Source organism: Campylobacter sp. RM16188 (genome assembly GCF_012978795.1).
Lineage (GTDB): Bacteria > Campylobacterota > Campylobacteria > Campylobacterales > Campylobacteraceae > Campylobacter_A > Campylobacter_A canis.
Genome location: NZ_LIWQ01000002.1, coordinates 1 through 57,671, shown reverse-complemented (window position 1 = coordinate 57,671; position 57,671 = coordinate 1). Strand labels below are relative to the sequence as shown.

General features: G+C 38.1%; 59 protein-coding genes (1 of these 59 running past the window's edge). 34 read left to right on the top strand and 25 right to left on the bottom strand.

What is annotated here, in order from left to right; genetic code table 11:
- From CDOM16188_RS01350 to CDOM16188_RS01315, 8 genes are all read left to right on the top strand, one after another.
- A protein-coding gene (locus CDOM16188_RS01350) for a ribonuclease R family protein (RefSeq protein WP_172197616.1) crosses the window boundary here: on the top strand, positions 1-309 show its final stretch. 1,614 nt of this gene lie to the left of the window's left edge; 309 of the gene's 1,923 nt are visible here — the last part of the coding sequence; its start codon lies off the left edge, out of view; the stop codon is at positions 307-309.
- On the top strand, positions 302-1,288 hold the full coding sequence (gene holA / locus CDOM16188_RS01345) for a DNA polymerase III subunit delta (RefSeq protein ID WP_172197613.1): 987 nt from the start codon (positions 302-304) through the stop codon (positions 1,286-1,288). The genes CDOM16188_RS01350 and holA overlap by 8 nt, the downstream gene beginning before the upstream one ends.
- A gap of 84 nt (positions 1,289-1,372) precedes the next feature.
- Complete coding sequence (gene rpsF / locus CDOM16188_RS01340; RefSeq protein ID WP_169942310.1) at positions 1,373-1,759, top strand: 30S ribosomal protein S6; 387 nt, start codon at positions 1,373-1,375, stop codon at positions 1,757-1,759.
- A 9-nt stretch (positions 1,760-1,768) separates the two neighbouring features.
- A complete protein-coding gene (locus CDOM16188_RS01335; RefSeq protein WP_169942308.1) occupies positions 1,769-2,335 on the top strand; it encodes a single-stranded DNA-binding protein in 567 nt (188 codons plus the stop codon).
- Between the two features lie 20 nt (positions 2,336-2,355).
- Positions 2,356-2,616 (top strand): 30S ribosomal protein S18, encoded by a 261-nt coding sequence (rpsR, locus tag CDOM16188_RS01330; protein WP_169942306.1) that lies wholly within the window; start codon positions 2,356-2,358, stop codon positions 2,614-2,616.
- 125 nt (positions 2,617-2,741) lie between these two features.
- A complete protein-coding gene (locus tag CDOM16188_RS01325) occupies positions 2,742-3,848 on the top strand; it encodes an alanine racemase (protein WP_172197610.1) in 1,107 nt (368 codons plus the stop codon).
- A 23-nt stretch (positions 3,849-3,871) separates the two neighbouring features.
- Entirely contained in the window at positions 3,872-4,258 is a 387-nt protein-coding gene (locus tag CDOM16188_RS01320) for a hypothetical protein (protein WP_172197607.1), read from the top strand.
- Positions 4,259-4,328: 70 nt separating this feature from the next.
- Positions 4,329-4,823: a hypothetical protein gene (locus tag CDOM16188_RS01315; protein ID WP_172197604.1), complete on the top strand. Its 495-nt coding sequence runs from the start codon at positions 4,329-4,331 to the stop codon at positions 4,821-4,823.
- Between the two features lie 84 nt (positions 4,824-4,907).
- On the opposite strand, the gene lon is transcribed toward CDOM16188_RS01315, so the two are convergent.
- On the bottom strand, positions 4,908-7,322 hold the full coding sequence (gene lon / locus CDOM16188_RS01310; protein WP_172197601.1) for an endopeptidase La: 2,415 nt from the start codon (positions 7,320-7,322) through the stop codon (positions 4,908-4,910).
- Positions 7,323-7,331: 9 nt separating this feature from the next.
- Positions 7,332-7,979 carry an outer membrane protein assembly factor BamD gene (locus CDOM16188_RS01305; protein WP_172197598.1) on the bottom strand — a complete coding sequence of 216 codons (648 nt, stop codon included), beginning with the start codon at positions 7,977-7,979 and terminating at the stop codon, positions 7,332-7,334.
- Positions 7,980-8,126: 147 nt separating this feature from the next.
- Here CDOM16188_RS01305 and fliW point away from each other — a divergent pair, with 147 nt between their 5' ends.
- The 6 genes from fliW to raiA are packed head-to-tail and all read left to right on the top strand — an operon-like array spanning position 8,127 to position 15,118.
- Entirely contained in the window at positions 8,127-8,510 is a 384-nt protein-coding gene (fliW, locus tag CDOM16188_RS01300) for a flagellar assembly protein FliW (protein ID WP_172197959.1), read from the top strand.
- A gap of 29 nt (positions 8,511-8,539) precedes the next feature.
- Entirely contained in the window at positions 8,540-12,520 is a 3,981-nt protein-coding gene (locus CDOM16188_RS01295; protein WP_172197595.1) for a hypothetical protein, read from the top strand.
- Positions 12,520-13,134, top strand: coding sequence for a type II secretion system protein (locus tag CDOM16188_RS01290; protein WP_172197592.1), 615 nt, complete (start codon positions 12,520-12,522; stop codon positions 13,132-13,134). The genes CDOM16188_RS01295 and CDOM16188_RS01290 overlap by 1 nt, the downstream gene beginning before the upstream one ends.
- Positions 13,134-14,084: a prepilin-type N-terminal cleavage/methylation domain-containing protein gene (locus tag CDOM16188_RS01285; RefSeq protein WP_172197589.1), complete on the top strand. Its 951-nt coding sequence runs from the start codon at positions 13,134-13,136 to the stop codon at positions 14,082-14,084. Before CDOM16188_RS01290 ends, CDOM16188_RS01285 begins: the two co-directional genes overlap by 1 nt.
- Positions 14,084-14,548, top strand: a complete 465-nt coding sequence (locus CDOM16188_RS01280) for a hypothetical protein (RefSeq protein WP_253908112.1) — start codon at positions 14,084-14,086, stop codon at positions 14,546-14,548. Before CDOM16188_RS01285 ends, CDOM16188_RS01280 begins: the two co-directional genes overlap by 1 nt.
- 39 nt (positions 14,549-14,587) lie before the next feature.
- Positions 14,588-15,118, top strand: a complete 531-nt coding sequence (gene raiA, locus CDOM16188_RS01275; protein ID WP_172197586.1) for a ribosome-associated translation inhibitor RaiA — start codon at positions 14,588-14,590, stop codon at positions 15,116-15,118.
- A 133-nt stretch (positions 15,119-15,251) separates the two neighbouring features.
- On the opposite strand, the gene CDOM16188_RS01270 is transcribed toward raiA, so the two are convergent.
- From CDOM16188_RS01270 to CDOM16188_RS01250, 5 genes are all read right to left on the bottom strand, one after another.
- Positions 15,252-15,464, bottom strand: coding sequence for a 2-hydroxymuconate tautomerase family protein (locus CDOM16188_RS01270; protein ID WP_172197953.1), 213 nt, complete (start codon positions 15,462-15,464; stop codon positions 15,252-15,254).
- 86 nt (positions 15,465-15,550) lie between these two features.
- The gene (recG, locus tag CDOM16188_RS01265) at positions 15,551-17,368 is read right to left on the bottom strand and encodes an ATP-dependent DNA helicase RecG (RefSeq protein WP_172197583.1); all 1,818 of its coding nucleotides are present in this window, start codon (positions 17,366-17,368) and stop codon (positions 15,551-15,553) included.
- Positions 17,358-18,584 (bottom strand): pitrilysin family protein, encoded by a 1,227-nt coding sequence (locus CDOM16188_RS01260; RefSeq protein WP_172197580.1) that lies wholly within the window; start codon positions 18,582-18,584, stop codon positions 17,358-17,360. The genes recG and CDOM16188_RS01260 overlap by 11 nt, the downstream gene beginning before the upstream one ends.
- Positions 18,584-19,633 (bottom strand): dehypoxanthine futalosine cyclase, encoded by a 1,050-nt coding sequence (locus CDOM16188_RS01255; RefSeq protein WP_172197577.1) that lies wholly within the window; start codon positions 19,631-19,633, stop codon positions 18,584-18,586. Before CDOM16188_RS01255 ends, CDOM16188_RS01260 begins: the two co-directional genes overlap by 1 nt.
- Before the next feature lie 159 nt (positions 19,634-19,792).
- A complete protein-coding gene (locus CDOM16188_RS01250; RefSeq protein ID WP_172197574.1) occupies positions 19,793-26,515 on the bottom strand; it encodes a retention module-containing protein in 6,723 nt (2,240 codons plus the stop codon).
- A gap of 227 nt (positions 26,516-26,742) precedes the next feature.
- Between CDOM16188_RS01250 and CDOM16188_RS01245 the strand changes: the two genes are divergently transcribed.
- The gene (locus tag CDOM16188_RS01245) at positions 26,743-26,952 is read left to right on the top strand and encodes a hypothetical protein (protein ID WP_172197571.1); all 210 of its coding nucleotides are present in this window, start codon (positions 26,743-26,745) and stop codon (positions 26,950-26,952) included.
- Positions 26,953-26,991: 39 nt separating this feature from the next.
- Here CDOM16188_RS01245 and CDOM16188_RS01240 read toward each other — a convergent pair whose 3' ends face one another.
- Together CDOM16188_RS01240 and CDOM16188_RS01235 are read right to left on the bottom strand one after the other, a co-directional pair.
- Positions 26,992-27,390, bottom strand: a complete 399-nt coding sequence (locus CDOM16188_RS01240) for an NfeD family protein (RefSeq protein WP_169942460.1) — start codon at positions 27,388-27,390, stop codon at positions 26,992-26,994.
- Positions 27,391-27,399: 9 nt separating this feature from the next.
- Complete coding sequence (locus tag CDOM16188_RS01235) at positions 27,400-28,296, bottom strand: SPFH domain-containing protein (protein ID WP_169942602.1); 897 nt, start codon at positions 28,294-28,296, stop codon at positions 27,400-27,402.
- Positions 28,297-28,432: 136 nt separating this feature from the next.
- Between CDOM16188_RS01235 and CDOM16188_RS01230 the strand changes: the two genes are divergently transcribed.
- From CDOM16188_RS01230 to CDOM16188_RS01220, 3 genes are all read left to right on the top strand, one after another.
- The gene (locus CDOM16188_RS01230) at positions 28,433-28,855 is read left to right on the top strand and encodes a copper resistance protein NlpE N-terminal domain-containing protein (RefSeq protein WP_172197568.1); all 423 of its coding nucleotides are present in this window, start codon (positions 28,433-28,435) and stop codon (positions 28,853-28,855) included.
- A gap of 127 nt (positions 28,856-28,982) precedes the next feature.
- Positions 28,983-29,972: a TonB N-terminal domain-containing protein gene (locus CDOM16188_RS11400; protein WP_301538595.1), complete on the top strand. Its 990-nt coding sequence runs from the start codon at positions 28,983-28,985 to the stop codon at positions 29,970-29,972.
- A gap of 2 nt (positions 29,973-29,974) precedes the next feature.
- Positions 29,975-31,177 (top strand): MFS transporter, encoded by a 1,203-nt coding sequence (locus tag CDOM16188_RS01220; protein WP_172197565.1) that lies wholly within the window; start codon positions 29,975-29,977, stop codon positions 31,175-31,177.
- On the opposite strand, the gene CDOM16188_RS01215 is transcribed toward CDOM16188_RS01220, so the two are convergent.
- From CDOM16188_RS01215 to CDOM16188_RS01175, 9 genes are all read right to left on the bottom strand, one after another.
- A complete protein-coding gene (locus CDOM16188_RS01215) occupies positions 31,174-32,016 on the bottom strand; it encodes a protein-glutamate O-methyltransferase CheR (RefSeq protein WP_349644338.1) in 843 nt (280 codons plus the stop codon). The two genes, CDOM16188_RS01220 and CDOM16188_RS01215, sit on opposite strands and share 4 nt — an antisense overlap.
- Complete coding sequence (locus tag CDOM16188_RS01210) at positions 32,006-32,572, bottom strand: CheB methylesterase domain-containing protein (protein ID WP_169942466.1); 567 nt, start codon at positions 32,570-32,572, stop codon at positions 32,006-32,008. The genes CDOM16188_RS01215 and CDOM16188_RS01210 overlap by 11 nt, the downstream gene beginning before the upstream one ends.
- 65 nt (positions 32,573-32,637) lie before the next feature.
- Complete coding sequence (locus CDOM16188_RS01205; protein WP_169942468.1) at positions 32,638-32,904, bottom strand: FlhB-like flagellar biosynthesis protein; 267 nt, start codon at positions 32,902-32,904, stop codon at positions 32,638-32,640.
- Between the two features lie 8 nt (positions 32,905-32,912).
- Positions 32,913-34,574, bottom strand: coding sequence for a flagellar hook-length control protein FliK (locus CDOM16188_RS01200; RefSeq protein WP_172197562.1), 1,662 nt, complete (start codon positions 34,572-34,574; stop codon positions 32,913-32,915).
- 30 nt (positions 34,575-34,604) lie between these two features.
- On the bottom strand, positions 34,605-35,801 hold the full coding sequence (locus CDOM16188_RS01195; RefSeq protein ID WP_367649327.1) for an MFS transporter: 1,197 nt from the start codon (positions 35,799-35,801) through the stop codon (positions 34,605-34,607).
- Complete coding sequence (locus CDOM16188_RS01190; protein WP_367649326.1) at positions 35,791-36,399, bottom strand: hypothetical protein; 609 nt, start codon at positions 36,397-36,399, stop codon at positions 35,791-35,793. Before CDOM16188_RS01190 ends, CDOM16188_RS01195 begins: the two co-directional genes overlap by 11 nt.
- Positions 36,399-36,683 (bottom strand): AtpZ/AtpI family protein, encoded by a 285-nt coding sequence (locus CDOM16188_RS01185; RefSeq protein WP_169942472.1) that lies wholly within the window; start codon positions 36,681-36,683, stop codon positions 36,399-36,401. The genes CDOM16188_RS01190 and CDOM16188_RS01185 overlap by 1 nt, the downstream gene beginning before the upstream one ends.
- Positions 36,676-37,959 carry a glutamate-1-semialdehyde 2,1-aminomutase gene (gene hemL / locus CDOM16188_RS01180; RefSeq protein ID WP_172197559.1) on the bottom strand — a complete coding sequence of 428 codons (1,284 nt, stop codon included), beginning with the start codon at positions 37,957-37,959 and terminating at the stop codon, positions 36,676-36,678. The genes CDOM16188_RS01185 and hemL overlap by 8 nt, the downstream gene beginning before the upstream one ends.
- Positions 37,949-38,320 carry a c-type cytochrome gene (locus tag CDOM16188_RS01175; protein ID WP_169942476.1) on the bottom strand — a complete coding sequence of 124 codons (372 nt, stop codon included), beginning with the start codon at positions 38,318-38,320 and terminating at the stop codon, positions 37,949-37,951. Before CDOM16188_RS01175 ends, hemL begins: the two co-directional genes overlap by 11 nt.
- A gap of 84 nt (positions 38,321-38,404) precedes the next feature.
- Here CDOM16188_RS01175 and folD point away from each other — a divergent pair, with 84 nt between their 5' ends.
- The 11 genes from folD to CDOM16188_RS01120 all read left to right on the top strand — a co-directional run bounded on the left by folD (position 38,405) and on the right by CDOM16188_RS01120 (position 47,061).
- Positions 38,405-39,256 (top strand): bifunctional methylenetetrahydrofolate dehydrogenase/methenyltetrahydrofolate cyclohydrolase FolD, encoded by an 852-nt coding sequence (gene folD / locus CDOM16188_RS01170; RefSeq protein WP_172197556.1) that lies wholly within the window; start codon positions 38,405-38,407, stop codon positions 39,254-39,256.
- A gap of 3 nt (positions 39,257-39,259) precedes the next feature.
- Positions 39,260-40,126, top strand: coding sequence for a signal peptidase I (gene lepB / locus CDOM16188_RS01165; RefSeq protein ID WP_172197553.1), 867 nt, complete (start codon positions 39,260-39,262; stop codon positions 40,124-40,126).
- 35 nt (positions 40,127-40,161) lie between these two features.
- The gene (locus CDOM16188_RS01160) at positions 40,162-40,806 is read left to right on the top strand and encodes a site-2 protease family protein (protein ID WP_172197550.1); all 645 of its coding nucleotides are present in this window, start codon (positions 40,162-40,164) and stop codon (positions 40,804-40,806) included.
- Between the two features lie 100 nt (positions 40,807-40,906).
- Positions 40,907-41,365: a ribose 5-phosphate isomerase B gene (gene rpiB, locus CDOM16188_RS01155; RefSeq protein WP_172197547.1), complete on the top strand. Its 459-nt coding sequence runs from the start codon at positions 40,907-40,909 to the stop codon at positions 41,363-41,365.
- A complete protein-coding gene (locus tag CDOM16188_RS01150) occupies positions 41,355-41,687 on the top strand; it encodes a hypothetical protein (protein WP_169942486.1) in 333 nt (110 codons plus the stop codon). Before rpiB ends, CDOM16188_RS01150 begins: the two co-directional genes overlap by 11 nt.
- A gap of 14 nt (positions 41,688-41,701) precedes the next feature.
- A complete protein-coding gene (locus CDOM16188_RS01145; RefSeq protein WP_169942487.1) occupies positions 41,702-42,250 on the top strand; it encodes an adenine phosphoribosyltransferase in 549 nt (182 codons plus the stop codon).
- A 1-nt stretch (position 42,251) separates the two neighbouring features.
- Positions 42,252-42,860 (top strand): DedA family protein, encoded by a 609-nt coding sequence (locus tag CDOM16188_RS01140; RefSeq protein WP_172197544.1) that lies wholly within the window; start codon positions 42,252-42,254, stop codon positions 42,858-42,860.
- On the top strand, positions 42,838-44,289 hold the full coding sequence (locus CDOM16188_RS01135) for a leucyl aminopeptidase (protein ID WP_172197541.1): 1,452 nt from the start codon (positions 42,838-42,840) through the stop codon (positions 44,287-44,289). Before CDOM16188_RS01140 ends, CDOM16188_RS01135 begins: the two co-directional genes overlap by 23 nt.
- Complete coding sequence (gene ychF, locus CDOM16188_RS01130) at positions 44,289-45,392, top strand: redox-regulated ATPase YchF (protein ID WP_172197538.1); 1,104 nt, start codon at positions 44,289-44,291, stop codon at positions 45,390-45,392. The genes CDOM16188_RS01135 and ychF overlap by 1 nt, the downstream gene beginning before the upstream one ends.
- A 288-nt stretch (positions 45,393-45,680) precedes the next feature.
- Positions 45,681-46,253: a hypothetical protein gene (locus CDOM16188_RS01125; RefSeq protein ID WP_172197535.1), complete on the top strand. Its 573-nt coding sequence runs from the start codon at positions 45,681-45,683 to the stop codon at positions 46,251-46,253.
- A gap of 70 nt (positions 46,254-46,323) precedes the next feature.
- Entirely contained in the window at positions 46,324-47,061 is a 738-nt protein-coding gene (locus tag CDOM16188_RS01120) for a DNA alkylation repair protein (protein WP_172197532.1), read from the top strand.
- A gap of 53 nt (positions 47,062-47,114) precedes the next feature.
- Here CDOM16188_RS01120 and CDOM16188_RS01115 read toward each other — a convergent pair whose 3' ends face one another.
- From CDOM16188_RS01115 to CDOM16188_RS01105, 3 genes are read right to left on the bottom strand one after another with little or no spacing between them, the layout of a single operon-like run.
- A complete protein-coding gene (locus CDOM16188_RS01115; protein ID WP_169942500.1) occupies positions 47,115-47,465 on the bottom strand; it encodes a hypothetical protein in 351 nt (116 codons plus the stop codon).
- Between the two features lie 10 nt (positions 47,466-47,475).
- Positions 47,476-48,276 carry a phosphatidylserine decarboxylase gene (locus tag CDOM16188_RS01110; RefSeq protein ID WP_172197529.1) on the bottom strand — a complete coding sequence of 267 codons (801 nt, stop codon included), beginning with the start codon at positions 48,274-48,276 and terminating at the stop codon, positions 47,476-47,478.
- Positions 48,277-49,350, bottom strand: a complete 1,074-nt coding sequence (locus CDOM16188_RS01105) for a metallophosphoesterase (RefSeq protein WP_172197526.1) — start codon at positions 49,348-49,350, stop codon at positions 48,277-48,279.
- A 184-nt stretch (positions 49,351-49,534) separates the two neighbouring features.
- Here CDOM16188_RS01105 and CDOM16188_RS01100 point away from each other — a divergent pair, with 184 nt between their 5' ends.
- Complete coding sequence (locus CDOM16188_RS01100; protein WP_172197523.1) at positions 49,535-50,464, top strand: hypothetical protein; 930 nt, start codon at positions 49,535-49,537, stop codon at positions 50,462-50,464.
- 75 nt (positions 50,465-50,539) lie between these two features.
- Here the strand turns inward: CDOM16188_RS01100 and CDOM16188_RS01095 are convergent, their stop codons facing one another.
- The 4 genes from CDOM16188_RS01095 to CDOM16188_RS01080 all read right to left on the bottom strand — a co-directional run bounded on the left by CDOM16188_RS01095 (position 50,540) and on the right by CDOM16188_RS01080 (position 53,471).
- Positions 50,540-51,886 carry a multiheme c-type cytochrome gene (locus CDOM16188_RS01095; protein WP_169942508.1) on the bottom strand — a complete coding sequence of 449 codons (1,347 nt, stop codon included), beginning with the start codon at positions 51,884-51,886 and terminating at the stop codon, positions 50,540-50,542.
- A 19-nt stretch (positions 51,887-51,905) separates the two neighbouring features.
- On the bottom strand, positions 51,906-52,115 hold the full coding sequence (locus CDOM16188_RS01090) for a hypothetical protein (RefSeq protein ID WP_253908111.1): 210 nt from the start codon (positions 52,113-52,115) through the stop codon (positions 51,906-51,908).
- A 323-nt stretch (positions 52,116-52,438) separates the two neighbouring features.
- A complete protein-coding gene (locus tag CDOM16188_RS01085) occupies positions 52,439-53,035 on the bottom strand; it encodes a hypothetical protein (RefSeq protein ID WP_169976024.1) in 597 nt (198 codons plus the stop codon).
- A complete protein-coding gene (locus CDOM16188_RS01080) occupies positions 53,022-53,471 on the bottom strand; it encodes a helix-turn-helix domain-containing protein (protein ID WP_172197520.1) in 450 nt (149 codons plus the stop codon). The genes CDOM16188_RS01085 and CDOM16188_RS01080 overlap by 14 nt, the downstream gene beginning before the upstream one ends.
- A gap of 132 nt (positions 53,472-53,603) precedes the next feature.
- Between CDOM16188_RS01080 and CDOM16188_RS01075 the strand changes: the two genes are divergently transcribed.
- The 4 genes from CDOM16188_RS01075 (at position 53,604) to CDOM16188_RS01060 (ending at position 57,594) form a co-directional block, all read left to right on the top strand.
- Positions 53,604-53,801, top strand: a complete 198-nt coding sequence (locus CDOM16188_RS01075) for a hypothetical protein (RefSeq protein ID WP_169976028.1) — start codon at positions 53,604-53,606, stop codon at positions 53,799-53,801.
- Positions 53,798-56,401, top strand: a complete 2,604-nt coding sequence (locus CDOM16188_RS11455) for a DDE-type integrase/transposase/recombinase (RefSeq protein ID WP_172197517.1) — start codon at positions 53,798-53,800, stop codon at positions 56,399-56,401. The genes CDOM16188_RS01075 and CDOM16188_RS11455 overlap by 4 nt, the downstream gene beginning before the upstream one ends.
- 80 nt (positions 56,402-56,481) lie before the next feature.
- Complete coding sequence (locus CDOM16188_RS01065) at positions 56,482-57,396, top strand: AAA family ATPase (RefSeq protein WP_172197514.1); 915 nt, start codon at positions 56,482-56,484, stop codon at positions 57,394-57,396.
- Positions 57,397-57,399: 3 nt separating this feature from the next.
- Positions 57,400-57,594 carry a sigma factor-like helix-turn-helix DNA-binding protein gene (locus CDOM16188_RS01060; RefSeq protein WP_172197511.1) on the top strand — a complete coding sequence of 65 codons (195 nt, stop codon included), beginning with the start codon at positions 57,400-57,402 and terminating at the stop codon, positions 57,592-57,594.
- Positions 57,595-57,671 lie beyond the last annotated feature (77 nt).

Genomic DNA, 57,671 nt, shown 5'->3' with positions numbered 1-57,671 from the left:
TTAAACATCGAAAGTACTTGTGCGAATTTAAGCGAATTTGAGCGAGAAGCTGATAAAGTGGCATATGATTTCATGGATAGGAAATTTGCCAGATGGGCAAAAGAACGTATCGGACAGAGGTTTAAGGCTTACGTAAGCGAAAATCAAAATATGCTTGTCGCAAAGCTTGATGATGCGATAAAAGGCGCAAGAATATTTTTAAACTCATATTCTGCCGAGCTGCTTCAAAAACTTATCATAGAAATTACCGACGCGGACATCGCAAGCGGTGAAATTTTCGGTAGAGTAATTAAAAAAATCGATGTATAGAAGAGAGCTTGAAGGACTACTGCAAAGTCCAAAATTTCCAAACACATTTCTGCTTTTTGGAGCGGATGAATATCAAATAGAACTCTTTGCAAAGGAAATTTTAGCCAAATTTGAAGGGCTTAATTTACTTAGCCTTTACTACGACGAGTATGATTTTAACCTTGCTAAATCACATCTTTGCGAGCCTTCGCTTTTTGGCGACGAGGCTTTACTCCACATAAAAAGTGACAAAAAAATCCCTTCAAAAGAGCTTAAAATTTTAATCGAAGCTTGCAAAAACGGTGGCGCTTTTATATATGAATTTTACGAAGCGGACACAAAGATAACTTTTGATACGCAAAAAGCCTTCGGCGTAAATTTCGCTAGATTTTTTAAGCCAAATTCGCCTGATGAAGCCGTAACTCTATTAAGCAGGCAAGCGGGTAAGATAAATTTAAATATAACCAAAAACGCTCTTTTTGAGCTTTATAGAATTCACAACGAAAATTTATATTTAGCCGCAAGCGAACTAAACAAGCTTGCAAGCCTAAATGAGCCGATAAATGAAAATACGGTCAGAAATTTGGTGTTTTCGCTTTCAAGCATAAGTTTTGATGACTTTTTTGACAAATTTATAAATTTAAAAGACATCAGGCAGGATTTTTTCTCATGCGCAGACGATGGAAATTTCAACGAAATACTATTTATAAATTCACTCTATAGAGCCTTTTTTAGGCTGTTTAAACTGCATAGCTTCATAAAGATAAATGGAAAATTCGATATCAAAGAAACTCTTGGTTACACACCGCCTCCAAACATAGCAAACGAGCTTAAAAAGCAATGCTTGAGCATAAATTTAAAAACATATAAAGAAATTTTTATGGCCTTAAATTTAATGGAATTTGAGATAAAGACCAATGCAAAGCTTGACAAAAGACATTTTTTATTATCCTCACTTATATCTACGCAAAATTTAATCCATAAAAACAGCAAATATTAAGTAAAAAAAAGATAAAATCAGTCCTTGTCTTTAAACGGACATCCCCTTGCTCGCATGCGAGCTTAATACCCACAAGGAGAATTAATGAAGCATTACGAACTTTTATTCGTATTTAAGCCTACCTTGACAGAAGAAGAGGTAAGCGCAAAAGTTGATTTCATAAAAGAAATCCTTACAAAAAATGGTGCAGAGATTACGTCTTTGCTATCGCTTGGCACAAGAAAGCTTGCTTATACGGTTAAAAAACATGAGCGCGGCGTATTTTTTGTAGCTTATTTCACAGCTCCTACAGTTGCGATTGCAGAAGTTGAGCGTATCATAAGAATCAATGAAGACATCATCAAATTCTTAACAGTGAAATTTGAGAACAAAAAAGAAGTTGCGGCTTGGGAAAGACTAAGCAAAGGTATCAAGCAAAGCAAAAAAGAACCAAAACCAAAAGCTGAAGAGACTCCGTCACAGGAAGCATAAGGACGAAAAATGTTTAATAAAGTCGTTTTAGTAGGAAATCTTACAAGAGATATCGAGCTTAGATACACAACAGCCGGAGCGGCGATAGGAAACAGCTCTATAGCAGTTACTAGAAAATTTACCGCAAATGGCGAAAAACGTGAAGAAACCTGCTTCATCGATATTACATTTTTTGGCAAACAGGCTGAAATAGCAAACCAATATCTTTCAAAAGGCTCAAAGCTTCTAGTTGAGGGTCGCTTAAAGTTTGATCAATGGACTGACAATAACGGTCAAAACAGAAGCAAACATAGCGTAAGCGTTGAAAATATGGAAATGCTAGGCGGTTCAGGACAACAAGGCGGATTTAATCAAAACAGTAATCAACAAGCTAATTACGGACAAAGTAGCGGTTATGGCAATCAAAGCTACGGCAACCAAGGATATAACCAAAACGCAAACAGCTATAATGCCTCAAGAGCTCAAAACCAACAAAGCTACAATAGGCAACCAAGGCAAGATGATTACAACGATAAAATTCAAGATATAGATGTTGATGCTGACAAATACGACAGCGACGAGACAATACCATTTTAATTAAGGATTAGGATTTAATTATGGCAGAGAAAAGAAAATATTCAAGAAAATATTGCAAATATTGCGAAGCAAAAGTTGATTTTATAGATTACAAAGACACAACGCTTTTAAAATACTCTCTTTCAGAGCGTTTTAAAATAATGCCAAGACGTCTTACAGGCAACTGCAAAAAGCACCAAGAGATGGTCGAGCAAGCTATTAAAAGAGCGAGACATGCGGCATTTATACCTTACATAGTAGATCGCGACAACGTAGTTACAAATCCTTTCGAGGGTCTATAATACAAAGCCCTTTTTAGGGCTTTTATCTTTTTATATATTTCAATTTCACTTTTAATTTCTTAAATTTCATAAACTTTATCAATATTTACGTAGTATAATTTCCTTACTCTATTCAAGGAGATAATATGCGACTTCATGAAATTCCAACACCTGCTTTAATAATAGATAAAAAAATCGTAATGCAAAATTTGCAAAAAATGCAAGAGTATGCAGAAAAATACAAAGTAAATTTGCGTCCTCATACTAAAACTCACAAAATGCCATATTTCGCTAAGCTTCAAGAAAAATTTGGAGCTAAAGGCATAACTGTAGCTAAAGTCGGCGAGGCTGAAGCAATGGGTAGAAATGGGCTTAAAGATATATTTATAGCAAATGAAATAGTAGGAGATGAAAAATTTGAGCGAATCATAAAACTCACAAAAGACGGCATAAATTTAAGCTTTGGGATTGACAGTATCGAGCAAGCAAATTTAGTTCAAAGTGCTTTTGAAAAATTTAGAGTTAAAGCTAATGTGTTAATAGAAATAGAAGTAGGCGAAAATCGCTCAGGAGTAATCGAAAAAGAAGATTTTGCAGCACTTATAAACCATCTTAAAATTTGCAAAAATATAAATTTCAAAGGCATATTTTCACACGACGGTCACTCATACAAAGCTACCGACAAAAAAGAGTGTGAGCAGATTCACCTAAAAAGCCAAAAGCGCACTCTTGAATTTGCGTCTATCGCTAGCGAGCTAAATTTACCAGCCGAGATAGTAACTATCGGATCTACGCCTTCGCTGATTAATGATTTTGAGATACTAAAAGGCGTAACGGAGATAAGGCCTGGAACTTATATCTTTATGGACGCATCTCAAGCCGTGGCTTACGGGGACTTTAGCATGAATGCAGCTACCGTGCTTACGACTATCATCAGCAAGCCTACAAGCAAACGCGTGATAACCGATGTTGGAGCAAAGGGTCTAACCCAGCAAAGACGTACCATAGGTTTTGTGGCTACACCCGGACTTGGCAAGATAAAAGGAACTGACGTGTGGATTGACTCCGTCTATGACGAGCATGCCATAATCTATGATAAAAATTTAAGAGATAGCGTTAATATAGGCGATAAGCTTGAAATTTACCCAAACCACATCTGCCCTGTCGTAAATTTATATGAATTTGCTTATTTGATTGAAGACTGGCAAGTTGTGGATAAAATAGAAGTAAGCTGCAGGGGTAAAATTTACTAAAGAATAACAAGAAAAGGTATTAAATGTCAAAAATTAAAAATGTCCTAAAAATAGCTTTAATAGCCTTAATAGTAGGACACATAGGAATGTATATAGTCCAAAGAAGCGAGTGGCTATACAAAGATCAGCCATACAGAAAAGCAAAAGAGTGGCTAATAGGTGCAAATTTTATGATGGTGTATGGCAATTTTCTAACCAAACTACCCTTTGTGGACGAAAAAAGCTTTATCGTTCAGCCTGTACTTGCTTTGCAGGATTATTTCATAAAAAGGTGGAAAGAAAATCTGCCAAACGATGATGCGGAGAAATACACGGACTGGTATGTTTTTAGATTGATGATGTATATCGCCTCCGACCGCATTTATCTGTTTATAAAGTACGATATGGACGAAGTCAAAAAAATAAACTAAAAAGCATGGGAAACTATAGAAAATATGATTAAATATGAAGCCAAAGACAAGATGTTTCAAGAGATTAGATATGCCGCTTTTAATAACTCGTCCGTTATTTTTTGCAAAAAACGTACTTGTGAATTGGTCTAATATAAAAAACAAAAACTGGCGCAAGTTGGGTAAATATAAAAACCGAAATGAAATTGCAAGACGTGAAACAGCACGAAAGGCTCATAAAACTGCACGAATATATAAAACATATGAAGCGCTTTACCCCTCAAAATATCCCGAAATCTATGATAAAGCCAAAAAGGACGAAGCGGCTGAGTATTATGAAAACGCAAGGTTGCACTCCATCGTAAGCCAAATTTTACACTGGCAAATGCTCACGAATAGATACGCAAATATAGACGGTTTTTGCCAAACGAATAAAAACGAATACTTAAAAGATTACACCCAAACTAGGGATTGGCTGGTAAAAAATAAAGAAGATTTGGAGAAACACGATATAAATATTCATACGACCGTAATAAGATCAGTGGACGATAAGATAAAGGAAGTTTGTGAAAATTTAAATATTTAGATAATCAGCATTAAATTTAAGCAAATTTAACAACAAAAAAAGAAGTCTTGCTTTTACTCCACAAGACTTCATTAAATTTCAAATTTATTTTGAGACCAAAGCGACCTTTAAAACATCTTCTATCGTATCAACAGCAACGATCTTCACGTCAGTTTTTACGTCGTTTGGCACATCGTCTAAGTCGCGCTCGTAGTTTTTACGAGGGATTATTGCAGTCTTTATACCGGCCTTATGTGCCGCGATAAGCTTTTCTCTAAGCCCTCCTATAGGCAGCACCCTGCCGCTTAGCGTGATCTCGCCCGTCATAGCCACATCGCTTTTTACTTTTGTATCGGTTAGTATAGACGCAATAGCAGTTACCATCGTGATACCCGCACTCGGTCCATCTTTTGGAGTTGCCCCTTCGGGAACGTGGATATGCAGATCATATCTTCTATACACATCACTTACGGTCGGTTTTTTCTTGTCTTCAGCCAAATTTGGAATTATCTTAGCAGGTACTTTTAGCTTTTTCTCATCTATTAGAACTTTAACAAGGCTAAATGCGATATACGCGCTCTCTTTCATCACTTCTCCAAGAGAGCCCGTCACTTGCATAGCGCCTTTGCCTTGTATCCTTATAGCTTCGATCTTCAGCACATCCCCACCCACGCTCGTCCAAGCTAGACCATTCACCTGCCCTACCTGATCAACCTTGTCTGCAAGCTCTATTTCAAAGACCTTTTTTTCCAAAAATTCATTTAAATTCTTAGTCGTGATACTTACCTTACTTAAACTACTGTCCATAAGCAGTTTTTTAGCGGCTTTTCTAAATATATCCGCAAGCCTTCTTCGCAAATTTCGCACACCGCTTTCTCTGGTATAGTCGCTTATGATAAGTTTAAGCACATCTTTTCCGAAACTTACCTCGCTTGGCTTAAGCCCGTGCTTTTTCAACTCTTGAGGAATAAGATATTTTTTAGCTATCTCGAATTTTTCTTGCGGAGTATATGAACTAAGTTGGATAAATTCCATCCTGTCGCGAAGCGCAGGCGGTATCGACCCCACATCATTTGCCGTGGCTACAAATACTACTTTGCTTAGATCGATATTGAAATTTAAGTAATAATCTCTAAATTTATTATTTTGCTCAGGGTCTAAAATTTCAAGCAAAACCGCCGTAGGATCGCCACGAAAGCTTCTGCCGACTTTATCGATCTCATCAAGCACCACGACAGGATTCATCTGCTTAGCCTCTATGAGACCTTGCACTATGCGCCCCGGCATCGCTCCTATATAGGTTCTTCTATGCCCCCTAAGCTCATTTACGTCCTCAAGCCCGCCTAGTGCTACGCGCACCAGCTCTCTTTTAAGCGCTTTTGCGATGGAATTTGCAAGGCTAGTTTTACCCACTCCCGGAGGTCCCGCAAAGCACAAAATAGCTCCGTTATTTACCTTATCGGCAACTCCTCTAAGCTCCAAAAGCTCGCGCAGAGCAAAATACTCTTCAATCCTTGCTTTTGGTCTTTCAAGTCCGTAGTGATCGGTATTTAGATGTTTGCTTACTTCGGCAACGCTTGATTTTTTATTGGCTATATTTTCAAAAGGCACCTCAATAACCCAGTCAAGATAGCTCTGTATAGTGTTCGCATCGGCAGAATCAGGATGCATCCTACCAAGCTTATCTATCTGCTTTTTGATCTCCTTATAAGCATCTTCGCCCATAAATTTCTTCTTTTTCTCAAGCTTTTTTCGATACTCTTCGATCTCTTCCTCGCGAGTCGTATCGCTACCCAGCTCTTGCTGAATTTGCTTTAGCTGCTCTTTTAGAAAATACTCTTTATTTACTTTATCGATACGCGAATGAACCTTGCTTTTAATCTCTCTTTGAAGCTTATTAGCCTCTATCTCTTCGATGATAAAGTCAATTAGTTTAAGAAGTTTTTGCTCTAAATTTTCCTCTATAAAAAACTCATATGCCGTTTGCTTTTTAAGTCTAAGCGAGCTTAAAACCAGATCACACACTCTGCTTACCTCAACACTTTCTTCGATAGTTTTTAGCAAATCAGGCGGGAAAAAATGGCTAAGCGCAGCTAGATCACGCACCTTTTCGCGAAGCACGGTTACGAGCGCATCGCTTTTTACGGCTGTCGGACGCTTTTCATGCATGATATCCACTGTGGCTCTTAAAGGCTTGCCTTTTGACTCAAGGACAACCCTGCCTTTACTCATGCCCTGAAAGAGAATTTTGACTCTTCCGTCAGGCAAAGGAACCTTGCGCATGATAGTCCCAATGACACCCGCATCATAAATTCCTTCAAAATCGCGCGCGCCTTCGTTTTGAGGCTTTGTCGGAGCTACTAAAATTTGGCTTTGGTTTTCGATAGCCAAATTTAAAGCGGATAAATTTTCATCATCGCTTAAAAATAGCGGAGTTATCATAAATGGATATAAAAATAGCTCGTCTTCAACGATTATAGGAAGCTCTGTGGGAAATGTTTTTGATTCGTTTATCTGCAAATTTATCTCCTACTCAAAAATTTTTCTATACCAAGGAAGCTGAGGCTTAATAAGCTTAGCGTCATTTAACGGCGAATTTTCAACCTTTTTCTTGTAAATTTCAGCAGATTCGCTTCTGCCTGTTCGCTCGTATAGATCTGCAATCTGCTCGTCAAGATAAAATATCGCAAGCTGAAATTTCGTAAGCATCGTCTCTATAAGCGGTCGATATTTGGTATTTGGATAGATGTAAAGAAATTTTTCTATCTCGTTAATACTATCTTGCATAAGCTTTTGGTTGCGATTTGGCTGAGAAAACGAGTCAAAATTCGCTTTTATCTTAAGATAGTGTGCAAATTCGGTCTTAGGTCCGTTGTCGCCGTATCTCTTAATATACTCATCAAGATAGAAATTTGCCAGCAAATACTCCTCTTCGTTTGCGTGAGCCTGAGAAAGGATAAGCAAAATTTGCTCTAAAAGCGGGCTTGCTACGTGTTCGCTTGACATTGAAGTATAGTGCTTATCGGCACTTTCCAAGTCGCGATCTTTTATGTCGGCAACGATTTGAGAGTACCATTCTTCGGGAGTTAAATTATAAAGCTCGCTGTATTTTTCGGCACAACCGCTTAGTAAAAAAATAAAGATCGTCGCATATAATATTTTAGTGACAAATTTCATAAACGTCCTTATATTAGAATTTAAAATGTGATATTTTACTATGCATTGGGTTATTTTTCTATAAATTTAAAATAAATTTACAATTTAGCTTAAAATATAAAAAAATTTGATACAATATTGTAACATTTTAAAAGCAGGAGAACTTTGATGGTATTTGAGGTTAAAAGTCCTATTTTAGGCTTTGAGCACATTAAAAGCATGGAGCTTATAGAGCTTGACAAATTTTTTGTAAAACTTAAAAGCAAAGATAATGAAACATCTTTTACAATGATAAATCCATATGCTTTGAGAAATTACGAATTTGAGATCCCGACATACTATCAAGAACTCATGGATATAAATGATAATAGCGAGTTAAGAGTATATAACATAATGATTGTAAGCGTTCCGATAGAGACCTCAACCGTAAATTTTATGGCTCCTATCGTATGCAATATGACAAATATGACGTTATCTCAAGTGGTTTTGGACGTATATAACTATCCGGACTATAAACAAGCGGAGAAAATTTCAGATTTTATACAAAAATAATGTTTTGCTTTTAGCAAAAAGGATTTAAGATGAAAAAAATAAGTTGCATTTTAATTAGTACGTTTACATTATGCACCGCTTTATTTGGAGCAGAATACAAAGACAATAATAATCTAACTCATAGCATTGACCCAAGCGAAGTTTACTATAGAGGTCCTATTGGGTATGTAGACATAAACGCTCAAGGAACACTATCAAAAAGACTACTCGAGCCAAACAAGACAAGTGAAAATCAAAGAAAAAAAATATACGGAGATATAGAAACTATAGGTTCTACCATACTAATGCCTACAAAAGGCTACGGTTTTCAGCCTACTAGACAATATGGAAATGATACTGTTATACAACCATTTGACTTTATAAAAGAAGACCCTAACTATAGATACAACTCTTCTAGAGCCACTTTTAACTTTAGACAAGAATCTGGAAATGCTTTATTGGATGAATATGCAGAAAAAAATATTGATGGCAAAAAAGTAGTCTTTGCAAGGCTTTACTGGGGTGGAGGTATCTCTTTGGGTTGGAATACACCAGATGCCGAAGAAATGAGAAAAAAATATTTTAACAACATACATCAATTTAACGAAATAACATTTGGAACACCTAAGGAGGTTAATGGAAAAACCTACCATAGGCTGACTGCCGAAGAGAAAGACACAAGATGGTATGGCTCATTCTCAACTTATGGAATGCAATTTACGTATCAAGCCAGCGTAGATGTAACAGATTTGGTTAAAAAATCATTAGGCAAAACAAATACAGAAAGAACTTTTAGCGCGGGAGATATAAAAGCCTCCAACTGGAAACCTACTAATTTCTATGGGTATAGAGACAATGGATGGGTTGGAGGACTATATGCCCCTCATTACGGCGGTTGGGCATTGGTTATAGTATATGACTTTGAAGACAAAGGTGCCTCAGATGGATTAAAACCAAAGGGAGTTTATGTATATGACGGACTTACTGTGTTGGCTCCTATTCACTTAAGAGGAAAACAGTCTCGTATAGATACCCTAGAAGTTCCATTAAGCGGATTTTTTACGCCTGCTAGCGGCAAGGTAAATTCAAGCCTTACTATTTTATCTTTTGGTGCAAAAGCAGAAGTTGATAAAGAAAATATAGAAATTTTAGATTCCAAAAACGTATACCGCTCAGTAAGTTCAAACAACTTTAACCGCTTAGAAAATCAGTTTAATAGTACTATTACGAGATTTGACAAACCTATGGTTGCTCACAAGCTTTATAACAACCAGATGGATCTTGATATATACAATCTAAAAGATCATATCTCAAACAAACAGACATCCACCACGATAAAGCTCACTGCACAAGCCATAACTCGCCCTGGTGGAGGTGTTATGGGTGAAAGAGAAAACATAGGCTTAGTTGCGTTTGCTACCGAGCTTTATGAGCCTGAAGTATGTTATATAGAAAAACTACAAGTTAGAGGTAAAAATCAAACAGACGAGAAAGATTTTAAAGACGTAAGTACCGACTCAGGCAGCAAAACACTAGCAAAAACAGGCGACACTTTAAGACTGCAACTAAAAATAATAAATAGAGGTTCTGAAGATGCCTTTAAGGTAGGTTTAACCTCCACTCTCAATCAAAAAAACGTTTCTTACATAGCAGAAACTACCTATATGAATCCAAGCTCCACAAAAAGCAGTGGATTTGACGTTAGCAAAACGTCCAAAATAAGCGATAATTCAAACCTTCAGAGAGTTGATGAACAAAATGGAATTATAGAGTTTTCGATAGGAGAAGGCGCCACAGGCATAGGCAACGGAGGAACTTTGCATAAAACAAACGAAGCTCTCATACAGTTTGACACAAGACTAGCAGAGGAATTTGATCCTGATGATTACATCAAACATAATGTTGAATTTATCAATGAAGATATAGGTGTGAGATATAGCGGTATCATAAACAGATGTGAAGATAAAAAATACCAACTAGAAGTTGCCGGTATATCAAACAGGATAGTTAACAAGAAATTTTCTGAACTGGGGAACTCTGAGAATTTATTTACTCAACTAGCAGGAAGAGAATTTGATACCAAACTCTTAAATATAATGACCTCTTCATCGACAGGTAGAGTTTTGGAAAATTTCGACATTCTTCCTACTGAGAAGATTAAAGTAGATATAGTACCAAACGGCGATTGCGAAAAAGGACAAAACGTCATCAACGAAATAGTAGGTGCCACCGATACTAAAAAGAACTTTTTCCTTTTCAGTAAAGACCAACTAGATAATCAAAATATGCTTGACTTAAAAGGTATTAAAATCAATGAAGCCTACCAAAAGCTATATTTTAGAATTTCGTATTTGGATGCAAGCGACAAACTTATCAGAACTCCGTCTTGCGCTTCTGATCCATTTAGTATAAGACCTAAGGAATTTAGATTTTATAATTCCAACAATAGAACAAACAACTTCGGTAATCTAGTGGGAGGAAGAGGATATACAAATATATGGCTTGAAGCTGTAAATAACGGCAATGCTTTATCTAAAACATACTCAACAGTTGTAAATCCGATAAATTTTGGACTATCGCCATTAAGACCTACTACTTGCCCTGTTGCGAATTTTGCATTCCAAAACCAAACTACACTAGAAGCAAAATTTGAAAATGGTAGAGGTCAGCTAACAAGGGTTTGGGATGGTGTTAGGGAAATTTTTGCGCCTGAATATGGAACAAATTTCGTATATCCTAATATAGGTCATGTCCTAATAACTGCAAGGGATAAAAAATGGACAAACGTAGATCAAGCATCAGGAGCAACTGATCCAAATTTGAATGATTGTATAATAGACAATGATACTATAACTGAAAATGCCGCAGGCAAGATAGGTTGCGATATAAGCGCTAGAAATGATTTAAATTTGCTCTTTGTGCCAAACGATATATCAATTAATAATTTACGAATTCTAAATTTTAACAACGGAGCTATGACCTATCTTTCAGGAAATGCTACCGGTATGCAAGCAACTGCGAATTTCAATATAACTGCAAGATTAGGAGATAATGCAAATACAACAGCAACTCTATACACTAGAGGTTGTTACTCTAGAAACGTCACTTTCACTACAGGTATCCAAGGAGATGTGAGTGATTTTACAGATTTACAAGGAAGAGCCATAGACGATCCTGCAAATAGGACTGCTGCTGCTCTACAAAACATATTGTATTTCAATCAAGAAATCCAAGATCCCGACAACAATCAAAACATCATAAACAGTAAGGCAAATACAGACACTGATAACAACGGGGCATATTTTGCAGACAGGAGATTTTTCTTAAACGGCACTGCGCCTTATACAGTTAGATTTAACTTTACTAGAGATATTAGATTTGCAAGAAATCCATTTAGAATCACTTCAAATAACTTTACTTTTAATAATATTTCAGATACTGATTCGGTAGCTGGCGCACCTTATGCGGCTCCTTTAAATGTTACAAATGTTGATTTCTACTACGGAAGAGTCTATGCGCCTGATTACGAAGGTCTTGCTACAGGATTTAACGCCAATGTGTATTATGGTATTTTTTGCAATGGATGCAATCCAGCTACCGAACCAAACAGATATCCTTTGATAACTGCAACGAGCCAAACTCTACCACAAACAACAAGTTGGTTTGTCAACATCACTCACACAGCCATACAAGGAAGAGTAGCTGCCTATCAGCCAACACTAAATACGACAACAGTAACTCCCAATATAACAACACCGACTATACAAAACGGTATCGAGCAAATTCGTCTTTCAAGTACTGCCATTCCTTCAGAAGATACTATAAGAATGAGTGTGCCGCAATGGTTACTATTTAATCCTTTAGACACTGCAGCCACAACAAATGACTTTAATGTAAAATTTTATGGAAATATCATCAGATGGGGAGGAAGAGCACTAAGCGAAGACAGAGTAGATGTTGGTGTAGGCAAAGTAGATGCGGGACAACTTAATAATACGTCTCAAAAAACAAACGAGAGGCTAAGCTGGTAATGAGAAAAGGTTTTTCTTTAATAGAACTTATCGTATCTATCGTAGTGGTAGGTATAACGCTTATGTCTATCCCTGTCTTACTTTCTCAAACGGTAGCTAACAATAATGCAGCCGTTATTCAAGAAAGTGTAATGGATGCCAAAACAAGAATGGCGCTTGTACTAAAAGCTCCATGGGGTTGTTTTGGTAATCCTAACGATTTTGCCATTTTTGGAAATTTGCGAACACCTATTTTTAACCAAACTGGAGCAAATTTTAATTTTTATACCGCCAACGGCATAGTGGCAAATAATAGAAGAAATATCAATAATGCGGCAGACATGCCTGGTAACTGCGCAGGCGGACAAAGGCTAAACGACTTTGCAGGAAATATCATCGTAAATAGTGCCGCAGGATACAATAGAGATGCTATAGTAAATTCAACGCTAAATATAATAATAAACCCTGATCCAAATACCAATATGAACGATACTGCAAACCCGAACATGAAAGAAATAGTGATAACAACAACTACAAACAATACGCAAAGCGATGGTACTAATCATACGATAATACTTAGAGCATATTCGGCAAATATAGGCGATAGCCCTACAATCGAAACAAGGGCATGGTAATGAAAAAAGCATTTACTTTATTAGAGCTTATAGTGGTTATTGTTATAGTAGGAATTTTATCACTAATGGGGGTTGAAATTTCTCTTAATATATATAGAGGCTACCTTCAAAGTAGATCCATTAACACACTTGAAGCTCAAACAGAGCTTGTGCTAGAGCAAATTTCAAAAAGGCTTGCGGCACGCATAAAAAGCTCAACTATAGGAAGGCGGGATGCGGCTACTTTCGTATCTACACAAGATCCAAATTTGAATAGTACTTATCCAATACTAGAATGGGTAAGCTATAGCTACGAAACGTTTCAAAATAGCGGATGGAGTGGCTTTATCGATTTAAACCATGCAAATACAACTAGAACCAATGCTGCAGGTGCAGGCACTATAGAGACCCCTTTTAGCAATCTAGCAAATGCTTCTACCGATATAGCTAATCTAACAAACAATCTAGCATCGCTTAATGCTGGCAATAATCAAGTTGGTATATTATTCAGAGGAACTCCAATAAATATAGCTACATCTTTTGGATATAATGGTGTAAATGCCAATTCAATAGGTATAGTTACAGGAAGAACCAATAATACAACGCTAAATATAGTCTATCCTACAGGAAGTCAAATTTCAGAGCAATACTACCTGCTTCATACTGCTTATGCAGTAGTACCTACAAATGCTGCAGGCGAAATAATGCAGCCTGGAACTGCCGAAAGTGATTTTACTCTTATGCTTCATTATAACTATAGACCGTGGATAGCAGGTGCTCAAAATCAGTTTAACGGAGACAATACAAGCAGGGCAGTTTTGGCAACAAATGTTACTAGATTTAATTTTTCTGAAGCAAACGGAATAATAATTCTAAAACTTTGCATAAGAGATGGAAATAGATCTCTTGGAGTAAGAAACGGCGTAAATGAAGCCGAAGCTACCGTATGCAAGACAAAGGCGATATATTAATGAAACAGATGAGAAAAGGCTTTAGCTTAGTAACAGCTATATTTTTTATGGTTTTAGTTGCCACCATTGCAACCCTTGGACTTAGTCTTTCAGCAACCACATCAAAGCACACTACGGATATATTTTTAAGAGAACAAGCCGAGCTACTAGCCCAAAGCGCAACTGAGCTAGCAGTAATGAATTTATTACAAACTACTTTTGATGCAACAAATTGCCCAGCGCAACCAGCAAATAGAAGTATTGTAAATATAAATTTTCCAAGTGATGCAAACACTCTTTTTACAGCAACTGTAGATGTAGTTCAAATTTTTGGTGTTATGAACGGTTGCGGCACTCCTATAACTCTAGACGGAGCAGGAAACAATCCCTCAACTGGCACAGTTATCTTAGATGTAACGGTAACTTCAAATCCTGATTTTAACATCCCGATTAGATTCCACAGACGCACTATCCAAAAGCTTTAATATGCTATAATAGACGCACATTAATGCAAAGGAGCTATGATGAATACAAGCATCACAGGAAAACAATTTGAACTAACCGATCCGATCAAAAGCTACATCCAAAACGCTTTTGATTCGCTCAACAAATACAATTTAGATATTATTTCGGGACGTTGCGTCGTTTCGGCTGATGAAAAAAACGGCAAAAAAGGTTTTAGCGTAGAATTTGCTATAAATTTGGCTAGAAAAGATACTATAGTTATTCGCCAAAAAGACAAGGATTTATATGCAGCGGTTGATCTTGCGATAGATCGCGCATCAAAGGTGCTTCGCAGAGAGCATGATAAGAACGTAACCGTTAAAAACAAAGACGACGGTAAGGCTATAAGGGCAACCATAGCCGATGAGCCTAGCGACGAAGATATAGATGAGGTTATTCCTATGGAGCTTGAGCTATATAAGCCGCTTGAGATAGAAGAAGCGCTAGCAAAGCTTAAAGATAGCGACATGCAGTTTTACGTATTTAACGATATAGATGCCAAAATGAGAGTTTTATATAAACGCTCAGACGGCAAATTTGGACTTTATTAAAATTTAGGGGCAGCCTTTGCCCCATCATTCTATTTACTTAAATTTATTTTTAATCTCTTTAAAAACCTACATAAACCAAACTATTAGCTAACTTAAGTGACTTAAATTTTACCATCAAAATTTGAAGTTAATTTTATCTTCCTTGTTTTTGCCTGACTTGCGCTATACTTTCACCTCCAAGCCCGTAATTATCCATTTCGATTTCATCTATTATCACTACCGTTGAAGCCTTGTTTCTTCCTAAAATTTCAGCCACAAGCTCGGTTGCTCCTGATATCAATCTCTGCTTTTGCTCTGTGGTTATAGGCTCTTTTTCTTTTGTGATTTTGATATTTACAAACGGCATTTTTATCTCCTTGTAGTTATAAATTTCATGCCAAAACCCATCTTGCGGCAAACAGACATCAAATTTTAGCGCTTTAGACAACGTTCTTAAAATTTATTTATGCCAATTTTCTCTAAACGATTTTTTGCCGCAGCCGTTAAATTCTCTTCAAATTCATAGTATTCAAACGTCGCTCCATGCTGAAACACTCCACCTAATATATCTCCGCTTTGACGATTTTTAAGATCTATCTGCGCTATCTCAAATCCATCAAGCGTGGCACAAAATTCACGCAATCTCTCAGGCGGATTTTTAAGCTTAGTAAAGAGAAAGCAAAAGCCCTCTCCGCCCTGCCTACCCACCCTTCCTCGCAGCTGATGAAGCGTGGCAAGCCCTAGCCTTTCAGCCCCCACTACGACTATCGTACTAAGCCTAGGCAAAGAAATTCCCACCTCAACAACCGTAGTTGAAAGCAAGATATCTCCATTCTGTCTAAATTCACGTAAAATTTGCTCTTTTTGCCTGTCTTTGCCGTGGGTTATAAATACATTTTTAAAATTTTTAAGCCAAAAATCCTGCGCCTCGCTTAAGCTTTGATAACTTGAACTTTCGCTTGTTTCTACCAGAGGATATACTATGATTACTTGCTTATTTTTTGCAATTTCTTGCCTGATGTGATTTAAAAGCCGTTCAAAGTCCGCACTTTGTAAAATTTGCGAATGTATAGTTTTTTTAAACGGCATCTGCTTTAAAAAGCTAAATTCCACAAACGAGCTTTGTATCATACTAAGAGTACGCGGTATGGGTGTGGCTGAAAACTGAATGACATGAGCGTAGTTTTGCCCGTCGCGCACCAGTTGATTTATCTTCTCGCGCTGGTTTGAACCGAAGCGATGCTGCTCATCTATCATAACGACAGGCGATTTGACAAGCTCGTTATAAAGAAGCACATGCGTGCCTATTATCAAATTTACACCTTCAAATTCAGGCTCTTTTTCACCGCTTTTTACAAGCTTGATATTCATAAATTCAGGCAGCAACCTCACCGCTTCATCGTAAATTTGCTCAGCAAGTATAGAAGTAGGAGCCATCACAATTGCAGCTTTAGGATATACGCTTAAAGCCGTAGCAAGAATAACTATAGTCTTGCCGCTTCCCACATCACCCATGACAACTCGCCTTTTTGCCTTATCACCGCTAAGATCAAGCCTGATATCGGCTATGGCGTTTTTTTGATCATCGGTAAGCTTAAACGGCAAGGATGCTACCCAAGGGCTTATATCAAAAATTTCTACTTTCTCGCTTGCAAAATCAGTTTTTTTAGTGCTTAGCTTTCTTAGATAGTTATAAATCTCAACAAATTTTAAAATTTCAAGCCCGTGCGAGCCTTTGTCTAAATTTTCAAGTAAATGCGCGCTATTATGATCGCTCTTGTGCAGATCGCTTAAGAATTTAGCTTCACTCTCGTTAAGTCCTTCGGCAAGCAAATTTTCTATAGTTACATATCTGCTTGCTAGCTCTTTAAATCTATCGTCACGCAGGCTTAGTTTGTATTTAGGGATTATCTCGTTTATTTTTGTGATTATCTTTGGATTTGTTATCTGCCAAGAGCCAAAAGCAAAGGAGCATTTGCCGTTTATATAAATTTGCTTACCTATTTTAAATGCTCCAAAATGCCAAGACTTGGCATTAAATATAATGATTTTAACGTTTTGCTCCCAGCTCTCGCACCATGCTAAGACATGTAAGATCCCGCTTTGCCTATATGAGTTTTTTATCACTACTTCGATGCTCACGCTACCGTCTTTTGGGCTTTGGGTTATAGTCGTGTCATCAAAGCTCTTTGGAATTTTAAGAGAAAGATCAAGTAGCGTAAATACGCCTATTTTGTTTAAAATTTCCTTGTCGCCGGGTTTAAATTTCATTATAAAGCACGGCAAAACTTAGCTTGGTTATCTCATCGTGAGAAGCTATAAATTCGTTAAGCTCGCTAAGTTTTAGCTTAGAAATTTTATCAAGCTCATCTTTAAACGAGCCGATCTTAAAGCCGTTATAAACCTCACCTTGAGCGATATTTAACCTGTTAAAAAGCGTCTCTTGGCGAAGAGGTTGAGAACCCAGCAAAAATCTCTTAGCCTGAGCTAATTCGCGCGCAGTAACGCCCTTTTTGACAAATTTATCAAATTCGTCCTTCACTACTGATATAGCCTCGTCCTTGCTCTCGTTTTTGGTTTGAAGATAACCTGAAATTTGAGAGTAGCTTAGCATAAATCCGCTTCTTGCGTAAGCTGAATATGCAAGTCCTCGTTTTACTCTAATTTCCTCCATAAGCCTAGCGCCAAAGCCGCTCTCACCTAGTATGAAACTAGCCACTTTAGCCTTAAATCTTTCATCTGTACCCACCTCAAAAGGAGCGCCGAAGTATATATAAGCCTGTTGGCTTGGCTTAATGATAAACTTTTGACTCATCTTTTGGCTAGTTTGCAGCTTCTTTAGCTCTCGCGCCTTGCCGTCGCTTAAGCCGCTTAAAATTTGCTCTAGTTTTAGCTCGTTAAGATCTACATCTCCGCCAAAAACTACCATCAAATTCGCCAAATCAAGATGAGAGCTGATAAATTCTTTAATCTCTTTAAGCGTGATTTTAGACACGCTCTCTTTAGTGCCTATCGACCCTCTTGCAAGTGAAGTGTTTGGATACAAAAGCTCGTTTAAAGCAGACCGCGCTACATAATCAAAGTCGCTTTCATTGCTTAAAATTTCGCCTATTACTAGCTTTTTTAGTTTATCAAGTATATCCTCGCTAAAATTTGGATCTTTTAAAAGCTCGGATAATTTTAAGCATGCAAACTCAAAATGCTCTTTTAGGCAGCTTAGATCGATATTTAGCGTTTCAAATCCTGTTTGTGCATGAAGCGATACGGCACGCATCTCAAGCTCTTTTGCAAAAGCATTTGAGCCTTTTTTAAGAGTGCCTTCGTTTAAAAGTCTTGCGCTTAAATTTGCAAGTCCCGCAAGCTTACCGTCCTCATAGCTTCCCGCTACTTTAAAAACAAGCTTTAAAGACACTACAGGCAAAGCCTTTGAGCTTTCAAAGACAACCGGAATTTGGGTGTTTTTAACTTTTAAATTTACAACTTTCATTAGTAGAATTTCTCCAATATATCGTAATTTGTATTGCGTTTTGCAGGTTTTTCGCCCACATCGCGTATTAAATTTATCATCTCGTCTTGATTCATTCTATATGCCGCACCTGCTGCTTTTACGACGTTTTCTTCCATCATGGTTGAGCCTAGATCGTTTGCACCAAAGAGCAGTGCAAGCTGTCCTATATAGCTTCCTTGCGTTACCCAGCTGCTTTGGATGTTTTTAAAATTATCCAAAAAGAGCCTTGAAACGGCAAGTAGTCGCAAGTAGCGGTTTGATGATTGTTTTTGTATTTCCGGTCTCTCGGCGGCTAATTTGGTATTTAAACCCTGAAAACTCCATAATATAAACGCCCTAAAGCCTCCGGTAAGATCTTGCAAATCCCTAATATGCTGCCAATGCTCAACTATCTCGCGAGTCGTCTCAACCGTACCAAACATCATGGTAGCGGTTGATTTTACGCCGATCTCATGAGCCTCTTTATGAACCCTTAGCCAAGTTTCTGTGTCGCATTTTTTAGGCGCTATGATATCTCTAACCCTATCGCTTAGCACCTCAGCGCCGGCTCCCGGGATAGAATAAAGCCCTTTTGCCTTTAGACGAGCTAAAACTTCGCGAGTTGAAATTTTAGAAATTCTTGCGATGTAATCAATCTCAATCGCAGAAAAACCGTGAATAGTGATCTGTGGATAAGTTTTACTGATCCACTCGACTAAGTTTTCATACCAGTCGATCTTAAGTTTAGGATGAACGCCGCCTTGAAAGAGAATTTGCGTACCGCCTATGGCTATTAGCTCCTCTATCTTTTGCCCGATTTCTTCAAAGCTCAGCACATAAGCATCTTCTTCTTTTGCATGGCGATAAAATGCGCAAAATTTGCAATCAACCCAGCAAACGTTGGTATAATTTATGTTTCTATCAACGATAAAAGTTGTGATTTTTTCAGGATGAAGCTCTCGCTTTTTGGCTAGCGCCATAGCTCCAAGCTCGTTAAGCTCGGCATTTTCTATCAAATTTATAGCTTCATCTACACTAAGTCTTGCCAAAATTTTCCTTTGTTTAAATTTGCAAAAGTGTAGCTAAAAATGGTTTTAATTATGATAAAAAATGATTTATAAAAAGAATGGTGAAATTTAAAATAAAAAATCTTTTGTTAGAAGTTAAAGTTGATTACCCCGAGAGATGTTTCTCGGGGTAAATTTAGATTAAAAATCTGTTTTTATGTCTGAGTCTATTTGAATTTGGATAGTCTTACCGTCTACTTGATTTACGCTTTCATAGACTTTAAAGCCCGCTTCGGCTTTTGACTGATCGTCTGACTCTCTCCACTCGCCTTTGCCTGCAACTTTATCGTTAGCATCACCTAGTATCTTTAGTACGGTGTTAGAATCATCAGTTACATCAAATACGTCTTTGGCTGTGATGGTTAGCTTAACAGCCCCACTAGCGCCGTCATCGCCTAGCTTTATAGCCTCAAAGCTATCTATCTTCTTGTCTAGATTTGCAACTTTACTTAGATCGATATCTGAGTTAAACACTAAAGTATCTTTGCCCAAACCACCGTAGATACCTCCTTTATTAGCGTCATATTCAATAGTATCGCTCACCTTATCGTCAGTGATTTTCATCTTAAACGATACAGGGGTATTTGCTACACCGTTTTGATCCACTATCTGACCGCTAACCGAAATTTGAGTATCAGGTTTTGTAAGGATAGTTGCCCCAACTTTTCCGAAGTCTATATCTTGCTGACTGATCTCTATCTCTTCGCTTATAGTTTTACTAGAATCATCAGGATCGGTATAAGTTACTTTAAGCTTATCGCCTACTACAACATCATCAGGCAGACGCATATATATCTTAGTAGAGCTGATATCCTTATCTGATTTGTTTTGGTTGCGACTTATCTCGATAGCTCCATCTTTATTTACACTGCCTTCTGTGTATTCCATAAATTTGATATCTTGCATATCTAGTAGCTTAGCACTATCTTCACTGCTTGAGCCATCTTGACCGAATTTATTTGCAAGCTCTGCTTTTACAGAAGTCTCTTTTTTCTCGGTCATATTAATATTGTCAAGTTTGATGCTGGTGCCTTCGTATCTTACATTTAGGCCTGACAAATCGCCGCTAAGAGTTATCTTTCCGCTATCATCTTTATTGATAGTAAGCTCTTTTACAACCTCGGCTTTACCTGGTTCAGAGATAGTTAATTTTAACTTATCTCCTGTTACTACGTTGCTTGGAAGGTTGATACTTACAGTAGTAGAGTTAAATGTCCCATCTTTCATAGCCTCATCTCTACTCATAATTTTATCATTGCTAGCATCTTCATCAAAAACGACCTCTAGTTCTTTGCCTTTTATAGTTTCTAGTCCGATTTCAGCTTTTTTAGGATCAATGATAACATTTCCTGCTTTATCTTGAATTTTAGCCTCTACGGATGTTGTTTGACCTTCTTGAACCACCACGCCAGGAATTTTGATCGTGTTATCCTGAACCATAACTTCTCCGATAGTAAATTCCTGAGTTCTTGAAGCAAGTGAGCCGTCAGCCTGAGGCTCTGTGATAGTAACTACTACTTTATCACCATTAACAACATCTGTTGGTATCGTTACTCTTGCCACTGTTGTATGCAAGGCTTTATCATCACTCATACTCTCATCTCTGCTTAATATACCATTTCTACTAGCGTTATCCTCATCAAAAGATACAGTTAGCTCTTGTGTTATAGGCATTAACGTTAGAGAACCTGAGTCAGAGTCCTTGCCTTCCACTTTAGCTTCAAGAGTAGATGTTTTACCGTCAACCATTTTTATACCATCTATCTTTATACTGCCGTCACTATCTACGGGAACATTTTTTCCGTCTTTATCTTGAACGGTTATAGTGCCGTTATCGTTGCTTACGATAGTATATACTCTAGGCTCACTTGTTCCATCTCCATGTTTAATAGTAATTTCTACCTTGTCGCCAGCAACAACATTGCTAGGGATTGTAACTCTGGCCGTAGTGATGTGCAGATCTTTATCCTGCATAGCCTCTTCTCTAGTTAGCTTGCCGTCTTTACTATCGCTATCTTCGTCAAATATGACACGCATCTTTCTAACGCCCGGTCCTGTTCCTGTTACCTCTAAGCTTCCTAAAGCGCTAACTTTATTTTCTTTATCACCAACATTAGTAACTTCGGCTTTAACATCAACCTTGCCTTCAGCGATAGGAATTTCTATCTTAGCTATATTATTGGATACATCAATAGAACCATTTGGGCTTTGAAGGGCAATATTGCCGTCTGCATCCTTCTTGATAGTATATGACTGAGTGCTACTTGCACCTCCTTGAGTGACGATCAAGTCAAGCTTATCTCCATCTACGGCATTACTTGGAATTCTTACACTTATAGTAGTCTTATCAGGATCGCTTAAATTTTCATTTGGAGATAAAATTCCGTTTTTGCTAGTATCCTCATCAAATTTAATAGCCATATCGTCATATAGTTTTTCCAGTATGCTGTTATTCTTAGCTTCCGCCTTGCCTATACCTCTACTATCTTGCGTGATAGCTTCAACGATAGTATCTTTGCTAGTACTCATAGGCACGCCATCTACTTTGATTATGCCGTTAGAAATTTCAACCGGTTGTCCGCCGCTATCTTTGACAGTTATATTTCCATCCGCATCTCTTTCGATGCTATAAACCTTTTTAAAGCTTGGATCATCTTTAATTGTTACCGTAACAGTATCTCCGGTTACAACATTGCTTGGAATTTTTACATTAACGGCAGTTTTAATCAAATCTCTATCTTCCGTAGCTTCACTTCTAGACATAATTGTATTTTTATTGACATCTTCATCAAAATATACCGCCATTTCGTTTAGATCTGCTAAAGTATTTTCGCTTGTAGCTGAAACTGAACCGAATGCATCTTTTATTTCAGCCGTAACTATAGTCTTTTTACCAGGAAGAGTATCAAGTCCCTTTATCTGGAAGCTGTTATTAGTAACCATTTTTACCTCAGCTCCGCCATTTGTATCTTCAGTTATGGTTACTTTGCCATTACTTTCATCTTTTTTAACAGTGTATATTTTTACCGTCTCTTTATCAGCTCCGCTATCTTGCGGCTCTTTAATGGTTACAGTTAATTTGTCACCTGTTACTGCATTTTTTGGAATTTTTATAGTTACCGGAGTGTCAAACAGCTCTTTATCAGAAACTGCATTTGTCCTGCTTGTTACATTAGCACCTTTTGCCTCGTCAAATATAACTTCCGGAGTTTTCAAAGGCTCCAAACCGATAGTTTTAGTATCTGTTTTTTGCTCCGGAGTTGAACTATTTTGATAATCAATCTTAGCCGATATCGTGGTGTCATTTACACTTGGATTTTTCGGATCAAGATTATCAGCCTCTCTTGGCTTCATAGCAAGGTCTTCTAACTTGAATACAAAAGGATCTTTTGGATCAGGAACTAAAGCTTCACCCGCTCCGCCACCTGTTATAGATGATATTTTTCCGGTATTTTCATCAACTGTTATAGTATACTCTATATCGCGCGCAGGCTTGTCAGGCTCTTTAACGGTTAAGATTAGCTTATCTCCCGTTCTTACGTTATTAGGTATAGTTACAGTTGCATCGGTTTTGTTTATCTCTCCGTCAGATATAGCCTCTTGTCTGGTTAATACATCAAGAGTTTTTATCTCATCAAATTTTACATCAAGATCTCTTAGTTCAGGTGTAACTCTATCTATATTAGAATTTCCGCTTTTTTGAGTATCGGTAATACCGTCTTTTAATATAGCAGAAATTTCGGATTTAACGCCGGCAAGTACAGGTATATCTTTAACAAATATCCTGCCCTTATTTATGTCAGCCTCCGTTAGAGGAATTGCTCTTTCGATCTTAGGTCCGTTAGGGTTATCAACGTCGGTATAAGAGATCACTATCTTATCTCCAGATACGGCACCTGCAGGTATAATTACTTCAACCTCTGTTTGTTTTAGATAGCCATCTTTATCGTTTTCTTGAACTGATAGAGTTTGGTTATTATCGCTATCTTCGGTAAATGTAACTATAGGAGCGGTAAGCACGGTAGTTATATCAGAAGCCTCATCGCTAACACTGCCCACGCTATTTCTTATAGTTGCTTTTACTTCGTACTTGGTGTTATTAATCAGCTTGTCAATTACTAAATTATAACCGTTATCTTTAAGATTTTGCAACTGAGCTTCGTTTTCTATAGTAATTGATTTTGTATCTATAACACGATTTTTTCTATAAACAGCTATATCTAATATATCTCCCACTTTAACTACATTGTGTTGCGAAGTATCCACTTCACTGTCTTGCGGAACTTTTACATTTACGGTTGTCTTGCTTTGTTCGCCATCGCTATTGTTTTCAGCATAGGATAGTTTTTTATCATCTTCTGTGGCGCCAGGGGCAACAACATCTTCTACAAACACAACTTTTGGTGGTGGCGGTGGAGTTAAATTTACCTCTATCTTGTCGCTTGCTTCTTTACTTATATTGCCATGTTTGTCAGTAATAGTACCTTTTGCTTCATAAATTTCACCATTTTTTACAGGAGTATCAAATTCATAAAATTTATTGTCAAGTATAGTCTTGTCTATCGGATGATCTTTAATCTCCTTAACTACCAAGCCCGCTTTATCGTATACTTTGACATTTAACTTATCACCTATTTTTGCATCATCAGGGATTAAAACTTGAACTTTTGTAGAATTTTGGTTACCGTCTTTAGAGTTCTCAAATCTATTTAGCACTCCATCATTATTTAGCTTAGGATCAGCATTGCCTGCATTGCTACCATCCTCAGAAAAAATAACCTTTAGCTCCTTAGCTGAAATATCCACAGTTACCTGATCACTTCCCTTTGGACTTATATTGCCTGCTTTATCGGTAATAGTAGCCTCTACTTTAGATGTTTTTCCATCAGCCACAGGAACATTATCTATTTCATGGCCTTTAGTTTTAAGTTTAGTTAAAGTAACTTCATCGGGAATTTCTACTTTTATAGTCCTGCTTGTACCATCAGGATTTGTAACCGTTATATTTAACGTATCGCCAACCTTTGTCTCTTCAGGAACTTTTACTACTGCAGGAGTTTCATTTTTAGTTGCACCTAACTCTTTTTCATCTAATACTCCATCATTATCACCATCTTTTGTAAATTCAACTGTTGGTGCAGGAGTTGGCGTCGTATCGGTAGTTACTTCATCGCTTCCTTTTGGGCTTTCATTACCGGCTTTATCAGTGATAGTAGCTTCTACTCTTGATGTCTTCCCGTCTTCCACAGGAACTTCATTGATAGTGTATCCGTTGTCTTTTAAGTCATCGAGAATTGCCTGATTTGGGATAGGAACTTTTATAATATCAGTATCGCCGTTAGGTTTTTTAACAGTGATAGTTAAAGTATCTCCGATGTTCGTCTCGTCCGGAATAGTGATCTTTACAGGCGTTGTAGTCTTACCGTTTAACTCGTCTTTGCTTAATAGTCCGTCGTCTTTTCCTGTTTTAGGATTTATCTTGTCTTCAACAAATTCAACTTTCGGTGCAGGAGTTGGGGTTGTATCGGTAGTTACTTCATCGCTTCCTTTTGGACTTTCATTACCGGCTTTATCTTTGATAGTAGCTTCTACTTTTGAAATTTCACCGTCTTTTACAGGGATATTATTTATAGTATGACCATTATCTATAATCTCTTGAGTTATGACTACTTTTTGATTTTCAGTAGAGCCGTCCGGTTTTGTGATAACAATTTCTAAAGTATCTCCTATTTCAGCTTCAGGCGGAACAGTTATCTTAACAGGAGTTGTCGTTTTACCGTTTAACTCGTCTTTACTTAGTAGTCCGTCGTCTTTTCCGGTATCAGGATTTATTTTATCTTCAATAAACTCAACTTTTGGTGCAGGAGGTGGAGTTAAATCGGTAGTTATTTGATCGCTACCTGTGCTACTTGTATTGCCCGTTTGATATTTAATAACAGCATCAACTTTTGAAAGCTTACCATCTTCTACAGGAATATCATTTATGGTATAACCGTTGTCTATAATCTCTTGAGTTATAACTACTTGTTGGTTTTCTGTAGAGCCGTCCGGTTTTGTGATAACAATTTCTAAAGTATCTCCTATTTTAGTGTCGGGCGTAACAATTATTTTAACCGGCGTCGTTGTTTTATCTACTCCTGCTTCTTCATTACTCAATCTTCCGTCATTGTTGCCGTCATCCATAAACTCAACTTTTGGCGCAGGTGGTGGAGTTGGAGTCGGTGGAGGTGTCGGCTCTGGCTGCGGTGCAGGTGGTGGAGTTGGAGTCGGTGGAGGTGTCGGCTCTGGCTGCGGTGCAGGTGGTGGAGTCGGAGTCGGTGGAGGTGTCGGCTCTGGCTGCGGTGCAGGTGGTGGAGTCGGAGTCGGTGGAACAGTAGCGTCTGATGAAGGTGTATTAGCGCCTAAAGATGTTGTAAATTCTCTATTGTTTGATACTACTGAACCCAAATCACCATAATCAGCAAGAACATTAGATATATTACCGCTTCTTGTAAAAGATGTCTGGCTGAAAGTTCCTTCAGAATTTATAGCGCCACTACCGCCTCCGGCTGCAGTCGCTTCCAAACCTTCTAAATTTTGACCTCTTAAAATACCCTGCTGCAAAGAATTTATATCCGCAATTACATTATCTTGCGATCCTGAATCTATAAAACCTTGATTTAACGCTAGTTCATCATTACCCAAAACCGTTACTTCTTTACCATTGTTAAGAGCTATAACAATACTACTTGATTCTCCTTGGGTCTTTATGGTTTCCCCTAAATAAACTTCATCTCCAAGCTTAAGAGTTCTCTCGTTTCCGTTAGCGTCTACCGCCAAAACTGTTCCTGAAATTTGCTTTACTACGCCAGTAATAGTTGCCATAGCACATTCCTTTTTTTAAAAATTTTTCATATTATACATTAGACTGCGTAAAATTTTCTATTGTACTTGGGTACAATAGAAAATCTCCCTATCAATTCATTTTTAATCTTGTTTTATTTGACAAAAATACTAATATCTAAAACAAATAATATTAATTTACATATTTAAAATAATCTTTAATATGATAAAATAACTCCCTCAACACCAAAATTTCAAAGGAGTTAATCATGAAAAAACTAGCTATCATAGCTACAATGGCACTGCTTTTGGCAGGATGTGCACAAGACAAGCCAAAACCTACGGCAAACCAGATGCAAGATGGATGTCCACATCATCAAATGCATCATAAAGACGGCAAATCCTGTGGTCACTCTTGCGAGCAAGGCTGTGCTCATCATGGAGGCCATGGACATCATCACGGTCATCACCACCATTAATATAAAATTTGAGTGCCCTAAAAGCACTCAAATTTCGCTTTAGTCGTTTTTTAGTATGACTTTATTTCCTTTTGTGCCGACTACTTGGACTTTCTGTCCATCTTTTAAATCACCGTCATAGCTCCAAAGAGTACCTTTAAAATATACCATTCCTTCTTTTATCTCGCCCTCTCCGCTCTCGTTTAAAAAGTCATCTTTTACCTCATCTTTTGAACTATAAAACCTCTCTTTCATAGGCTTTTTAAGCAGGACTAAGAGCGCAACGGAGACAAGCGAAGCGAGTAAAATTTGAACATGCCATGAAAAATCTATAAAAAATCCTAAAATTCCGACAGCTAAAAATCCAAGCCCAAAAAATAGAAGAAAAAACGATCCCACAAGCAACTCTGCAACCACCAAAAGCATACCAAAAGCCAAAACAAGATACGGAGGTATCATTTCTGCTCCTTATTTTGCTTTATTTGATATAAAATCCTTTAGAACGCTTAGCGAACCTATAAGCTCGGTAGCCTCATAAGGGACTAAAATTTTATCATTGGTGCTGTTTTTAGCCAGCTCGTTAAATGCCGCGACTCTATCTCTGGCAAGCAAAAATTCGGCCGCATTTTTATTCTGAGCCATACTCTCGTTTATCATATCCATCGCGTCTTTTTGACCTTGGGCTATGGCGATTTGCTCGTATTTTTTAGCATCCGCCATTCTTTCGATAGCTTCAGCTTGAAGCACTTTTTCTTGTTTTAAAGCCTCTGCGTTGCGTATCAAAGCCTCTTTTTCAGCTTGAGCCTTAAGCTCGATGGCTCGCTTTTCGCGCTCGGCTTTCATCTGCATATTCATAGCCGCTTCAATGCCCGCAGGAACCGAAATTTCAGAAATTTCAACGCGCATAATCTTTACGCCCCAGTTGCTAGCAGCATCGCCAAGAGCTACTTGAAGAGCCGAATTTAATCGGTCGCGAGAGCTTAACGTATCATCAAGATTCATAGCGCCTATCTCGCCGCGCAGGGTCGTCATAGCTAAATTTGCGATAGCTTTTTTATAGCTATCTACGTTATAAAGCGCCATTTTTCCGTCGGTTACTTTTAAAAATACGATTCCGTCAACGGATATATTGACGTTGTCTTTAGTGATAACTTGCTGCTTAAGTATATCCACAAGCTGTTCTCTTACCGTTATAACCGCGCGAATTTGATCTATAAAAGGTATTATAAGGTGAAATCCGCCATCTAAAATTTTATGAAATTTACCAAGCCTCTCGATAATCATAATATCAGATTGAGAGACGATTTTGATACCTGCTTTTAAAAACAAAAACGCTAAAACAGCTACCACGAGCCCAAACACCATAAATTCGCTATACATCTTAGCTCCTTTTTGAAATTTATCAAATTATAACACATATACATTTAAAGGGCGGCAATGCAAACTTATAAACAAATTTGTTATATAATTGCTAACTTTAATCAAGCTATAAAGGCAAAAAATGAAAAATTTTATATTTTTGGGTGCGGCTTTGATTTTATTTAGCGGTTGCGCCTCGCAAAATTTAAGCAAACAAGATTGCGGTACCAAAGAAACTATGCCAGCCTGTAGCGTTAGTGCCGACGTAGCTGGAGTGTATGAGGCTGATATCTTATGCGCCGACTGCAAAGTGGCCGTTAGCACGCTAGAGCTTTTTAAAAACGGAAATTTTATGCTTGAAACGGTCATTCATAAAAAAAGCTCTCAAAGAACCCTTGAAAACGGAACATACACTATAAAAGGCACCGAAGTAACTCTCATAAATCAATACAAAGAAAAGACGGTTTATAAATTTGACGGAAGAAATTTAACCAAGCTTGAAAACAAAGATAGCTTCATAAAAGAGGTTTTCGGACAAAATTTGATCTATAAACCTCTAAAGTAGGTTTTTAAACAAGATTTATTTACGATTTTAAAGCTTGTAAATGCCTCTTTAAAGACTTGGTTTAATATCTTTTAATAATAAAAAGTTGTATAATCGTTTAAAATAATAACTTTAAGGAGGCTTTCTGATGAGAATTTACATAAATGCTTTACTGTCGATTTTAGTAGCCGTCATCTTCATAGGGTGTACTCCCAAAAGCACTCCTGAGCCAATCGCAACACCTGACATAAATACAACCCAAGAAGTAATCAAACCAAAGCCTAAGCCAAAACCAAAGCCTAAGCCAAAACCAAAGCCCGAAATAAAACAAGAAGAGGTCAAAAAAGAGCTTAGCCAAGAAGATTACTATAATAAAATTTTCATCAAAAGAGACATATCGGCAAACTCTCAAAGTATAGTTTTTACACATTATAAAGACGAAACAAGAGTTGTTGTGTATTCAGATAGCCTAACCGATGAAGGTAGGCAAAAATGCAAATTTGACGAAGCGGTAAATTTCAAAGACGGAAAATTTTATTATGAAAAAGATGGAGCTAAAGCTGCATTTTCTCTTCTGATAGAAGATGGGATTTTAAGCGTTACGACTAGCGGTAAAAAAGTAAATTTATGCAAAAACGGCACCTTTCACGGGATATACAAAGAAAATAAAAAATCCAAAAATATAATCGCCAAATACTCATTTACAAAATTTAGTAAAGACGCCAAACTTGAAGATATCCTAAAAGAGTATCCACAAGATCGCATCAAAAAAGGTGCGGGGTATCCCGATAAAAAAGGCAACGAAACATTTGAATACTATGTGCTTGATTCTAAATTCGAGCCTCTGTTTTACATCATAACCGCAGCAGACGACAAGATACTTGAAATTCACGTCATATCACCGATTTACAAAACTCCGCAAGGACTATCGACAGCCTCTACGCTAAAAGATATCTTTAAGCAGCTTGAAGTAACGAAGATATCCTCAAAAGAGGATAAGATATTTATGGAGGTCAAAATACTTGGCGTGAAATTTGAATTTGACGGCTCAAATTTGATAGGCAAAAAACAACACAGTATAGATACTTTAAGCATTGACAGTCCCGTTTCTAAGATCATAGTGCTGTGGGATAAATAAGTTTGAATAAATTTATATCGCTTTTAAAGAGAGAGCGAATTTTTGCAAGGCTCTCTCTTATTCAACTCATTTGTTATTTTGGAGTTTGGTTTTCTCATACGGGAGTTTTTACGCTTCTTATAAAGCTTGACGCGCCTGTTTGGGCGATCACTCTAGCCGCAGCTACGGCGTTTTTACCCGGGGTCGTGCTAGCTCCTTTTAGCGGCGTTATCGTAGATAAATTTAACCCAAAGCCTATGCTTGTATCTCTTATCGTGATTGAAGCGGTAACTGTTTTTATCCTGATTTTTATCAACTCTCTTGATATGCTTTGGTTGCTTTTTATTATTATTTTTGTTCGATCGGCGGCAGGCGGGACATATTTTCAGGTTGAGATGAGTATGTTTCCTAAAATTTTAAGCAAAAGCGATCTAAAACTGGCTAATGAAATTCACGCTCTGATATTTTCTATCTCTTACACCTCGGGCATGGGACTTGCGGGAATTTATATACACTTTTTCGGGATCAAAAGCGCATTTTTGCTTGATTGCGCTCTATACGTATTTGCTCTATTTTTGCTTTTAAAGCTAGATATAAAAAATATGGCGAAAAACAAAGGCGAAAAAGCTTTACATATGCTTAAAGAGGGGCTTGGCTACATAAAGCAAAATCCTCTTGTGATGCATCTAATCATCTTGCACGGCATCGTCGGAGTTACTTCATACGATGCTCTTGTGGCGCTTTTAGCCGATTATCAATACAAAGAGCTGCTTTCAGCTTCGCTTGTCATAGGATTTATAAACGCGGCTAGATCCATTGCGCTTTTGATAGGTCCGATACTTCTTAGCAAATTTGTAAATACAAAGACCTTATTTTATATCTACATCGGTCACGGCATAGGCGTTTGCATATGGGGAATTTTGCAGTTTAACTTCTATCTTGGCTTTTTAGGGACGATGGCGGCAGGGTTTTTTACCTCAAGCCTTTGGAGCTATACTTTTACCCTGCTTCAGCAAAAATGCGACGATAGATACTATGGACGAATTATCGCCTATAACGATATGGTTTATCTTGGCATAGGAGCACTAACTTCAGCCGGCATAGGATTGCTATTTAAGCTAGGTCTTACGCTATGGGGCATTACTATCATTATGGGATGTATGTTTTTCCTAGGCGCTATCTACTGGAGTGCGGTTTATAAGAGATATAAAGAGATATTGGATTAAGCCTTGACGTAATACGAAGCTCCGCTGATTATGATTTTTTTATAAAGCGAAGTGTAAGGCACCAAATCCGCATGCCCAGTATAAAGCCTACCGTCATCATTTAGGATCTTATGAAATCTCTCGATAGTTTTTAGCTTATAATCCTCATCAAAATATATCATCATATTTCTTGAAAATATTACATCAAATTTACCGAGCTTAAAGAGCGAATCGTCAAAGATATTTACCACGCTAAATTCGCTTCTTGGCAAAAGCTCTTTTTTGATCTTAAATCTATCATCGACTTTATCAAAATATATATTTTTTTGATTATCGTTTAGTCTATGAAGCGAGCGTTCGGAGTAAGTAGCTTCGCGGCATTTGTCAATCGCTTCTGAGTTTATATCTATGCCGACTATCGAAATTTCAGACAAATTTAGCAAATTCGAATTAGCCAAAATTCCAAGCGAATAGACCTCCTCTCCCGTTGAACAGGGTGCGCAAAGTATGCGCGTAAATCCACGCTCTTTAGCATAATAAATCGCGGCTTGAAGCTGAGCTAACTCTCTATAAAAATAAGTTTCGTTGATAGTGATTAGATTTAGCACCTCTTGCCTTAAAACACGATCAACTATAATCCTCGTGCTTAAAAGCTCAAAAGTCTCGATCGAATGAGCTTGAGCGAAATTTGCCACGCGTTGTTTTATAGTCTCTTTTTTACTCTCCAGATCAACACCGCAGATACTTTTAATGTTTTGGATAAACTTATCAAGCCCTTTCATATCGCTAGGCAGAGGGGTTGCTTTAGACTCTTGCAAGTTATCCGAAGGCGAAACTTTCTTAAATTTATCAAAAAACACTCACAAACCTCTCTAGCTCCGCTCTTATCTCGCTGATAGAAAGCGATCTTAAATTTGAATTTATCTCTTTAGCCCGTTTTGGCATACCATATACTATCGCGCTTGCTTCGCTTTCGGCTATGCAAGTTGCGCCGGCTTTATATAGCTCATTTAGTCCTTTTGCGCCGTCATCTCCGATACCCGTTAAGAGTATAGCCATCACATCGCAAAATTTACAAGCCTGTACGGCGGATTCAAAGAGCAAATTTACATTCGGATTATAAGTAGTCTCCTTGCCTTTTGCACAAACGGCTGCACTAAGCGGCTGGGTAGGCAAAATTTCGGAGTTCTTTTCGCATATATAAATTTTATTTTTTAGCTGCGTTTTGCCTTCAAGCTTTAGCACATCGGCACTACACTCTTTATCAAACTGAGTTATAAAACTCGGTATAAACATAAGGCTCATGTGCTGAGCTATGACTACACTCGCGCTACCGATATCTAAATTTTGAAAAAGCTTTTTAAGGTGTCCGGGACCCCCCGTAGACGCTCCTATCAATACTAACTTCTGTTTCACTTTCAGCCAACTTATTTTTAATTTTGCGCATTATATCTTAAAAACGCAATATATTTAAATTTAATTTATTTTTTATTCGTCATTTTATATAAAAAGCTAAAAATTTCAGCCACCGCCTTATACAAATTCGGCGGAATCTCCTCATTTATATCCACTTTGCTTAAAAGCTCGACAAGATCGGCGTCCTCTTTAATAGGTATATCATGCTCTTTGGCTAAATTTATGATGTTTTTAGCCACCTCCCCGGAGCCGCTTGCAAGCACTTTTGGAGCGTTATCTTTGGCTTTATTATAACCAAGAGCGACAGCTTTTTTTGTTTTTATCTTAGCCAAACAAGCTCCTAAATTTTCTTATCAAAGCCCATATCAAGCCCGTCAAATCCCGTATAAGCGGAATTTGCCAAAAGCTTTGGCAACGTTTTTAGACTAAAATTTGATACTATCAGACCCTGATCGCTTATAGCCTTTTTAAGCTCTTTCGTGCCGCTTAAAATCAGCTCTTTAAACTCATCTTTTTGCGTAGCTATTGATATATCAAGATATTTTTTTTCGCTTAATCCTACCATTATATTTATGGCGCCGAATTTTTGAAAATTTAGATCGATTTGCGCGTAATGCTTTTGCTTTTTGCCGCGTTTAAAGGATATATTTCCTCCATCAACTCCGTCCCAGACATAAGGAAGATAGGTTTGAAGTCCGCCGGCTACGCTTGAGACGAGTTGATTTATCTCGATTTGCGCAAGCAGTTTTGAGCTTAGTTGATTGATTTGAGAGTTTGGTTCGCTTTTGTTTTGGATATTTAAAAGCATGCTTTTTGCATCGTTTTGAAGCGTTTTTATAGCATCTTCTGTAATCTTTGGCTTTATTAGCTCGATATCTTTTTGGGCTAAATTTTGTTGCTTAAAGAGGTTTGAAATTTCATCAAGTCCGCTCTTGGCGTCAAATCCCGCCTTATCAGCCAGCATTAGAGCTTGATTTAGCCTTTTAGCAACGGTTTTTAACATATCTTGAAGGCTTAAATTTTCGCTTGCGTTGGAACGATTTAAAATTTGCTCTCCAAAGGAATTTATCAAATTTGACTGCTTTAGAGTACTTTCAACGGACTTTTCAAGCTCGTTTACGGCGCTTAAAAGCTCTTTTAAATTTGAGCTATAAATTTTGCTTTGCGCTAGCTTTTCACCCGCTATACTTGGGAGTTTTTCTTTTAAATTTATTAAAATTTCAGAGATTTTTAAAAGCTTGGTTTTTACACTCTCCTCGCTTAAAGCAAGTCCTTTTTGATTCATTAAATTTGCCTGCTTATCTAAAAATTTAGCCATATTTTCAAGCTTAGAGCTTTGTGTTAGCAGATGCTTTATATTTGAAGAATTAAGAATTTCTTTGTTTTGCGCTTTAGCACTGTTTAAAATTTCAGAAAGTTTATTAAAACTTGCGTTTGTACTTAAAGTATCGTCTTTTGCAAGAGTTAAAATTTCATTTAAAAGCTTTGGATTAGAAAGATTTTTTATATCTCCTAATAGCTTATTTATAGAGCTTGGAAGAGTGTTTTTATTTACAAGAAGATCTTTTAAATTTGCTTCAAGCATGACGCCTGAGCTTTTTATCTGCTCGTTAAGCAAAGAGCCCTTAAGCTCACCAATAGGCTTTAAAAACGCTTTTAGCTTCTGCGCAAGCTCTTTTAGTTCCGGATTTTGCTCGGCTAGAGCTATAAGATTTTTAAGATCTTTAGCCAAATTCGGCGACACTTGCAGGCTCTTAGCATGATTTGTGATCTCTGCCAGTTTTGCTTCGCTAGGATTTGATTTTAGCTCGTTTAACAAGCGATTTACAAGTCTATCAAGATCTTGCAAGCCTTTTTCAGCAATTACTTCGCTTTGAGTTTGATTTGAAGGGCTTGGCTGATTTTTAAAAAGCGAGCCGACACCCTTTGTGTCACTATTTTTATTAAGGGGTCTGTTTTCTACCCCTGCGCCTTTTGTGATTAAATTTTTAGTTATTTCCATACCGATAAATCGCCGAAATTCGATTTTATTTTAGCTATTTGCCATAGTTCCTGGACTATGCTCAAAGCTTTTGCGATATTTTTCAGGAACCGTTTTTTGAGTAAGGGCAAATAGTATCAAAAGCGTTAAAAGCACGACATAAACCCACATAAACCCGCTAGCTCCGTAAAAACTCATAACCACACCCATAATAACAGGCGAAAACAGCGAGCCGATAGAGTAGCTAAAAAGTATCGCGCGCCCTACTTCGATCGATTTTGATTTATGCACGAGCATATCGTTTGCTCTGGCAAGCGCAAGAGCGTATAGGCAAAACACGCCTGAGCCCAAGAAAAACGACAATGCGTATTGTAAATTTATACTTAAATCAAATTTCACAAAAATAATCGCAGCCGCAAGAGAGACAAGAGAGCATCCGATGATAACGGGTCTTCTACCGAATTTATCTGAAATTCCGCCTATGATACCGTGCGCGATAAATCCTCCCGCCATCGCAATCGTCATAAAAAACGACACCTCTTTAGGACTAAATCCTTGAAGCAAGATATAAACGCTAGCCATGGAAAAAAACCCATTTACAAGCACTCCCGCTACTATGCTCGTGATCAAGGCAAGCGGCACGAGAGCGAAAATTTTAGGTATGCTTATGTTTTTACGCTCAGGTATCGGAGGCTCTTTTATGCGAACTAAATTTAAAGGTATACTTGATATCAGGATAAAAGCCGCACTTATCAAAAAAATCTCCGAAGAGCTAAGATCAAGACTAAGTACTAAAATTCCAAGTCCGAAGCAAACGTAAAATACGATCTCGTAAAAGGCTATCACGCGCGAGCGAACTTCGTTTCTAGCTCTTTCGTTAAGCCAGCTTTCAACTATCATCAAGATAGAGTAATAGCAAAATCCAAGACAACCTCGCAGTAGCGACCAAAAGTATAAATTTGAGCTTAACTCATGAAACATCGCGGAAATGCCAAAAAGCGATGAAAATATCGCAAAACTTCTGATATGTCCTACTTTTGAAACAATCTTGTGCGACATTATGGTGCTAAGCATGGCTCCTATGAAAAACGCGGCTATTACAAGGCCTGTCGCAAGCTCGCCTGCGCCCATTATTTTAAGCTCTATACCCGCCGAACTTATCACAAGACCGTTTCCGATAAACAAAAACGAAATGCCGACAAACAGCGGCCCCATCGTCTTTATCGTCCTTTTACTACTAATCGCCACGAACAATCACTCCATACACCAAAGCTCCCACTGGCATAACCCCAAGAGCAAGCAAAAATGCCGTCATATCAAAAACTTCGTTTCTGTTTAACGCCAAAAATCCGACCACCAAAAACGCATAAGCCATAAGTCTAAACGGCACAAATGCAGTTTGCAAATTCTCAAATTTTATATTTTTTTTAGCAAGCCGCTTTTCTCTTTTTAAAAGCTCTTTTGCGCTTAAATTTTCTAAATTTTCCTCTTTTTTATCAGTCTGAGGATGCTTGTGAGAAGCCAAATTTGAGCCTTCATCAACTTCGCTAGCTTGATTTACCCTAAATTCTTTCGCCTTAGCTTCAAATTTAGCTTTTAAGTCATCTTGCGAACTCTCGCCCCAAATTTCATCTTCATCATCGTCTTGCAAAGTAAGCCTAGCCTCTTCCACCTTTGAAAGGACGCGATTTTTATAGCTTCTAAAACTTGCCAGCAGTATTAAAATCGAGCCAAAAAATGCAACTTGCGAACTAAAAAACCAGCTTTTACCCATAAAAAACGAGCTTATCAAAAGCAAAATTTCAAATCCGCCATAAACGAAAAAAAGCCTTTTATCAATGAGCACTACTCATCTTCCTCGTCGTCTTTATCGCTCTTTGCGGGCTTAAATTTACTCTCATCCTTTAACTCTTCAAAGCTCTTCATCTGCTTATCATAGGCTTTTTTTACATTTAAAACAGCAGCTGCAATACCAAGGGCAAATCCCGCAAAAAGCGCCCAAGTCCAGCCTGTTTCTTTCATTACCCAAAATCCAAGTCCTGCGCCTATTGCAAGCGCTACGACTATGGAAATTCCAAGGCTTAACTGCTCGGCTCCCTTTACGACCTCGCCTATTTTCAGTTTAGCCATTTTTTATCTCTTTAAATGCCTCATTAGCCATATCTACGGCAAATTTTATCTCATCTTCGCTCATTACCGAGCAGATAAATCCCGTCTCAAACTGACTAGGAGCAAGATAAACGCCGCGATTTAGCATAGCTCTGTGAAATTTGGCATACATTTTCGTATCGCTCTTTAGCGCGTCGTCGTAGTTTTTAACCTCGTCTTTTGTAAAGAAAAAGCCAAACATAGAGCCGCGAGTACAAATTTGCAGATCTATGCCGTTTTTATCGGCAGCCTCTTTAAAGCCCTCAACAAGCATCTTGGCAAGTAAGCCGAGCCTATCATAGAGCTTTTCGTCTTTATAAATTTTGCTAATTGAAGCTATTCCTGCAGCCATAGCAACAGGATTTCCACTTAGCGTGCCCGCTTGATAAACGGCGCCGTCAGGACTTAAGCAATCCATTATCTCGGCTTTTCCGCCAAATGCAGCCGCACTCATACCTCCGCCTATAACTTTACCGAAAGTTACCATATCGGCTTTTATTTTATTAAACTCAAACGATCCGTGCTTGCTTGCTCTAAAGCCGCTCATCACCTCATCAAAGATAAGCACCGCCTTATACTCATCACAAAGCGCTCTAAGCCCTTTTAAAAACTCATTGCAAGCAGGCACAAGACCCATATTTCCGGCTATCGGCTCGATTATCACCGCTCCTATTTGCGCACCGCTTTTAAATATCGCTTCAACGCTTGCAAGGTCGTTATATTTAGCCAAATAAGTATTTTTCACCACATCCTCAGGAACTCCCGAACTTGAAGCGTTTCCATAAGTAGTAGCGCCGCTTCCCGCCTTAACCAAAAGCGCATCGCTATGACCGTGATAGCAACCTTCAAATTTGATAAGTCCGTCTTTTTTACTGTATCCTCTCGCAACTCTTATTGCGCTCATCGTAGCTTCAGTGCCTGAACTTACGAAGCGAATTTTTTCTACATTTTCAAACTCATCGCAAATAAGCTTAGCAAGTTTCGTCTCAAGCTCACAAGGCGCGCCAAAGCTAAGCCCTCTTTTAGCCGTTTCTATAACCGCATTTTCTATATCCTTATCACAGTGTCCAAATATAAGCGGTCCCCAGCTTTGAATAAAGTCAAGATAGCGATTTCCCTCTACATCCACAAGATAAGCGCCCTTGCCGTAACTTACCATAAATGGCTCGCCGCCAACGCTACCGAATGCTCGAACAGGCGAATTTACGCCACCTGGAATATAGCTCTTTGCCTCTTTGAAAGCCTCTTTATTTGTCATCTTTTTTGTCCTTATCATCATTGAAATTTTTTACATATTCGTATAATAAAAGCGTCTCTTCATCTGTTAAAAAATAGCTTGGCATAACGTCTTTTGGGCGCTTTAAAGCTTCGCTAAATTTCCAAAAATCAAGGTTGTTGATACGAGGAGCTTTTAGTTCTGCATCAACCATTTCGTTTTTCTTTTTGTCAAAGTGCTTAAATTTAGCTATGAGCGCACCTTCGCCTTTTTTGCCGTGGCACTTATCGCATCCTATGCCGCGCGGGTTTGAGTAAAGCATCTTGGCGTATTCGTTTTTGGTTATAAAATCGCTTGCAAAAACGCAGTTAAAAAGCAAGATCGGCAGAATAAATTTTCTCATACGCCCTTTTCGTTTTTTGTAAAATTTAATATAAAATTAGCTATGATACAATCTTTGTGATTAAAACAGCATAAAGGATTGGTTATGATTTTGCTAGACGGAAAAGCCGTAAGCGCAAAGATGAAAGAAAGAGTTAAAAACGAAGCCGTGAAGCTTAAAAATTTAGGCGTTGAGCCTGCTCTTGCGGTGATACTCGTTGGAGAGGACAAGGCAAGCCAGACATACGTCGCTTCAAAAGAAAAAGCCTGCCACGCTTGCGAGATCAAATCCATCATGCACAGGCTGCCCGAACAAACAACTCAAAGCGAGCTTTTGGCGCTAATAGATCTTTTAAATTTAGACGATAGCATAGACGGAATTTTAGTCCAGCTTCCGCTTCCAAAGCACATCAACACGGATAAAATTTTAGAAAGCATAAGTCCAAACAAAGACGTAGACGGCTTTCACGCGATAAACGTCGGCAAACTTTCAAGCGGACTTGACGGATTTGTGCCTTGCACACCGCTTGGCATAATGGAAATTTTAAAAGAGTACGACATAGATGTAAGCGGCAAAAACGCCTGTGTAATCGGAAGAAGCAATATAGTAGGCAAACCTATGGCAAATTTGCTCCTAAACGCAAGCGCAACGGTTACCGTAACTCATAGTAAAACTAAAAATTTAAAAGAAATTTGCAAAAGCGCAGACATCCTCGTAGCTGCGATAGGAAAGCCGTTTTTTGTAACCGAAGATATGGTAAAAGATGGTGCTATCGTGATAGATGTGGGCATAAACCGACTTGATGACGGAAGACTTGTAGGTGATGTGGATTTTGATAAAGTAGCTTCAAAATGCTCTTACATCACGCCGGTTCCCGGCGGAGTGGGTCCGATGACGATTGCCATGCTGCTTTCAAACACCATAAAATCAGCCAAAAACAGAGTAAAAAAGGCGTAAATTTTGAAAAAAGCATTTAATAAATTTTTAGATTTCTCAAACAGCTGGACAGGCACCGTAGTAATCGTCCTACTTATAATATTTTTCGTTGCGCAAGCCTTTGTTATCCCTTCAGGCTCTATGAAACACACGCTTTTGATAGGCGATCATCTATTTGTCAAGAAATTTAGCTACGGAGTGCCGACACCTCGCATTCCTTGGCTTGAAGTTAAGGTGCTACCTGATTTTAGAGGTAACGGACACCTTATAAACGGAGAAGGTCCAAAGCGCGGCGATATCGTGGTCTTTAGATATCCGCACAACGAAAAAATCCACTACGTAAAAAGAAATTTCGCACTCGGCGGCGATGAGGTTGTATTTAGCGAAAAGCAGATGTTTCTTCGTCCGCACGAAGGGGATGAGTTTATCAAAGCAAACTATCCAAGCGAAAAAATCGTAAATTTTGCAGGCAAAAATTTCGTAAAAGAGCCTTATGATTTTCCGGGAATTCAATACGACGAGAAGATAAATCTCTTCGAGCAAGCCTTATACTACTTAAACGCAGGAAAATTTGCCATGCAACCTGTGATAATAGATAATTTGCCAAAGATAAACGAGCTTCCATTTAATGCGTTTTATTTTAAAGTGCCAGATGAGGAGTATTTCATGGTGGGCGATAACCGCGACCACTCAAACGACAGTCGTTTTTGGGGAAGCGTTGCGTATAAAGACATAGTCGGCAAGCCGTGGTTCATCTACTTCTCGCTTGATGATGATTATAAGATCAGATGGAACCGCATAGGAAGGCTTATAGACACTATACAAAACGAGCCTGAATTTGCTAAAACCGCAAGAGATGAGAGGCATGATGACGGCGATAGGATCGAGTAAAATTTCATTCTCGCAAAAATTAAAGGAATTTGATAGTGAGTGTGCTTGAAAATATCGACATAGTAGAGATAGCAACTCTAGTCGTAGCTCTAACCATCGCTATCGTGGGTCATGAGATAGCTCACGGATTTGTAGCGTATAAATTTGGCGACACAACGGCCAAAAATCAAAACAGACTTAGTATAAATCCGATAAGACACGTAGATCCCCTTGGCACCATCATAGTTCCTGCGCTTTTGTATCTAAGCACGGGATTTGTGATCGGCTGGGCAAAGCCAGTGCCAGTAAATACCTACACCGTCATAAGAAACGGCGGATACAAGGCTGCTATTTTGGTCTCTTTAGCAGGGATCATATATAACTTCATCCTTGCGATTTTAGCCTTTTTTGCTATCAAAAGCGGGCTTGTGTCGTCTATTTTGATACAGTTTTTCTTTATGCTGATGGCCGTAAATTTGATCTTGGGGATGTTTAATCTCTACCCTATCCCTCCGCTTGACGGCTCAAAAGCGCTTGAGTATCTATTTAGGATGTTAAATTTACAAAGTGTGGCAAATCTACTATCAAGCGCACAAAAATACGGCATGATAGTGCTTGTTATCATTGTGATCTCGCCTATCAGCCAACAAGTATTTTATCCTATAAGATATGTATTCGCCCTGTTTAGAAATATGCTTTAGGGCTTAAATTTTCTCCTAAATTTGCTCTAAATTCGGCAGTAAAATCTTTCTTTAATCCTACATTTGCTATAATCAGACATTTTTAAATCACGGAAAATTTATGAATATCAATAAAGTTTTTATAGCAAGCGATCATGCAGGATTTGAGCTTAAAGAGGAGATAAAAGCGTTTTTAAAAACGCTAAATTTTGACGCAATCGACCTTGGCACAAACGACGCCGTTACAAGTGTCGATTATCCGGACTTTGCAAATTTGATGGCCAAAAATATCTGCCAAGCAGAAGAATACGGCATACTTATATGCGGAACGGGCATAGGTATATCAATCGCTGCAAACAGGCATAAAAATCTCCGTTGCGCACTATGTCACGATACCTACACCGCCACTATGGCGCGCGAACACAATAACGCAAACGTGCTTTGCTTTGGTGCAAGAACGACAAATTCAGAGGACGCAAAGCAGATGGTTAAGACCTTTTTCTCGACCGAATTTGCAGGCGGAAGACACGCAAGAAGAGTTGATAAACTAAGCTGTTGCGAGGCAAAAAATGATCTCTGATTGGCTAGTCTTAACATTTTTAATCTGCATTTGCATCTACCTTGCCGTTATGGTATTTTACTTTAAAACACTACTTAAAAAAGAGCGCTCCACAAAAGACTTCATGAAAGGAAATTTGCAAGACACCGAAGTAGTTATAAGAAAGCTTCAGGTGCAGCTTCAAAGAAGCCTTGGAAATATCGACATCCTAACCGATGAGCTAAACAAAGTAAAAAACGACGCAAACGCTCTTCGCACAAGAAATTCTCAATACAGACTGGAAAACGAAAAACTCAGGCAGCGCATACGTGAGCTTGAGGGCAAAATCGAAGCATTATTATAAATTCAAGGAATGATATGAAAGAACTAACTCCACAGCAAAGAAAATTTTTATTAGACTCTATTCGTTGCGTTAATGACTTCCCAAAGCCGGGTATCGTATTTCGCGATATAACGACACTTTTAAACAACAAAGAGGCTTTTGATCTGCTTATGGATCACTTGGTTGAGAGATACAAAGAGCTTGATATAGATTTTATCGCAGGAATCGAATCTCGCGGATTTATCTTCGGCGCTGCGCTTGCAGCTAGGCTAAGAGTGCCTTTCGTGCCGATAAGAAAGCCTAAAAAACTTCCATACATAACTATTTCTCAAAAATACTCTCTTGAATACGGAGTCGATGAGATAGAAATTCACATAGACGCCTTTGGCAACAAAAAGGGTGCAAGAGTTCTTTTGATAGATGATCTTATAGCAACGGGAGGAACTGCAAAAGCCTCAGTTGAGCTTATCAATCAAACTGATGCTAAATGCGTTGAGGCTTGCTTTTTGATAGATTTAAAAGAGCTTAAAGGAAGTGAAATTTTAAAACCGCTTACTAAAATTTATAGCATTTTAGAGGTTTGAAATGGAAGAATTCCTAATCGAACTTCTTGCCAAATACGGCTACATCGTGCTGTTTTTATGGTGCATGATGGAAGGTGAGATGGCTCTTATAATGGGCGGAATTCTGGCACACTCGGGACACATGGATCTGCCTTTAGCGATATTTATCGCGGGGCTTGGCGGTTTTGCGGGCGATCAGGTATATTTTTATCTAGGCAGATACAACAAAAGATACATAGCCAAAAAGCTGGCAAAGCAGCGGCGAAAATTCGCTATAGCGCACATCTTACTTAAAAAATACGGCTGGCCTATCATCTTCATACAGCGCTATATGTACGGTTTTCGCGTGATCATTCCGATGAGTATAGGCATAACAAGATACAGCGCAAAAAAATACGCATTTATAAATTTAATAAGCGCGTGGTGCTGGGCGGCTATAACGATAATACCTGCTTGGTATCTGGGCGAGGAAATTTTAATCATGCTAAAGCACGCCAAAGAGCACTGGTATATAGCAATCCCTATCGTGCTTGGATTTTTGGGCACTCTGCTTTACGGATTTAAGAGGATTGAGGATAAAATTTTAAAAGAAAGAAAGGTAAGAAAAAATGAAATTCAACATAATCAATAAACCTATCGATAAGATAAAGGCTGACTTGGAGCTGATTTTTGTCGTAGATAAAAATTTAAAGCATAAATTTATAAAAGATGACAAAAGCTTTAAATTTAGCAACTACAAAGGCGATAGCCCCCTACTTCTCATAGAAAATGCAAGACTTTATATGCCGCTAGCCGAACTTGAATTTGAGGAATTTAGACTAGCTGCGGCAAAAGCTTATAACGCCGTTAAGGGGCTAAACGTCAAAAAACTCAAGCTTGCAAGCTATCTTGGCGAATGCACCAAAATGAGCTTTCAAAGCTTGGTTGAGGGCTTTGTACTTGGAGCTTACGAATTTAACAAATACAAAGAGAAAAAAGAAGCTTACGCATTAGATGAGATTATCTTTAGCTCGGAGGAATTTAACGGCAAAGAAGTTGATATATCAAAAGCCCAACTTGGTATCAAACATGGTGAGATAATGGCAAATGCGGCAAATTTCACAAAAGATATCGTAAATGAAATTCCTGAAATTTACACTCCGGTAAAAATGGCTGAAGATGCGCAAATTCTAGCTAAAAATTTAAAAAACGTAACATGCAAAATTTACGACGAAAAATTCCTAAAAAAAGAGAATATGAACGCATTTTTAGCCGTAAATCGCGCAAGCGTGCATCCTCCTCGCCTAATACATCTTGTCTATAAGCCAAAATCTCCTAAAAAGAAGATCGTATTTGTAGGCAAAGGCTTAACATACGATAGCGGTGGTCTTAGCTTAAAGCCTGCTGATTATATGCTTACGATGAAAGCCGATAAAGGCGGAGCGGCGGCGGCGCTTGGTATCATTAAGGGAGCAAGCGAACTTGAGCTGCCTTTTGAAATTCACGCTGTTTGCGGAGCTACTGAAAATATGATAGGAGGAAACGCCTACAAGCCTGATGATGTACTGATCTCACGCTCAGGAGTAAGCATAGAAGTAAGAAACACGGACGCAGAAGGTCGTTTGGTGCTTGCTGACTGCCTAAGCTGGGCGCAAGAGCTAAAGCCTGATATCTTAATCGATATGGCGACACTTACGGGCGCTTGCGTAGTGGGTCTTGGCGAATACACCATAGGGCTTATGGGAAATAACGAGGAGCTAAAGAGCGAGCTTAAGGCAAAAAGCGCAAAAAGCGGTGAATTTGCTTCTATCTTAGAATTTAACCGCTTTTTAAAAGAGCTTGTAAAAAGCCAGATAGCAGACGTTAGTAACACCGCTTCAAGTAGATACGGCGGAGCCATCACGGCCGGCATATTCCTTGATAAATTCATAAAAGAAGAGTTTAAAGATAAATGGATTCATCAAGATATCGCAGGTCCTGCATATACCGAAAAAGCGTGGGGATATAACCAATCAGGTGCAACGGGTGCGGGCGTAAGAATGAATTTATACTACCTTAACGCACTTGCAAAGGAGCTGTAATGGGTCTTGGAGTAGGCATAGTAGGGCTTCCAAACGTCGGCAAATCAACTACTTTTAACGCTCTTACAAAGGCGCAAAACGCAGAGAGCGCAAACTACCCGTTTTGCACGATCGAACCAAACAAGGCCGTCGTGCCGGTGCCTGATAAGAGATTAAACGAGCTAGCTAAAATCGTAAATCCAAATAAAATTCAGTATTCTACTATAGATTTTGTCGATATCGCAGGGCTTGTTAAGGGCGCAAGCTCAGGAGAAGGGCTTGGAAATAAATTTCTTTCAAACATCCGAGAAACCGAGGTCATACTTCATATCGTGCGCTGCTTTGAGGATGAAAACATCACTCACGTAGAAGGCGGCGTAGATCCGGTACGAGATGTAGAAATCATAGAAACCGAGCTCATCCTAGCCGATATCGAGCAGCTAAACAAAAAAATCGAACGCCTGAATAAAGATGCAAAAGCCAATCAAAAAGGCGCAAAAGAAGCGCTTGAAATAGCAACCAAGCTTTTAGCCCACTTAACCGATGGCAAGAGCGCAAGTAGCTTTGAAGACAGAGAAGAAGAGGCGTTTGTATCCTTAAATAAAGAGCTAAGACTACTTAGCGCAAAAGAAGTAATATATGGCGCAAATGTCGACGAGGAAGGCATTAGCGAAGATAATGAGTATGTAAAAAAACTTCGCGAATTTGCCGCTCGTTCAGGGCATGAGGTGATAAAACTATGCGCCAAGATAGAAGAGGAGCTTGTAGGGCTAAGCGATGAAGAAGCGCATGAGTTTTTAAGCTCGCTTGGCGCAAACGAAAGCGGTCTTGAAAAGATCATTCGCACCGCCTTTGCTAAACTAAATTTGATAAGCTATTTTACCGCAGGCGTTGTCGAGGTGCGAGCATGGACGATCACAAAAGGCTGGAAAGCTCCAAAAGCCGCAAGCGTAATTCACAACGACTTTGAGCGAGGCTTTATCAGAGCAGAAGTAATCAGCTATGATGACTACATAGCTTGCAACGGCGAAACAGGCGCAAAAGAAGCCGGCAAAATGCGTCTTGAAGGCAAAGAGTATATCGTGCAAGACGGCGATGTAATGCACTTTAGGTTTAATGTCTAACGACAAAAGTGGTAAATTTTAATAAAGCTGGTCGAGGCTGTTTAAACACACCTTGGCTAGCTTTTATGATTTTTGCCGCATTGTTTTACTTGAATAAGCAAAATTTAATCATTAATTAAACTTTTTTGGGTCTGCTTCAATATCATTTTTCTATCCTTAGTATTGTATCTTCATTTGAATTTTAAAAATCCTACTCGTAGTACTTTAGTATGGATTTAACTTCGCAATTTAATCTGATATAATTGGCCTTTGCTAATTTAAATTTTACAAACACAAAAAGGAAATTTTATGAAAACAAAAGGTATCTTTGCTCTAAGTTGCGCTGCTATTGCGCTATTTTTTACAGGTTGCACAGAATCTACATCATATAAGATTCAGCCTCCTATGAGCGATCTTGAACTGATAAATTTGCCTAAAAATATTGAATTATACGGATCAAATTTTACGCTTAAAGGGCAAAATTTAAAAACAGCGGAATTTTATCTTGAAAACGAAAAAAACTTCGGCTGGAGCAAACTAATTAGCGTAAGCTTAGATAGCAAAGCTGAAATCAAAGCATATAAAAAGATTTTTGAAAATACTCTAAAAAGCGGGCAGTTTGGCAAGACAAAATTTGAGTTTAAAAATATCTCGGATAAAGAATATCAAGGATATACGATCTATTATCCCGTAAAAGGAGATAAGAATTTTGATAACTATGAGATAAATTTAATCCAAACCAAAAAGCTTGATTGCGGACTTGTAGCTACGCACTATGCGGTTAAATTCAGTAGCGATACGGACGAAAAAGTTATTACAAATTTTATAGATCAAAAACTAAGCGTGATTAAAACTGATTTTCCAAATATAACTTGCAAATAATCCAAATCAAATCCGTCATTTATATGCTTTGACGGATTTGAGTTTTAGTTTAATCTTAAAAAGGAATTCAATGAGTGATTATAGTTTAGCGCAACATTTTGGCGTGAATTTAGCAGAGCTTTTATCGGGTAAGATCAAAGCCGTTTATCCAAAATTTGACGAGCAAAAATATATAAAAAATATAGCAAGCAAGGTTAATGACCTAGCATATTCAGACAGGATAGAGCTTCACGCAAGAGAACTTAACTCTACGCTAAATTTGGACTACAAAAGCCAAATAGAAATTTTAACAAGCATTTTAGGTGAAGAAAATCCAAACGAAACAGGCATGTTTAAGCAGTATTACTGGGTGCTGCCTATGGGCAAATTCGTTGAAATTTATGGCATTAACGACTTTAAAACCTCCATAGAGGCGATTTCTGAGATAACCAAGCGAAATACGGGTGAATACGCGATAAGAGCTTTTATAAGAAAATATCCCAAGGAGACTCTAGAAGTCATGAAAGAGTGGGCTAAATCAGAAAATTTTCACCTTCGCAGACTTGCATCTGAGGGCTTGCGTCCAAAGCTTCCTTGGGCGAGCAAGCTTGAAAATTTCATAGATGATCCTTCGCCGGTATTTGAAATTTTAGAAATTCTAAAAGAAGACGAGATAAAATTCGTGCAAAGATCGGTGGCAAACAATATCGCTGACTACCTAAAGGTAAATTTCAATGCCGCTAAAGAGCTACTGCTTGATTGGAGCAAATCACCAAATCAAAACACGCAGTGGATAGTAAAACACGCCACAAGAAAAATTAAAATTTAACTATTGAGCCAAATCGTACGATAAATTTGGCTCAAAATAAATTTGTAAGCTAACTATCCAAAAAATAGCTTAACTAAAATTCCGCCTACTAGGGCTCCGATAGCAAAGGCACAGGCAAGGTTAATCTTGTGCTTTTTATTGATACCTTCTGATTGTTTTTCATAGTGTTTTTTAACCCCTTCAAAGGTTAGGCTAAGTATCTTTTCGTTCATTTGATTTAGCCCCTGCGCAAACTCCCTAACCTGCTCTTCGTTTACGTATCGCATAGTTTTTACGGTAGTGCTTGCAAGTCGCTCGAAATCCTGCGAATTCTCCCAAATTTCAACAACGGTGTTGTTTTCTATATGCTCTTTAAGCTCAAGCGTCTCTTTGAGCTCCGAATTTTCCACAAGTTGCGTTCCCATCGCGATCTCCTTATTTGATTAACCCTATAGATTCGCCGAATTTCAGTGTCTTGCCTTCAAAAAGATTATGCTCTAACGCACCGTCTTCGGCTATCATCACAATAGTTGATCCAAGCTCGAAGTAGCCGAGCAAGTCGCCCTTATTAACCCGTAAATTTTCATATTCGTAGCTTTGTATGAAAGAAGCCGTAGCGTTTGTCTGGATTCGCTCGTCAAAAATAAATTTCATCTTGCCTACGTTTAAAGCGCCCACAAATACCAGCCAAAGTATCTTACCCTCGCCTATTTTGCACTTTAGAATCACACGCTCGTTTTTAGCATACAAATTTTCAACCTCTTTAAGAGCCTTTATGCTTACGCTATAAAGATCTCCCGGGATATAAAGAGCGCTTAAAATTTGCATATCGCTTGGTGAGTGATAGCGATGGTAGTCGCGCGGAGAGAGGTAGATATTAATATAATCAAATTCCCTTGATTTGAATTTATCTTCAAGAGCCGAGCCTAAAAGTTCGGCGATATCATACTCGCGTCCTTTTATGCTTAAAGCCTTTTGCGCGTTGCTTTTTCCACACTCAAGGCAAAGTCCGTCGCTTGGACTGATAAGAACCTCTTTGGCTTCATCAAATTTTCTCATTATCACAAGCTCTCTTGTAAAAAGCGCGGTTAAACTCTCATAATCTTGAGGTCTTTTAAACTCGCTCATATCGATTTTAAAATATTTGACGTAGTTTGAATTTATAAAATCTTGCATAAATTTAGGAAATGCGGTTCCTGCAATTTTACCGAAAATTTGAGAAATCCTCTTTCTCATCTACTCTCCTTTAAGCTCCAACAAAGAAATTTCACTAGGTGCAAGCACTCTTACGGGAGGTCCCCAAAATCCCGCACCCCTGCTTACATACACCTGCATTTTATCATTTACTTGATAAAGCCCCGCTAAATACTTCTGATCAAGCTTTACAAGAAGCGAAAATGGGAAAATTTGTCCTCCGTGAGTGTGTCCGCACAAAACTAAATCCACATCTTTATGCATGTATTTGATAAATTTAGGCTGATGCGCAAGCAAAACGGTCGGCAAATTCTTATCGGTATTTTTAAGAGCGGCTTCTAAATCGGGCTCGTAAAATTTATATCTATAGCCGATGAGATCATAAACTCCGGCTAAATTTATACCGCCTATGCTCACGCTTTCATTGCCTAAAATTTGAATACCGATCTTTTTAATCTCTTTTAGCGTTCCTTCAATACCGTTATAATACTCATGATTTCCCGGTGCATAAAATGTCCCGTAGCGAGATTTAAACTCGGCAAAAGGAGCTATATACTCGCCAAGTCTGCTTGGAGGAAGATCGGCTATATCTCCTACTATAACGACCGCATCGGCATTTAGTAAATTTATACGCTCAACCAAAGCCTTAGCAAAAGGAACTCCTAAAAAATCTCCTAAATGAATATCGGTTATCATTGCTATCCTAAGAGGGCTTTTAAGTCCCTTAAGCACGATATTTTGGCGTTTTACTTCAGGGACGTGTGAAGCGTTATACATACCTTTAAAAAAGTAGCTAAATGCAAGAATTAATATCGTAACATCAAGATAAAATCTTAAAAATTTACGCCTACTTTCGCTAAAAACACGCTTCGTAACCGGTCTAAAGGCGACTATAATCAAATTTGAAAAGAGAACAAATGAAAATAGTATAAAGCTAAGTGCAAGCATAAGCGAAAAAGCGAGTCTAAATTCCGCATTTAAAAAGTTAAACCTAAGCGAAAAAGCAAGCAACACACCGCCCATAGCAAGAGTCGCAAAAAACACGCCAAGCAGGAATTTGTGCAGACCTCGCCCCTCGGTTTTAGCAAACAGCCCTCTATAGGCAACAAAATTCATAAAAATTATAATAAGTGAAGAAATTACATAAAACATCGCATAAATTTATCCAAAATTATTAAATATCTATCACAAAACGGCGAAATACCAAATAAAACAATCAAATTTAGCAAAATCTAATTTATTAAGCATAATCAAATCAAGTGATATAATAAAAAACATAAATATATAAAGGACGCAAATTTTGAAAAAATTTTATTTTATAAATGTGGTTTTATTGTTTTTGGCATTAAATTTTATTCAGGCAAGCAACTTTGAGCAGATAAATACACAGACACAAACCAACGCAAAGCGAGATTTTAAAAACACTTTTTTATATGGAGTTACCATAGATGATAACTGGTATGACGCAGTCAAGTTATCAGGTATCATAAATACTCTAAAAAGCATGCCAAGTAAGCCTGTAGTAAGGATAGTCATGTCAAAAGATACTCATCCTTCAGGCTATATCCAAATGTTTAAAAAGATAAATGAAGTCGCTTACATAATGGCAACGCCCGTTGATTCGTATGAAATGAAATTATATAAAGACATTAAAAGCTATAAAAAACGCTTTGAGGATTCTTATGATAACTTGGCGCCTTACGTTAAAATTTGGGAGGTTGCAAACGAAATAAACGGCGAAGGCTGGCTGGGATATGATCTGAATTTGATAGTTGATAAAATGAATGCGGCTTATGAATTTATACTGAGCAAAAACGCTTTAAGCGCATTAACGCTTTATTATACGCCGCCAAATTTTCAAAAAATCAAGATGCTAGATTGGGTAGAAAGATATGTCAATAGCAATATAAAACAAAATATAGACTATGTTTTCGTAAGCTACTACGAAGATGATAATGGCGGATTTTTGCCTGATTGGAAAAATATTTTTAATGAGCTGCAAGTAAAATTTCCAAACTCAAAATTAGGCATAGGAGAATGCGGAAATGTGAGCAAAGATGCAAACAAAACAAGCAAAGTTAATATGGCTAAAAAATACTACAATATGCCGAAATTTAATGAAAATTTTATCGGCGGATATTTTTGGTGGTATTTTGTTCAAGATTGCGTGATGGATAAAAACGATGAGCTTTTGTTTGAAATTCATAAAGCTATGAGAGTTAAAAAATAGTAAATTTAAAAAGATTATTTGAAAAGTAAATTTTAAAACAGGCGAGAAATCTCCCGCCCGTTTAATTTGAAATAATTACTCTATCGTTCCGCTTTTTAGTCTCTTGTCATAGATCTCTTGAAGTTTTCTGATATCGTCCTTCACCTCAAAAACTCCATGCCAGTGAGCATAATCAGGTCCGTTCATCAAAGCGCCCTGTCTCATACGGCGACCTTCGTGATGCCATAAGTGGTAGTAAATTCTTTGGAATTCATCCGCCCAAGGATCTTCTTTAAGAAGCTTTTTGGCTTTAAGATCATCAAGCATAGCTTTAGCGTCTTTGTGATAATCGTTATAAAGCATTACGTGCTTATCGGCCATCTCAAAGAAGTTATCGGTATGCAATGATACGTGGCACTCTTTACAAACCATCTTCATCTCTTTTCTGGCAGCTTCCGGACCATCTACGTGACCCGCCAAAGGCGTGCCTATATTTAGTTTGCCCGTTTTTTGATACTCGCTTACCGCCGTGTCGTTACCGCCTGTTCTTAGCTCGCTATGCGGCGCCCAAAGATTCCATTTAAGGCGTCTTGAAACGTTGTGAGTAGTTTGCAGCTCACCAACTCCGCTCATATGGCAAGTCGCACAAGTCGGCGCTCTATAATCAGGAACCGCCCAAGTATCAGGAGCGCTGTCGAAATTCCACGTATGACCTTCCGAGTTAAAGATATGTCCGTGCATTGAGTTGTTGTAAATTTCTATATCCGGATGATCAGGTCCAAGGTGGCAAGATGCACAGGCTGCAGGTTTTCTAGCTTCGCTTATAGCAAATTTATGACCGCTGTGGCATGATTTACATCCGCCGATTCCGCCGTCAGGATATAAGTTTCCTATACCGTAGTTTGGCCATGTCTCTTTAGTCGGGCGATTATCGCCGTCCATCTTAATGATAGAGCCGTGGCACTGCATACAGCCTGTTGAATCAGGAGAAATTTGCAAATCAGGATGACCTCTACCTTCAAAGTGATACATCAGATCAAGCATGCCCTTTTTAGCATAGACCTGAATACCACCTCTTGCGTGACCGCTCTCGTTAAATTCCTTAACTTCATTGGCGTGACACTTCTCACAGGTTTTTGGACTTACCAAAACCGACACGTGGTTATCGCTATCTTTTGGATGCACTTTTTTACCCACCATAGGACTATCGGCCGGATGCGAGTGACAATCCGTACAGCTTACTCCGACATGCGCGTGACGGCTATTTTTCCAATCAGCAACGATGCCGGGAGTCTCTTTTGCGTGGCACTCAACGCAGCTTTTAGCAAGCGGAGTTAAATTGCGATTGACTTTTAAGTTTTTCACAAGATTTGCATCCGAAATGCTTTCTGCAAATGCGAACGAAAAAAGACAGGTTAATAATACAACAACTTTTTTCAACATTGTTCCTCCTTTATAGGTTTTATTTATTGTTTGCATTTATATTGTCCCAGTATTTAGTAATCTCAATGCCCATATTTTTGTGTCCCACGTTGTTGTGGCACTGAACACAGGTTTTATTTATATGACCTGCAAAATAATCCCTATGAGCAAGCCAAGCTTTATCGACTTGATTATTAGCCTCTTTTAAATTCGAATGACAGGTCATGTGTAAAGTTTTGTAAGAATTCAAAGTGAGGGAAAATTTTAGGCAAGTGCCTAGATTTAGGGATTAAGAGCTATTTTGTTTAAAATCAAAGTGGCGAAAATTCATTTTACATTACTTTACAAAAGTTTTACGGAATTTTACACTACCTTTTACAAGCTTTTAAAAGCCGTTTAAATGGGCTTTAAATTATATATTTTTATTCATGCATAAAATAAAGCATAGCAACAACATATCAATAAAACACTAATATAATTAATTTATTTTTTTAAGGTTTAAAGCCCTAACGAACTAACTAAGCAACTTGTTTATTAGCTAAGCAACTAAAACTAACCAACCGCCTAAGCAACTTAAAGTGAAAAAATATATCTATACAGTTTGTCTAAATTTTGCTCACCAAGTTCTTTTATAGATTTTATATTTTTATTAAATTTTTTATTTGCTATCATTATAATTTGTTCTTTTGTGATTCCTAATTCTTTTGCTCTTGCAAATATGCCTTTATATCTATTGTTGCGCCACTGTGTATTATCTCGACGTCTAAGTTTTGGCTGCAGCCTAGCTCTTGATTGCAATAGCCAAGATATTGCTTCGTCAAATTTTTCAGCAGGCAGACATCTATATCCAAGCAACTTAAATTTGTCCTTATATTTTTTTCTCCATTTGCCAATAGCTTGGCCTTTAGGCAATCCAGCCTTACTTTCTATTTCTGCCACTTCTTTTATCAGATCATCTATTTTTTTTATTTGTTCTTCGGTTATACTGCCAGGCGGGCATTCAACTTTTGGCCTAACAATATTTTTAGAATTTAAATAATAGTCACCATAAACAACCAGATTTTCGTTGCCTTTAATGATTGTGTTAGTATTGCCACCTATGAGCTTCATATTTTCCGGGTTTGACATTATTTTTTTCAGGCTTTTATTGATTTTATCAATGTCCTTCATGAGCAGCCTTAATTTTTAAAAGTCTCTCTTTAAATTCTTGAATTATTTTTGGGGTTGCATAGTCTTTAATAAGGTCATAAAGTTCTGCATATTCTGGCTTGGTTTGGTTTGGCATTATGCCGCCTACTATATGGCTATTACTTATAGAGCTTCCTATAATACCACTTCCATTAATTTTGGTATCATTGCCAATATACACATTTCTATCGCCCGATATAAAAGTATTTTTAGCATATTTGTTATTGTCGTGCAAAAGCCATTCATAGTCATAATTAGTCAAACGACTACATTCTAGAATATACTTTTTCGGTATATTTTTTCTATTTCTCCATGAATTAAAGGTCGAAATAGAAACACCCATTTTATTTGCTAACTCTTCCATATTACGGGCTTTATATGCTTCCTTGATGTTATTTAGCACTTTTGTAACATCCATACTCTTTCCTTTTTTATATTCATTTGACTTGACATAATATATTCATTTGGATATAATACATTTTAGTTTTACTTTATAGTGATTGAAATAATACTAAAAAGTTTTATAAAAAGATATAAAAGGATTTAAATTATGCTTAAAAATAGTGTAAGTATAAAAATAAAAGACGACTATGGAACGCTTACTCATTTTTGCAAAAAACACAGCTTGAATTTACAAACTTTCAAGCAAGTTCTTTATGGGTATGGTAAAAGCAAACGAATAGTTGAAATTTTAAAAAAGCATAAATATATCAAAAGTGCAGATGAACTTACAAGGGAATGTGCGTGAATAGTTTTGAAGTGGCTAAATTGTGTGCATGTACTCCTCAAAACATAAGAAAAAAGACGAAACAAGCAGCAAATGCAAATAAAGCATATATAAAAGTCAAGGATATGATTTTTATGTTTCGTATGGTTAAAAACTCTACAGGCAAAGCATACGAATATATTCAATTAAGTGATGAAATTCAACCTGCCGATGTGCATGCGCTTAAGGACTCTGAGAGTGTTAAAGCCATAAGTGCAGCAACCGAGAGCATCGGCAGCTTAAATTTCATGCAAAAGGAAAGTAAAAATGCAAACAGTCGCGATAGAGAGAACGCCTCTTGCAAAGTGGCGAGTGGAACGAAGCCAAGCAAGAGGAGTGGCGCAGATGATGCAAAAAGAGGATCGATTAACTCAGGCGGAAGTAGCGAGGCAGTCAAAATTCCTGCATTTTGCAAAGAGTATGAGCAAAAAAGGCTTTGTGGTCAAGATAGCAGATCACGGGGTGTATGGATGGAGAGTGAAAGGAGCCTAGATGGACACACTATTCATAATCTGTATGACGATAATAGCGCTAGCGGTAATTTACTCTTAAATGAAGCGAAGTATAAAGGAGAAAATATAGATGAAACCGATAAAGAGAATATGTTTTTTTACGCTAATACCGATAATTTCGATGGTGTCGTTTGTCCTGTGGATAGTAAAGGGCGAGTATGGAATGCAAAAATACAGCGATTGGATGAGCAGACTGGACGAATGGGCGGAGAGATAGACAATGATGATAGCAATGGATATGTTTCAAGCGGCAATGATTCTGTCAATCATGCTGTGGTTTATGATGCAGGTGGTATAGGTAAAGATACCGCCTCAAGACTTAAATTTCTAGAGAGCAAAAAAGGCATTGAAGCCCTGCAAAAAGAGGAGATATTAAAACTTTATGCAAGAGCCAAAGCAAAAGGAAGAAAAACAGCCGCTTTTATAGAGTATGTAAATTCAAATAAAGCATATTCTATAAAAGTTACTGAAAACAAGCTGTTTGCTTGGCAAAGAGCTTATCAAAGCGAAGGCTTTGAGGGGCTAATAGATAAGCGAACGTCTCATAAAGAGTGCCAAATAGAAGCTAACGGACTTACAGATAAAGCCATAGAGCTGATACTTGCTTCAAACAAGCGAATAGATGCGGGAAGCATATGGGAGAAGCTAAACGAACATCTAGCCGTAAGAGATGCGCTTGATGTAAATTTACTCGCCGCAACTTACGCCAGAGGCAAGACACCTATCAGCATGAGCAGTGTTTATCGCTTTATATCCAAATGGAAAAACGACAATAAGCTTGCGGATATCGTAAGAAGGCACGGAGTTGAAAAGGCAAGAGGTATGCTGATGCCCGGCATCGGCAATATGAGCTGGAATGTCGATAGCATAAATCAGATAGTGGAGATCGATGCTACTAAGCTTGATATGATCTGTATAAACTCGGAACTCGCAAGACTGCTTGGAGTGAGCAAGGAAGAGGCTAAAAAGATACAACAGCGCTTCCAGATAATCTCAATCATAGATATTTATAGCCATGTAAGAGTATACGAGGTGTGCGAAAGCGAAAATTCGCTAGCGGTTGCCAGATGTGTAGCTAAATACATACTAAGATACGGCAAGCCTAGGGTAATACGTGGCGATAACGGCAAAGCCTTTTTAAGTAACGCGGTTCAAGAAGCGGTTAAAAACCTAGGTATAGAGTATCACGCCGTCATACCTTACGCGGGCTGGAAAAAGCCGTTTGTCGAAAGAAGCTTTGGAGTGCTTCAAAGCAGATTTACGGCGGCTTTAGCCGGATACATAGGAAGATGCGTAAGTGAGAGAATAGGTCTTGAGGGACTATATGGAAAAGCCGATAAGAGAGCCAAAAAGGGCGAAAAAACAAGACTTGAAAATTTAATGCAGCTTGATGATCTAGTGCGTTTGCTTGATGAATACAATGAAGGCACTATAAACAATACCGCCTTTGGAAAAGATAAAACACTGCCTAGAGAGCTTTACGACGAAAAGGTAAGCGAGGCGGTATATATGCATGAATATGAGGTGATGTCTTTAATAGGAGGCATAAAAACAAGCAAAGGCGGCAATAAAAAAGGCATTAAATACCTAGGAAATACCTTTGTATTCTCAAATTTATTCAAATATAAAGAGATTTATTACTCTATAAACCTTAACAACATATCTCAACTGTTTGTATTTAATAAAGATAGAGAATTTTTAGGAGTTGCAACCAGCACCGAAGCCGCACCCGTAACAGCCGAACAAGCTAAAGCGGAGCAAAAAATCTTTGAAAAAGAGCTAAGAAAAGAGCAAAAACGCGTAGATGAAGCCAGAATCTCCGTAAGTAAAGAAAAGCAGCTAGTAATAGGCATAGCAAATAGACACTTACCGCACGCAAAACGCCCTGAGCCTAAAGCCGCCAATAATGAAGCCGGTGAAAACATAAAAATACAGGCTAAAAAGGCGGCAAATTTAACTCGAAACGGCGTGATAAGCGACGAGAGAATAGCAAGCTCAAGCTATGATAAGCCTAAACAGGAGAAAAAAGAAGGCGGGTATGTCGAAAGGATGATGCAAAAGCGAGCCTAGTTAAAGGCTTTTTAAAGGCGTTAAAAATGTAATTTAACACGCTTTTAAAAAACTTTTAAAAATATGAAAAAGGAGCAATAATGGACATAGATCTTGTAAGATCCGAGCTAAGAAGCTTTATAAGTCAAACTTCGATCTCTCAAAGCGCTATAGCTAGAGCCATAGGCGTCAGCGCTACACAGATCAGTCAGTTTTTAAACGGAAAATATCCGGGCGATAATGAGAGCCTCGCCACGGAAATAGTAAAAGTGATGAGAAATCATAACCAAAAAGCGCTTAAAAAAGGCAAAGATGACGAGGATGAAAATTTCACTCCGTCTCATACGCATGATTTTTCAAGAGCGATGTTTGTGATAGACGATACTATAGAAGATCGCGAGATGGCGGTTATCTACGGAGAACCGGGCACAGGCAAAAGCGTGATAATGAAAGCCGCAAAGCAAAAATATCCTAATGCGGTACTTATAGAAGCCACGCTGAATACTAATGCGGCTGCATTTTTGGACGAGCTGATGTTAAAGCTAAATTTGAGCCTGTCCGGCAAGAAGGCAAACGACAAGCATAAGGCTATCGTGGATTTTTTAAATAAGCCAAATACCGACAAGGTAATCTTAATAGACGAGGCTGAACATTTAAGCGTAAGAAGTCTTGAAGATCTTCGCCGTATCTATGACTTTACGCAAACTCCTATCATACTTTGCGGCACGTATATCCTCATCAAAAATTTGCGCGGTAAAAACGGCGAATTAAAGCAATTATACAGCAGAATATGCGGCAAATGGGTGATGCGTGGGCTTGGTAAAGATGAGTGTGAGAAGATTTTTAAAACTCCATATATTTTTAAATGGAGCGAAAATACAAACGGCTACGCAAATTTCAGAATAAGCTCAAAGTTATACAAAAAATCCCTAAAGCTAGCCAGAGCCGAAAACTGCGAAGTGGATGAAAAAATGGTGGAAGAAGCCAGCGAGATGATGATACTGGGTGACGAATAAACAATGACACACGCGGAAATATCTAAGATTCTCGGCATTAGTAGCGAGAGAGTGCGCCAAATAGAGCGCACCGCTATCGCAAAACTAATGCATCCAAAGAATAGAGGCGCGTGGAAAAACATAAGAGAAACTATAGTGATGATAGAGATCGAAAGAGCCAAAAGAGCCGCAGAAGGCACAACAGGAGAGATGAGATGATAAGAGGGATTATGGCGTATTACTCAAAGAAATTTTACGGAGTTAGTTCAGACGGTTTTATATTTGTAAAAGGGTGC

What these genes read in the sequence shown, in the direction of transcription:
- CDOM16188_RS01080 (WP_172197520.1), bottom strand. Translation starts at nt 53,471, where the DNA reads ATGGATGTTACAAAAGTGCTAAATAACATCAAGGAAGCATATAAAGCC.
- folD (WP_172197556.1), top strand. Translation starts at nt 38,405, where the DNA reads ATGATTTTGCTAGACGGAAAAGCCGTAAGCGCAAAGATGAAAGAAAGA.
- rpsF (WP_169942310.1), top strand. Translation starts at nt 1,373, where the DNA reads ATGAAGCATTACGAACTTTTATTCGTATTTAAGCCTACCTTGACAGAA.
- CDOM16188_RS01185 (WP_169942472.1), bottom strand. Translation starts at nt 36,683, where the DNA reads ATGGCTAAACTGAAAATAGGCGAGGTCGTAAAGGGAGCCGAGCAGTTA.
- CDOM16188_RS11400 (WP_301538595.1), top strand. Translation starts at nt 28,983, where the DNA reads ATGAGAATTTACATAAATGCTTTACTGTCGATTTTAGTAGCCGTCATC.
- CDOM16188_RS01075 (WP_169976028.1), top strand. Translation starts at nt 53,604, where the DNA reads ATGCTTAAAAATAGTGTAAGTATAAAAATAAAAGACGACTATGGAACG.
- CDOM16188_RS01245 (WP_172197571.1), top strand. Translation starts at nt 26,743, where the DNA reads ATGAAAAAACTAGCTATCATAGCTACAATGGCACTGCTTTTGGCAGGA.
- CDOM16188_RS01105 (WP_172197526.1), bottom strand. Translation starts at nt 49,350, where the DNA reads ATGAATTTTGTTGCCTATAGAGGGCTGTTTGCTAAAACCGAGGGGCGA.
- CDOM16188_RS01250 (WP_172197574.1), bottom strand. Translation starts at nt 26,515, where the DNA reads ATGGCAACTATTACTGGCGTAGTAAAGCAAATTTCAGGAACAGTTTTG.
- CDOM16188_RS01290 (WP_172197592.1), top strand. Translation starts at nt 12,520, where the DNA reads ATGAGAAAAGGTTTTTCTTTAATAGAACTTATCGTATCTATCGTAGTG.
- CDOM16188_RS01200 (WP_172197562.1), bottom strand. Translation starts at nt 34,574, where the DNA reads ATGGAAATAACTAAAAATTTAATCACAAAAGGCGCAGGGGTAGAAAAC.
- rpiB (WP_172197547.1), top strand. Translation starts at nt 40,907, where the DNA reads ATGAATATCAATAAAGTTTTTATAGCAAGCGATCATGCAGGATTTGAG.
- CDOM16188_RS01115 (WP_169942500.1), bottom strand. Translation starts at nt 47,465, where the DNA reads ATGGGAACGCAACTTGTGGAAAATTCGGAGCTCAAAGAGACGCTTGAG.
- CDOM16188_RS01270 (WP_172197953.1), bottom strand. Translation starts at nt 15,464, where the DNA reads ATGCCGTTTGTAAATATCAAAATCACAAAAGAAAAAGAGCCTATAACC.
- CDOM16188_RS01280 (WP_253908112.1), top strand. Translation starts at nt 14,084, where the DNA reads ATGAAACAGATGAGAAAAGGCTTTAGCTTAGTAACAGCTATATTTTTT.
- CDOM16188_RS01320 (WP_172197607.1), top strand. Translation starts at nt 3,872, where the DNA reads ATGTCAAAAATTAAAAATGTCCTAAAAATAGCTTTAATAGCCTTAATA.
- CDOM16188_RS01140 (WP_172197544.1), top strand. Translation starts at nt 42,252, where the DNA reads ATGGAAGAATTCCTAATCGAACTTCTTGCCAAATACGGCTACATCGTG.
- recG (WP_172197583.1), bottom strand. Translation starts at nt 17,368, where the DNA reads ATGAAATTTAAACCCGGCGACAAGGAAATTTTAAACAAAATAGGCGTA.
- CDOM16188_RS01295 (WP_172197595.1), top strand. Translation starts at nt 8,540, where the DNA reads ATGAAAAAAATAAGTTGCATTTTAATTAGTACGTTTACATTATGCACC.
- CDOM16188_RS01260 (WP_172197580.1), bottom strand. Translation starts at nt 18,584, where the DNA reads ATGAAAGTTGTAAATTTAAAAGTTAAAAACACCCAAATTCCGGTTGTC.
- CDOM16188_RS01285 (WP_172197589.1), top strand. Translation starts at nt 13,134, where the DNA reads ATGAAAAAAGCATTTACTTTATTAGAGCTTATAGTGGTTATTGTTATA.
- CDOM16188_RS01305 (WP_172197598.1), bottom strand. Translation starts at nt 7,979, where the DNA reads ATGAAATTTGTCACTAAAATATTATATGCGACGATCTTTATTTTTTTA.
- hemL (WP_172197559.1), bottom strand. Translation starts at nt 37,959, where the DNA reads ATGACAAATAAAGAGGCTTTCAAAGAGGCAAAGAGCTATATTCCAGGT.
- CDOM16188_RS01125 (WP_172197535.1), top strand. Translation starts at nt 45,681, where the DNA reads ATGAAAACAAAAGGTATCTTTGCTCTAAGTTGCGCTGCTATTGCGCTA.
- CDOM16188_RS01240 (WP_169942460.1), bottom strand. Translation starts at nt 27,390, where the DNA reads ATGATACCTCCGTATCTTGTTTTGGCTTTTGGTATGCTTTTGGTGGTT.
- CDOM16188_RS01060 (WP_172197511.1), top strand. Translation starts at nt 57,400, where the DNA reads ATGACACACGCGGAAATATCTAAGATTCTCGGCATTAGTAGCGAGAGA.
- CDOM16188_RS01110 (WP_172197529.1), bottom strand. Translation starts at nt 48,276, where the DNA reads ATGAGAAAGAGGATTTCTCAAATTTTCGGTAAAATTGCAGGAACCGCA.
- CDOM16188_RS01065 (WP_172197514.1), top strand. Translation starts at nt 56,482, where the DNA reads ATGGACATAGATCTTGTAAGATCCGAGCTAAGAAGCTTTATAAGTCAA.
- rpsR (WP_169942306.1), top strand. Translation starts at nt 2,356, where the DNA reads ATGGCAGAGAAAAGAAAATATTCAAGAAAATATTGCAAATATTGCGAA.
- CDOM16188_RS01325 (WP_172197610.1), top strand. Translation starts at nt 2,742, where the DNA reads ATGCGACTTCATGAAATTCCAACACCTGCTTTAATAATAGATAAAAAA.
- fliW (WP_172197959.1), top strand. Translation starts at nt 8,127, where the DNA reads ATGGTATTTGAGGTTAAAAGTCCTATTTTAGGCTTTGAGCACATTAAA.
- CDOM16188_RS01315 (WP_172197604.1), top strand. Translation starts at nt 4,329, where the DNA reads ATGCCGCTTTTAATAACTCGTCCGTTATTTTTTGCAAAAAACGTACTT.
- CDOM16188_RS01145 (WP_169942487.1), top strand. Translation starts at nt 41,702, where the DNA reads ATGAAAGAACTAACTCCACAGCAAAGAAAATTTTTATTAGACTCTATT.
- CDOM16188_RS01095 (WP_169942508.1), bottom strand. Translation starts at nt 51,886, where the DNA reads ATGTTGAAAAAAGTTGTTGTATTATTAACCTGTCTTTTTTCGTTCGCA.
- CDOM16188_RS01230 (WP_172197568.1), top strand. Translation starts at nt 28,433, where the DNA reads ATGAAAAATTTTATATTTTTGGGTGCGGCTTTGATTTTATTTAGCGGT.
- CDOM16188_RS01235 (WP_169942602.1), bottom strand. Translation starts at nt 28,296, where the DNA reads ATGGTGTTTGGGCTCGTGGTAGCTGTTTTAGCGTTTTTGTTTTTAAAA.
- CDOM16188_RS01150 (WP_169942486.1), top strand. Translation starts at nt 41,355, where the DNA reads ATGATCTCTGATTGGCTAGTCTTAACATTTTTAATCTGCATTTGCATC.
- CDOM16188_RS01120 (WP_172197532.1), top strand. Translation starts at nt 46,324, where the DNA reads ATGAGTGATTATAGTTTAGCGCAACATTTTGGCGTGAATTTAGCAGAG.
- CDOM16188_RS01335 (WP_169942308.1), top strand. Translation starts at nt 1,769, where the DNA reads ATGTTTAATAAAGTCGTTTTAGTAGGAAATCTTACAAGAGATATCGAG.
- holA (WP_172197613.1), top strand. Translation starts at nt 302, where the DNA reads ATGTATAGAAGAGAGCTTGAAGGACTACTGCAAAGTCCAAAATTTCCA.
- ychF (WP_172197538.1), top strand. Translation starts at nt 44,289, where the DNA reads ATGGGTCTTGGAGTAGGCATAGTAGGGCTTCCAAACGTCGGCAAATCA.
- raiA (WP_172197586.1), top strand. Translation starts at nt 14,588, where the DNA reads ATGAATACAAGCATCACAGGAAAACAATTTGAACTAACCGATCCGATC.
- CDOM16188_RS01085 (WP_169976024.1), bottom strand. Translation starts at nt 53,035, where the DNA reads ATGAAGGACATTGATAAAATCAATAAAAGCCTGAAAAAAATAATGTCA.
- CDOM16188_RS01175 (WP_169942476.1), bottom strand. Translation starts at nt 38,320, where the DNA reads ATGAGAAAATTTATTCTGCCGATCTTGCTTTTTAACTGCGTTTTTGCA.
- CDOM16188_RS01135 (WP_172197541.1), top strand. Translation starts at nt 42,838, where the DNA reads ATGAAATTCAACATAATCAATAAACCTATCGATAAGATAAAGGCTGAC.